Genomic DNA, 56973 nt, shown 5'->3' on the forward strand with positions numbered 1-56973 from the left:
GCGGTGCAAACGTATGGTGCTGGGCATATCGTCGATCCTTATGAAACTGTTCAAGCCTCGATACGTGCCTTGGTCTCGGACTGAGCGGTCAGCTTACCGCATGACCCTTGCTCCCATGATGACCGATCCATGCCCCGAGGACGAACGAGGCTTTGCCGGTCCGACAGGGGACCTCGGATTTTTTTGAGAAAGCGCCGGTGGCGGTCGGATAGGGCAAGCCCGTCGAGTAGGTGGGCCTACATCCATCGGGCAATTGCGGAACTCGCGAAATAGTGGGAATTCACATGCGATTGCTGAAGCGAGGATTCTCGACCGTTGCCAACGATAATAGCTGTCTGCGCTTTTGTGCTCCTCATACTCGCCGGCGCCGCTGTTTTGCTTCTGCGTTTCGCGTTTCGACTTTGGCAAAGGCCAGAACCGGGGCGAATTCGTCGGAGGGCCGCTATTGTTGTGGTATCTCTGCTTGTCGTCGGTGTTCCCTATGTTGCTGCTAAGCGATACGAACAGCAACACGAACGGGAGGTCCTACTCGCGCGGGTTCCTGAGCCGCTCAAGGCCTCCTCGGTGGATTACAGACTCGAAGAATCCTGGGGCCTCGGCTTTATGCCCGGCGACAATGAGACAGGCTTTGTCGTCTACAGCCTCACCGAGGCAAGCGCTGCATGGGCCCGAAGCCAGGGGAGCCACCTCGCTCAGATGCTTCCCGGTGGATCTGCAAAGTGGCGCCCGACACCGGTTGGCGACGCCGGGGACCATCGAGAATGGCATCCTTACGATCACGATCCCGGGATGATGACGGCGAGGCGGGCGCCGCAACATCCTCCAACAATATGGGAATATCTGGAGAAGTATGGCTTCATCATACCAATCGAGCCTGGAAAGGATGTTGAAGCCGACCAGGCCATCCAACAGCCCGGTTCATTTTACTCCTACGGCAAGGGGGGAAGCGTGACGATCGTCGACCCTGTCCGTGGGAAGGTATATTTCGCTTATGCAGGCTGATGCCGGCCGATTGTGGCAAAGCCAATCTGGCTCGGGAAGGACGTGACGTCGACATTCCGCCTTTCGCCCCACAGCCGTCCTTCTGAAAGTGGCCGAATATAGAGTTGATGGGGGGAGGCTGCTATGCCGAGCGTCTGGCTTTGGCTGCCCATGGCAAAGTGGGTCATTAGTGCATGTCTGCTGGTATGGTTCTTCGTTCAGCTCTTCCGAGGTCGCCTGGGGCTCCGCGACATCCGTAAAAAACGATGGCCGTGGTGGATTTGAGCCGGCTTTCATGTGCATCAGTTTCCCACCCGGAGCAGACACACTCTGCGCCCGCATCATCATTTGCCCCTTGGCGCTGCCCGCCTGACACCGCCGCCCGGCGCGCGGCCCCGGTGGCGCCGATCATAGCGCCGCTGCACGTCCCGCTTGACGATACATATCTCGCTGGTTATTGGTTTGATCAATAACCAGCGAGTTATTGGTTGCCATGACACAGCCCCACGATCTTCTGTTCAGAACCCTCGCCGACCCAACCCGGCGGGCCATTTTCGAGCGGCTGTGTCGCGATGGAGACCAGACGGTGGGGGCCCTGACGGCGCGGGCGGGGGTCTCGCAACCGGCCGTCTCAAAGCATCTCAAGGTTTTGAAACAGGCCGGGTTGGTGCGCGACCGCCATGAGGGTCGCCAGACGCATTATTGCGCGCAGCTCGACGCGCTGGCCCCGCTGATCGACTGGACGAGCCAAATGGCCGGGTTCTGGCAGGGCCGGTTCGACGCCCTCGAAGACCTGCTGAAAAGGATGGACCAATGAACGACACATCGACTGAAACGCTCTCCGTCGTCGTTGAACGTGAGATCGCTTGTCCGCCGGAAAAGCTCTGGCGCGCGCTCACGCAGCCGCAGTTGATCGAGGAGTGGCTCATGAAGAACGATTTCGAGCCTGCCGTGGGGCACCGCTTCAATCTTCGCGGAGATTGGGGTGGCGTGCTGGACTGCGAGGTACTTGCCGTAGAGCCGAATACCAAGCTGTCTTATACTTGGAATTTTGCGCATGATGATGCGGCCTATGCTTTGAAGAGCGTGGTGACCTTCACATTGACGCCGACGAGCGCGGGAACCCTCCTGCGCATGGAGCAGTCGGGCTTCCGGCCGGATCAGAAGCAGGCCTACGGCGGCGCCAAGGCCGGGTGGCAGGGGTTCTTTGCCAAGCTGGAGCAGGTCTTGGCGCGGATAGATTGAAGGCGGCCGCCGAGCGGGTCGCCGATCCGCTCGGCTCGTCCTCCGAGGAGGTCACAATGAACTGGAACAAGCGGGTCCGGCAGATCCATCGCTGGCTATCGATCGCCTTCACGGTGACCGTCGTCGCCAACTTTGTCGCCCAAGCGCTGGGGGAACCTCCCGCCTTGGTGGTCTATTCGCCACTGCCCCCGCTCTTCCTGCTCCTCTTCACCGGGCTCTACATGTTCGTGCTGCCCTATACCGCCAAGGAGCGCAGCGGGCGACATCCTGTCGGACAGGAGTGACGGAATGGCCGACAAGAGATCCGACGCCCCGGCTCCGAACACCCCGGCTCCGAACACCTCGGCGAAGGCCGCAAGAAAGGCTTCCAAGCCGGCCGGCTCGAAGGCTGCCGGGCCCCGCCGGACGGCACCGGCGTCGCAGGCCGGCGAGGTCGTCCTCCTCTCGGGCGGCAATCCTCAGATCGCCAAGGGCTATGGCGACGCCCCCGTGCAGGCTTACATCGCGGCCATGCCTGGCTGGAAGAGCGACCTCGGCCGCCGCCTCGACGCGATCATCATGGGCACCGTCCCGAATGTGCGGAAGGCGGTCAAATGGAACTCGCCGTTCTATGGCGCCGGCGATGAAGACCCCAAGACGGGAGGCTGGTTCCTCAGCTTCCATTGCTTCACGAAATACGTGAAAGTGACTTTCTTTCGCGGCGACTTGCTCAATCCGCTCCCGCCCGGCCAATCCAAATACAGCCAAGTCCGCTATCACGACATCCGCGAAGATGACGCGTTCGATGAAGCGCAATTCGCCGATTGGGTGAAGCAAGCCAGCCGACTGCCCGGCGAGCGACTGCAAGCGGCCGGCGTGAGGTGTTGCGCGGCGCGAGCGGAGGCCAATGTGAATATCCGCATCGGGGAAATCGGGAGCGCCGCAAATACCTCCAACAACGATCTTAAGCGCGGATCTGCAGATCGCGATGCGGCGTAGCCCTGAGAGCCTGAATTCATCAGGTGCGAAGGAGCTAACGACCTTGCGGCCACCCGGCCTGCTCGGCAGGGCTAGATGACACATTGCGGTCCAGACTCGCCGTTGCTTTGGCGCAAGTCGACCTGAAGTAGACTCCAAAGGCAGCCGTAGTCGACCGCTTTGCGCCCCAATTCCGGTCATTCGGGCTCGACCAGACTTACCCCGAAAGCCGCCGTTCATTCAGCGATAGCGTAGCGGCTGCCACTGGAGACTTTCGTCTGATCGCTTTGCACCGAGCCGCGGTCGGAAGCGGAGAATCATTGCGAGTCTGCGCTGCGTCTCAAGATACGGACACGCCCGCGAGAAGGGCAAGGTAATCAGCCAGCCTGCGGGACATGAATTCCGTGAATAGCCGCACGCGCTTCGTCTTGCGCGTCTCTCCCTGCGTGAGAAGCCAGATGGTTCCGTATTGATGCAACGCCGTGCCAGGCACTCTCACAAGTTGCGGATCGGCATCCCCGATGAAACACGGCAGGGTCGTGACCCCCAGCCCCTGCCGCACTGCGGCAAGCTGGCCCTCGCCATCGGTGACCCTAAACAAAACCTCGGCAGTACGAATGTCACCTGCGCTGGCCCAGTTCGGGATGCCGTGCATGCTGATCACGATCCACCGAAGGGGATCAGGTGCGCCTTCACGCCATGCGGCTAGACGATCGCGGGAGATGTAGACGCCGCCGAAAATGTCCGGTCCCTTTAAGCCGTGGAGATTGGGCGGAAGCGTCTGGCGATCATAGACGACGCGAATCGCGACATCGGCCTCCCGGTTGGTGAGGTTGGCCAGTTCGCCGGTCGACAGGATCTCCATCTCGATGTCCGGATGCCGACGCGCGAATGCGGCGAAGTCGGGCATGAGCAAGTGTGCGGCGAGGTTTGGAGCCAGAGTGACCCGCAGGCGCCCGCGCACCGTTTGGTCACGCCCGAACACCCGCGTCTCCAACAGATGGGATGATGCTTCCATCTGATTGGCCAGTTCGAGGACTTCTTCGCCAGCAGCCGTGAGCCGGTATCCCGAAGGCAGCTTTTCGAACATCCGCGCGTCAAGCTGCCCCTCGAGCTGGGCAACGCGTCGCAACACGGTCGAATGATTCACGCCAAGCCGTGCCGCGGCGGCGCGCACCGAGCCGCCGCGCGCGACAGCAAGAAAGTAACGGACGTCGTCCCAATCGATCATGGTGCATTCTTGCGCCAAGCACGGCGCCTTTCCAACGCTGATGTTAATGTCCCGCGTTACTCACTGGATCAATTTCGCACCACCGGTGTGCGGGTTTTCACACTCAACGACCGGCGCTTGCGGACCCATCTCCGGGTCCTCGGGGCCTGCCCCACACGATCGAACATCGGATTTGAGGAACAGTCATGGGAAAGCTCGACGGCAAGGTTGCAGTCATCACGGGCGGTGCGACCGGCATCGGCTTTGCCGCGGCGAAGCGGTTCGTCGCGGAAGGGGCCTTCGTCTTCATCTTTGGACGACGGCAGGACGCGCTTGACACCGCCCTTGCCAGCCTCGGCTCCAACGCTCGAGCAGTGAAGGGTTCGGTCTCCGACGAGGCCGATCTCGACCGGCTCTACGTCGCGGTGAAGGCCGAGCGCGGAACCCTCGACATCGTCTTCGCCAATGCTGGGGCAGGAAGTCCGCTTCGGCTCGGCGCGATCACCGCCGAGCATATCGACGAAACCTTCGACACCAATGTGAAGGGCACGATCTTCACGGTACAGAAGGCGCTGCCGCTAATGGGTTCGGGCGGCTCGATCATCCTCACTGGTTCGAGCGCCGGCACCACCGGGGCGCCTGGTTTCACCGCCTACAGCGCGAGCAAGGCGGCGGTACGCAATCTCGCCCGGACCTGGGCCGAGGACCTGAAGGGTACCGGCATCCGGGTGAACGTGCTCTCGCCCGGGGCGACGGCGACCGAGCTCGCGAAGGAAGCACTGGGAGAGGAAGGTCAGGCGGCTTTTGCTTCGATGACCCCGCTCCAGCGTATGGCCGATCCCGCCGAGATCGGTGCCGTGGCCGCCTTTCTCGCGTCCTCGGACAGCAGCTTCATGACGGCGAGCGAAGTCGCGGTCGACGGCGGTCTGGCGCAACTCTGACATCAATCGAAGGAGAACATACATGACCTATGCGATCATCGGTTTTGGCGAAGTCGGCCACGCGTTGGCCAAGGCGTTCGCCCGGAAGGGCATCGAAGTATCCGTCGCCACCACGCGCGATCCGGAAAGCTTCGCGGCCGATGCGGCGGCGATCGGCACCGGGGTGATTCCCGCGACGCTCACCGAGGCAGTTAAGGCGGACGTCATCTTCCTGGCGGTGCGCTTCCGGTCGCACCCGGATGTCGCGAAGGCGCTGCCCAGCTGGGAGGGCAAGATCATCGTCGACGTGACCAACGCCTATGGCGTGCCTGACGAGGAGCTGGGCGGACAGCCTTCCGCCAAGGTCGTCGCCGACGCCTTAGCAGGCGCGAAGCTGGTCAAGGGCTTCAATCATCTGGTCGCCCCTATCCTGGCGCAGGACCCGGCCCTGCATGGTGGCCGGCGAGTCGTATTCCTGGCGAGCGACGATGACGGCGCGGCTGCCGAGATCGGCGAGCTGGCGGGCAAGCTCGGCTTCGCCCCCATCAAACTCGGCGGGCTTTCCGAAGGCGGACTGCTTGTGCAGGGCCATGGGAATGTTTGGGGTCAGCTTATCTTCAAGGACCTGGTCAAGTTCGACAGCTTATTTTGAATGGACGGCGGATGGAGCGCGAGCGCCATTCGCCTAAATGTCAGGAGTTGGGTTGGAAGCGGGCAAGCAACTACGCGCCCCATTTCAGTCGGCGGGAGGGCTCGTGCCCAGCACAAAAAGCCGCCGGTCCGTTTAGAGGACGGGAATGGCAACAAGAGGGTGGTTTCCTGCCCGACCGCTTCCGGGTACCAAAATTGAAAAAGCGGTCATTCAGGAGACCGCAGCACATCGACTGCAATGCGCCCCACCGTCGCCGTTCGAGGCAGTTTCAAGGTCTTCTGAAAGCAGACGTTCCTGACAGTCCTGCTGGAGGACCTGATTGCTGCCAGGAGCAGTCATTGGTGCGTCGCCGAGAACTAGACATTAGCTTGAGCCTTTTGAGAAGAGATGCCAAGCAACGGACGCGCCGGTACTTGGTATCCTCATGTCTCAGGGAGGGATAAACCCAACGCGGTCATCTGGCCCGGCCTCCTGCCCCGCGAACCACTCGTATTTCAATCCGGATGCGACCTCCGGCGGCGGCTCCTTGTTGTGAAGGACTACAACCTGAAGATCGGCGGGAAGCGAGGCAAGGCTAGCCCAGAATGCCGTTTCGATGCCGGGATCGATACCGGGCTCCTTGGGCTGGCCCTTCTTGTAAGTGGTCAGGGGAGAGTCGAGGACGACAAAGCCGGGATGAGGTTTGTCGTTCTTGCGGCAATAGCGCAGCAGTCCGATGACGAAGGCGGCATAGAGGATCGCCCGGACGCCCTTGCCATGGGATTGGCGGGGCTGGCCGTCGACCTCGATGTCATAGGCCTTCTCATCGAAGACAACCCTGCCTTTGTCTTTCCACGACCATTCTTTCAGGACGGCCTCGATCTCATCGCACAAGGCTCTGAGCGGGGCCGCGCCCAGCGCGGCCCACTTCTTCGAAGAGGAGCCCGCAGAAGCAGCTGAATTCTCCAGCTCCAGGCGCAGGGCGCGCAATTCGTTCGCTTTCTCGCGGTCGAGCTTAACGCGCTCCAGCTCGAGGCGACGCTGGATCATGGTGTCCAGTCGCGCCTTGCTTTCCCTCAACGCCGGCAGCAGATGCTCCGTGAGCCGCGTTTCAATCTCTTCAAGGCGAGTTTGCGCCTTCTGCCTGTCATCGTCGCGATCAGAGCGCCGCTGCTGAAGATCCTTGATTGCCTCTCCCAGATCGGCGCGATGGCCAATGATCTTGGCCGCTTCCACCCGTGCGGAACTGTAGACAGGCTGCGCCGCCTCACTGTCGCTCCGCCAATGCTGGTGCCGCCCGTCCATAGGCTGATCGCACAGCGGGCAGCGCACTTCCTGAAGGCTGCCGAAATAATGGGCCCCTTCGGAAATGAAATCGAGCCTGTCGAGGTCCGATCCGTAGCGGTCATCAAGGAGTTGATACCGAACCGACAGCTCGTTGATGGCGACAAGCTGGCTCTCGGCGCGATGCAGATTACCAACAACATCCCGCCGCTCATTCAGGAGCTGGGCGCGCTCTGCGCTGTTTTCATCGATCAGCGCTGAGACCTGCTCTATGGCAGCGTCCACGCGTTCTATCGATCCCTGTTCGTCCTGACCGTCCGGAAACCGGCCGAGCCGCGCATCGACCGGCGCAAGAAGATCATCGATCAGGGAAATCTTGGCAGCGGACTTGGCGGATGCAATTTCCTTTTTCTCATCGGCGATGACAGCTTCATCGTCTTGCCCGGTGAGAAGGTAGGACAGCATCCTCTTTCGTGCCGTCGTGTCGAAACCCACGGTGCCGATAACCGGCGACCGCTCGGCGATGATCGATATCTCGTCGACAAGGAATACCGGGATCAGCGTCCGGATCGTGAGCCGCTGCTTCTTGCCCTGCTTGTTCTTCCGGAGCTGGGCTTCTCCGATCCCGGCGAAAGGCAGTAGCACGGAGGTGACGTCCGGAAGCTTGCTCGTGCCTTTCCGCATCCATTTGATGACCGTCCCCTCGCCGGCGATCTTGTCGATCGGGGCATGATGCACCGCTACATCCCCGCCGGCGAGCGCGCGAACGAGCGTCAGAAACTCCCCCTTGTTATTTTCCAGTTCGACAAGAACACGCTCGTAGGGACCGGCTTCCTTGATGACTTTGGTCATCGCCTCGGCGCCGAAGACGTAGTCGATGCAGCGAAGCATGTAGCTCTTGCCGGTGTCGGAATCTCCAGCGACCGCGTTGCCAGCCGCGGCGAAAGTCATGATCGCGTCAGCCGCACAATGCCGGACGGGCTGTGGCGCTTGTCTAGAAGCTCCCGCGAGAACATGAAGTCGAGCCCGGCACGTACGAGATCGCGCTTGACGAGGAACTCCGCTCCGCGGAATGGCCCCGCGGGGTGCAGGCTCGGAGGCCCGCCATCCACATCTCCGGAGTGAACGAGCAGGTAGTCAAAGCTGATCAGACGCTGGAGGTCCGACTCGATCTTTCCCGCGTCGAGAACGAACAGCAACCTGAATCCGCACTCCAGCGGGGTATTGAACAGACGCGCAGGACTCGTGGCTTCGCCTGAACTCATGTTTCGCACCATTTCACGCGCTGGTCGTTCGCAAGCTGGTGGCAGATGCCTTCGCGGTCATTGGTCGTGGCATGGTCACCGAGGATATGCCCCCCAGCTGGAGCGACTGCGCCGCCTTCACGGTTTCCTGGAGTCGCTTGAGGCCCGCGAGCCCTTCGGAGGAATAGGCGTGATAGAGCCCGTTGCAGAATTCGTCCAACAGCGTTTCGAAGAAGGTTTGATCGGCCATCTGGTCGCGCGCCAGCTCCTTCAGGCCTTCAGCGCTGTAGAAGGTGAGCCGTGACCGCTCGAAAAGAGCGCGCATCTTCGGCTGTTCAGCGAAGTCAGTTACGGCCGCGACCGGAATCTTCAGATGTTCCGCGATCACGGCGAACAGCTGCTCGATGTATCCGCTTTCCTGCCCATGCATCTCCGAGGGCGGCTTGGGTGGCGGTGGGCGATCGATCAACGGCGCGCCGAACACCACCAAATGAAACGGCGTCTGCTTGTGCTCCGCGATAAGCTCCAGCGGCTGCTTGGCCTGAAATACGGAGAAATCAAAGGCGTCGATATGCGCTTTTAGTTCGGGAGAGAGGCCAATGACGCTCTTCGCCGTGATCTTCTTTGCACAGTACTTGTCCCAGACGGCGACAACCTCAGCCTTTAGCTTGGCGGGATCATCAAGCAAATCCTGCAAGGCCCTGGTGGGTGACGAAGGTCGCCCCATTACTCACCACCTATGGCTGTGGTGCTTGCGCGACCCTATCATGCCGCCCGGTACGCTTCCAGCGGAATGCGGCGCCATAACCAGCCGCAGAAGCTCGGATACCCCCTAGGACGCAGTTCTCAGCAAAGGACGCAGCAACGATCCACGATGCAGCTTGCAAGCGGACGCTCCACGGGTCTGCTCAGGGTCAAAGCCCGGCGTCACTCGGAACCGGACCTTCCCAAGGTCGCCTAAGGGTCAGCGGCACCGGCAGTCCCTAGAATTGCCAGTGCCAAACCTCAGATCTCGGTTTGCTCCGATATGCTCAAGGCGTCGTCCACTTCGATCCCGAGATAGCGCACGGTGCTTTCGAGCTTGGTGTGACCGAGCAGGAGCTGGCAGGCACGCAGATTTCCGGTCCGCTTGTAGAGGATGGAGACCTTTGTTCGCCGCAGGCTGTGCGTCCCGTAATCCGCCGGGTTGAGGCCGATCAGGCTGCCCCATTGATCGACGAGACGTCCGTACTGCCTAGTCGTGACATGTCCTCCACTATGGCTGCGGCTCGGCCAAAGCCAATCGCTTCCCTTTGCACGCCGGATTGCGAGCCACGTAGCCAGTGCGTCCTTCGTCGGTTCGGTGATCTCGAAGGGAACCGGCTGGGCGGTCTTGTGCTGGACGACCACCGATCTCGTGCGAATGCCGCTGCCGGAGAATACGCCGCCGACCCTCAGTGTGACCAGATCGCAGCCACGCAGCTTGCTGTCGATGGCAAGGTTGAACATGGCGAGATCGCGCATCCGATTGGCAATCTGCAGCCGCGTGCGCAGCGCCCAGATATGCTTGGGCTTCAGGGGAGGTTTGGCACCGACGATCCGGCCGGCGTTCCAAGGCTCGTGCTGTGGGTGGGTCTGTTGATTGACGTGCATGGCATCCTCCTTCCGAGGAGCAGCCCCGATTAGGCTAATGCCATAAGAGCCGGTCGCGAAGAGGTCGGCGTTGGCATGCCGGCGCCAGAAGCCGACTTTGGCTCTCGGCCCGAAAGCAGACGTTGGCGTGCCGCCCTTGGCCGGTTAACCGGTCTCCATCGGGACGGTCAAATAACTTCTATTTGCAACTGCACGAAGCCTTGCGGATGGCCATCCGCCTCGGCGGCAGCGTCCTTGCCGTGGCAGCCCAAACAATTTCAGCGTGCTGAACCAGTCTGAGGACCCACCGACGATCACATATTGAAGCGGCGGGACGATGCCCCGCATACGAGATAAAGCGCCTCAATCCCAATAGGCGGTCGCGCCCATGCACAAGGGGCCGCCGTTCTTGGCAGTCCACAGCCGCAAGGAGCCTTCCGCCTCGGTCGCGTGCAGGGAGAATGCATCGATGTCGAACAGGGGGGAGAAGCCGCGGAACTCGAAACGGGTCGGCGGTTTTCCGCGTAGCTCGCCAGCGAAATCGCAGAGGAGAGCGGCCTGCAACGGTCCGTGCACGATAAGGCCAGGATAGCCTTCGACCTCGGTGGAGTATCTGCGGTCGTAGTGTATCCGGTGGCCGTTAAACGTCAGGGCGGAATACCGGAACAGCAACGGTGCCTCCGCCCGCATTGGCCTAGTCACTTCGCCGATCTCGGATTGCGGGGGCGCCGCCGGGGTATCGCCCGGCGCTTCGACATCCCGATAGACGATGTCCTGGCGCTCCTCCACGACCGCCGCCCCATCGGCCTCGATGACGTGCTTCACCGTGACGAAGCAGAGCCGACCGGTCCTACCTTCCTTGAGCACGACGTTCTCGATGGTCGAGGTTCTCTTGACTGCCTGACCGACCTTGAGGTCGTCGTGGAAGACGAACGACCCACCGGCCCACATCCGGCGTGGCAGCGGCACTGGTGGCAGGAATCCGCCACGCCGCGGGTGGCCGTCGGGGCCGAGCAAATGGGCGGCCGCCGCAGGCTGGGCGAGGCAGAGATGGATCAGACGGGGAACCGCTTGCCCAGGCAACGGGGCCTCGCCGCCATAGTCCATCGTCGCGTGATATTTCCGCGCGAGATCCTCGGTAACGAAGTCGTGGACGATTTCCTGCCGACCGATCCATGTCCGCAATAGCACGAGATCGATTTCTGGTAGCGGGTTCATGACGATGTCCTCGAGGAGCGCCAACGCCCGTTCGGGTGCACGGCGACGTTGCCTGATCGGGAATGTTGGCACGGGCCATGCGCGCCTCAGCGCGCGGCGTGGCGCCGCATGAGTCGCCAAGCGATTGTTATTTTTGGATGCCGGCGAATTTCTCGGTTCCGACCAGGAGATCGATCGCGAGTAGCAGGACGATCGCTGCGTAGATCGTCGACGCCGAGACCGCGGCAATGGTCGGATCGATCGAGTACTGGACGTAGTTGAAGATCTTCAACGGCGTCAGGGAGAAGTCCGGGGCAGCATTGAAGATGCTGAGCTCGACATTGGTCCAGGAAACCACGAAGGAGAAGATCGCGGCGGCGAACACGTTCGAGCTCACGATCGGCAGCGTCACGAGGCGAAAGGTCTGGAACTCGTTGGCGCCGAGATCGAGGCTGGCATCGCGCAGCCGGGGATCCATCCCGACGAAGGCCCCGAGCATCATCCGCACCACGTAGGGCAGAACCAGAATGACGTGGCCCATCACCAGGATCGGCGTCGAACGAGCCCACCCGAGACTGGACGCGACCTGAAGCAGCGCGACGCCGAAGACGACATGCGGCACGATGAGCGGCAGCACGAAGTAGGACGACAGAAGGGCGGCGCCGGGTAGGCGGCCGAGGGCGATCGCGGCGGCGGCCGGAATGCCCAGGAGCAGCGCGATGAGCGTCGCCGCCACAGCCACCTTGGTGCTGTTGATGATCGAGCTGATGTAGTCCGGATCCTGGAGGAACGTCGTATACCAGCGCAGGGACAGGCCCGACGGCGGGAATCTGAGCAGGCTGGTATCGCTGAATGAGACCGCGATGGTCACAATCAGCGGAAACAGGATGTAGCCGAACAGCAGCAGGGCGATGAGCCGGACCAGGAGCCCGGAGGCGCGGCTGCCCAAGCGGTGCATCGCGAAGGTCATTGCCTGCTCCACGCCATCGTGCGGTTGGTCAACCAGGCCTGAAGGATGATCAGCGCGAGGGCGGTGATCGTCAGGCAGATGGCCAGCGCGGCCCCGAGCGGGAAGTTCAAGGCGCTCATGTACTGCTCGTAGATTTCAATGGACATGACCGAGCCGCGACCGCCGAACATGATGCTCGGGGTGACGTAGGCGCTGACGCACAGCGTGAAGGTGAGCACGCCTCCGCTGACGACGCCCGGAAGGCTCAGCGGGAAGACGATCTTGGCGAAGGTCGATGCCGGTCCGGCCCCCAGGTCGTTGGCGGCGTTGAGAAGCTCCGGCCGGATCGAATGCAGTGCGGCGACGATGGCCAAAACCGCGAACGGCAGGGATATGTAGGTCAGGCCGATAATGACGCTGAGCTCGTTGTAGAGGAGCCGGAGCGGCCTATCGGCCATGCCGGACACGAGCAGCGTCTGGTTGATGGGCCCGTTCCGGCTCAGGATGATCATGAAGCCAAAGGAGCGGACGACGTTGCTGGTGAAGAGCGGCAGGACGACGACGATGTAGCAGAAGCGCTTGAGAAGCCGCGACTTCAGCTGGAAAACCATGAAATAGGCAATGAAATAGCCCGCCACGGCGCAGACCAGCGTGACGATGGCGGAGACCCGAATGGTCGCGGCCAGTGCCGACAGATAGCGCGGGTTGGTGACCGTCTCGACGTAGTTCGCGATCGTGGGTCCGCCTGCCTCACCGCCGAGACTGGACAGGAAGATGGCGGCGAGCGGAATCACGAAGATGGCAAGGACGAAGCAGCCCGGGATGAGGACCAACGCCCAGATGGCGAGCCCGCGCTTATTCATGGTCGCCCCGATCGGGATAGAGGATCGGGTTGTCGTCGAGCAGCTCGAGCGTCAGCGACTGGCCGATGGCGATCTCCGGGACGCCGGGATCGCCGCTCGGCAGCTTGATCGAGATCTCGCTCGCGTCGGCGAGTTCGAGGAAGATGCGGACCGCATCGCCCATGTAGACGGTGCGCTTCACCACCGCTGGGAAGGCGATCGCGTTGGCGGACGCCGATATCACGGGCCGCAGTCGCTCCGGCCGGGCCAGCAGGCGATAGTCGCTGTCCTCGCGGGCGACGCTCGGCCCGCCCAAGGGCTGCCCCCGGAGCGTCAGCTTGCCCGCCTTGACTGTGCAGGCGATCAGATTGGCCTCGCCGATGAAATCCGCGACGAAGCGGCTGGCGGGCCGGTCGTAGATTTCCTTGCCGCTCCCCATCTGCTCGACCCTGCCGCGGTTCATCACCGCGATGCGGTCGGCCATGACGAGGGCCTCCTCCTGATCATGGGTGACGAAGATGAAGGTCGTGCCGAGCTGCTCCTGCAACTTCTTCAGCTCGATCTGCATCTGCCGCCGCAGCTTCAGGTCGAGCGCCCCCAGCGGCTCGTCGAGGAGCAGCAGCCGCGGCCGATTGATGATCGCCCGCGCCAGGGCGATGCGCTGCTGTTGCCCGCCCGACAGCTGGGAAGGATAGCGGTCGCCGACATGGCCGAGACCGACCATCTCGAGCGCCTCCGCGACGCGGGCGGCTATCTCGGTCGACGCGACGCCGGAGCGCCGCGGCCCGAAGGCAACGTTCTCGGCGAGCGTCATGTGCGGAAAGAGGGCGTAGCTCTGGAACACGGTGTTCACCGGCCGACGGTAGGCCGGGGCGTCGATGACCGACTTGCCCTCGATCAGGATGTCGCCGCTCGATGCATCGGCGAAGCCGCCGATGCATCGCAACAGGGTGGTCTTGCCGCAACCACTGGGGCCCAGGAGCGCGATGAATTCCCCGGCGGCGACGTCGATCGAGACGTCGTCCAGGGCCCGCAGGTCGTTGTAGGCCTTGGTGAGCCCGCGGACCGAAAGGATGTGATCGATCATCCTACTTCCGTGCCACCTGGGCCTCGAAGAGGGCCGTCATCTCGCTGCGTCGGGCGTTGATCTCGTTCCAGTCGGGCATGACGAGATCGGCCACCGAACCATCCTTGCCCCAGGGCATGAGCCGGGCGATCTCGGGCTTCAGGACGACATCCTTGATCGACGGCCCACCGTTGAACTTCTCGGCGAGGCAGGCGGACGCCTCCTTGGTCAAGCTCATGTCGATGAGCTGTTCGGCTTCGTTGCGATGCGGCCCATTCTTGACGAGGTGAACCCGGGAATCGTTCGCGATCGGCTTGTCGGTAGGCGCGACGAACTCGAGCGGCGCGCCCGCCTTGATCAGCTCGAGGGCGCTGGTCGAGAAGTGTGGAGCCACCGCGACCTCCTCGGCCTGGAACATGCTTGAGATGTTCCCGGCGCTGGCGAAGAACGCCACCGCATCGACCTTCCGGAGATTTTCCAGCGCAGGCTTGAGGTCGGTCATCGAGCCGCCGCTGATCGTCGCCATATGAGCGAGGAAGGGCAGGCCCATCGAGATCTGCATCGAGGGCAGAGCGACCTGGCCTTTGTACTTGCCGCTCCAGAGATCGGCCCAGGCCTTGGGCGGCTCCTTGACGGTGTCCTTGTTGTAGAGAAGACCGAAAGAATAGAACAACACGCCCGCAGCGTAGGTCCGGTCGCCCTGCGCGTGGATTGCCTGCGGGACGACGTTCGCGAGATTGGGAATGCGCTGCGCGTCCAGCGCCTCGAGCACGCCTGCGGCGGCGGCCTGTTCCGAAGGTCCTCCATCCATGAAGGCGACGTCCATGGCGGGCGCCGACTTCTGGGCGACGAGCTTGTTCAGCGTCACGGCCGAGGCGCCGATATCGAGGACGACCTTCGTGCCGGTCTTCGCCGTGAATGGCCTGAACACGCACTCAGTGAAGGCCGTTTGCGCCTGACCGCCGAAGACGCCGACGGTGACGCTCTGCGCCTGCGCCGCGGACAGTCCGGCGCCGAGGATGGTGGCCGTCGCGATCGTAAGTAGCTTCATCTCACTTCCCCATTCTTGCGATTTTTCGACCATTCCGCCGCAGCCGTTCGGCCGCGCGCGAATTCAGTTCCTCAGTGCCTCCGCCGGCTTGAAACGGACGGCCGGATCGTCCTCGACCAGTCGCCTCCAGAGCGCCTCCGCGGCATTGGCCGACAGCGCTACGGTGGCGCAGGCCATAAATTTCTCGCGGATTTCAGCGGCCCCTACGGGATTGTCAGGGTGCCCCTTCTGGAGTGCTTCGCCTTCCTTGAAGACGCTGCCGTCGCGCTGCTCGACCTCGAGCCAGCTCTTCGCCTCGCCCTTGAGATAGGCGGCCTCGAACCGTTCCTTGTCGGACTGCTCGGGCGGTATCACGAGCTTGATCCTGGTCATCATCTCGCGAACCGCAGGATCGTGGATCACCGCCTCGTCGAAGTACTTGTTCGCCACGGTGCCGTGACACAGGGCGACCGCCACGCAGTACTCGATGCTGAAACGGCATTCGGTCGGATTGCGCGGTTGCGGGTAGTTCATGATCGACGCCGCGTGGTAGCTGACGCTGCACGTGACGTTCTCGATCTGACCCGCCTGGATCCGCTGCGAGGCCAGCCCGTCGATCGCAAGATCGAGGAGCTGGTGCACCATCGAGCAGGTTGGGTAGATCTTCGGGAAGGACTGGAGGATCTCGAACCCGGACAGGGCGCCTTCCAGCAGCTTCTGATCCTTCGGCGGAATTCCCGCATACAAGGACAGGAAGCCTTGATCGCCTTCCACGGCCAGGGGATTGGCCGCCATGCCCGCGGCGGCGAGATCGGCCGCCAAGAGACCGTTCCGCGCGGCCATACCCGCATGGAGAGGCTTGGTCGTGGTGCCGAAATTGTGCTTCAGACCGCTGGCGAACGAGGCCGTGATCGCCAGGGCATCGGCGGTCGGTCCGGCGGCCAGGGCCTTCAGGCGAGCGCAGGCCGCCGCCGCGCCGAAGCTTCCGAGCGTCGAGGTCGTATGCCAGCCGCGGGCGTTATGCTCGAGGGTCGCGATACGGCCCAGGACGCTCTCGACCTGCACGCCCGCCACATAGGCGACGATGATGTCGAGCAGCGAGACATCCGCCGTATCCGCCAGCGCCAGAAGCGCCGGAACGACCGGTGCCGAGGAATGGCCGATCATCGACATGTTGTTGTCGTCGTAGTCTAGCGCATGCGCGAGGGCGCCGTTGATCTGCGCCGCGGCGCTCGGGCTGGCGGTGTCCCGCGTCCCCCAGACCGCGCAAGGGCCGGTTTCGCGGCCGAGCGCCTTCATCACGATCCGAGCGGAGTTCTCCCCGGTGCCCGCCAGGGCTACGCCGATCGTATCGGCGAGCATGAGGCGGGCATGCGCGATGACCGGGGCCGGGATGTCGTCGGCGGTCAGCCCGGCGACATAGGATGACAGTCTGGAAGTCAGGTCGGCGGACACCATGATCGTTGCGAACTCCCCTCGTGTTCTTGGCTTTTGCTAGCGCTCTTTCGCGGAGGAACTGCGCTGTCGGTCATCCCACGCGCAGTTCCTCCAGGACCATTTCCGTGTGTTCGCCAAGCGCCGGAACCGGTCCCATGACCGGCTCGAAGGCGCTCGAGTTTCCGGGCGGCAGCAGGGCCGGGATCCGTCCGACCTCGCTGGAAATCTCGCGCCAGCGGCCGCGCGCCTGCAATTGCGGGTGGCTCCAGACCCCGGCCATCTCGTTGACGTTGCCGTTGGCGATTCCGGCCTGATCGAGCAGCGACGTCGCCTCGTTGCGCGCAAGCGTGCCGAGCCGGTCGCCGATGATGCGTTCGAGCTCGACACGGTTGGCCGCGCGGGCGCCGTTCGACGCGAACCGCGGATCGTCGACCAATTCGGGCCGGTCCAGCACGGTCCGACAGAAGGCGGACCACTCGCGCTCGTTCTGGAGACCGAACAGGACCTGACCGTCTCGGGTCTCGAACAGGCCGTAAGGGTAGATCGTCGCGTGCGCGGCGCCGGTCCGCGCGGGTGGTTCAGCGCCCTCATAAGTGTAGTAGAGGGGATAGCCCATCCACTCGCCCAGCGCTTCGAGCATCGATATCTCGACATGCGAGCCGCGCCCGGTCTTCTCGCGGAGGTGGAGCGCCGCCAGGATGGCGCTGTAGGCATACATCCCGGTCGCGATGTCTGCGATCGAGATGCCGACCTTCGACGGTTCCGTCGCCGTCCCGGTAACGGAGAGGAGGCCGGCTTCCGCCTGTATCAACAGGTCGTAGGCCTTGCGCCCTTCATAGGGACCACCGGCGCCGAAGCCTGACACGTCGCATACGATCAGACGGGGGTGGTCCGGCAGCAACCTGTCGGCGGACAGGCCGAGCCTTTCCGTTGCTCCCGGCGCGAGGTTCTGGATGAAGACGTCGGCGCGACGGATTAGATCGCGCAGCGCCGCCTCGCCCTCCTTGGACTTGATATCAAGCGCGACGCTCTGCTTGGAGCGATTGCACCACGCGAAATGCGAGGCGAGCCCGCCCTTGACCCGATTGTCGTAGCCGCGGGCGAAGTCGCCGCCCTCGGGACGTTCGACCTTGATCACGCGCGCTCCTAGGTCGGCGAGTTGTCGCGTCGCGAACGGTGCGGCGATCGCGTGCTCCAGGGTGACGACGGTCACTCCGTCCAAGGGTCGCATATTCAGGGTGGGCATCTCGAAATCCTGGTGAGATTCCATCTATTACCTGCGGTCGCGCGTTCCGAAATTTGCATGTCATTGAGTCAGCCTTCGCGAAATGCGAAGGAAGGACATGAAATTCGACCTGATCGACCTGTCACTCTTCGTTGCCGCCGTAGACACCGGAAGTCTGACCAAGGGCTCCGAGAGGATAGGGCTGGCGCTGGCGGCGGCGAGCGCACGCATTCGCCTGATGGAGGCGCGTCTTCGGGTGAAGCTGCTTGAGCGCAGCAAACGTGGCGTGGTTCCGACCAGCGCCGGCGTCGCCATGCTCAATCACGCACGCATCGTGCTGAACGACGCGGCCCTGCTGGAGGCAGACGTTTCGGAGTTCGCGCGCGGACTGAAAGGCAAGGTTCGTCTGATGTCGAACACCAATGCGCTCGCCGAATTTCTGCCGCAGGCCCTCGGCGCCTTTCTGGCGGCCAATCCCGACATCAGCGTATCGGTGGAAGAGCGCCTGAGCCTGCACATCGTGCAAGCGGTCTCTTCCGGCGAGGCGGCGATCGGCATCGTCGCGAGCACGATCAATATGGGTTCCCTTGAGCACTTTCCCTTCGCCAGGGATCGGCTCGTTCTGGTGGTGCCCCATGGTTGGCGGCCGGATGTCCTCGAGCTGGCTTTCAAGGAGGCACTGGGCGAGCCTTTCATCGGTCTTCAGGAAACCAGCGCCATCCAGACATTTGTCGCCGAGCAGGCTGCGCGTTCCGGTCATATCCTCCAAGTCCGGATGCAGTTGCTAGGCTTCGAGCAGGTCTGCAAGATGGTGGAGAGCCGGGCAGGGATCGCCGTCGTTCCGGAAAGCTCCGCTCTCCGTGCCGCTCAGACCATGTCGATCCGGATCGTGCCGCTGCTGGACGAATGGTCCCACCGGGACTTGCGCATCTGCGTGAAGGACAAGAACCGCCTCGCGCCGGTCGCGCTTCAGTTGTTCGAGCACCTCGTTTCGATCCGCTTTCGCTCTCCTAGGTCATCCTAGGCGCCAACCTTTTAGGCACTTCGCGAGACCCCAGACCTTCTTGGCGAGACTTCGGTGCCGGTCAAAGCGACAGCATGGTGAAATCAATCTTTCGCACGAGGCGAGCTCGCGCCCTAAGTCGGTCCTTCGTGGGTGGCGTTCGAGCGACGCAAAAAAAGGCCGTTTGTGCCGCATTGGCTTTGCCAGGAGCGGCGTTAGGTTGCGGGCTGTTCGAAGCGTTCCGCGCGGTAGGCCTTGAGCAGCTCTACATCGACGCCGTCCAGGATTTCGGTCGTTATCAGTTGCGCAAGCACCGGACCGAGCGAAATGCCGGCGTTTGTGGCAACAGCCCGTACCGCAGGTATGCTGGCTGAGCGGCCGATAATTGGAAGGCCATCCAAAGGAAGTATGCGACGTCCAGTTGTGACTTTTTCTACTTTCGCTCCTTTGAGCCTTGGAAAGAGCTGGACCGCATCCGATACAAGGGCGTCTACATCAAGCATTTCACCATCGGATACTGTTGCTCCCGTAAAGTGGCGGCCGAGGATGACACGCCCATCGTGACGCTGGATCACATGCACCGAGGGTCCGTGGACCATTGTGTCAAGGAACAGTTCAACCGGTTCTAGATGCACCAGATGCCCGACGGTCTCGACCAGCGGCACATTGATGCCGACAAGCGCCGCGAGGTCCGGCGTCTGGCGCCCAGTGGCGATTATCACATGGTCGGCTTCTACCGGCCCTGTTTCTGTCATCACCACGACTCCGCCGCTCGCGCGGGACTCGAAGCCGGTGGCTTTCCGTGGAGCGTCGAGCACGGCGCCTGCCTGAATCGCCGCATCAAGAAGCTTCGCGGTAGCTGAATAGGGATTCACAGTGCCTTCGTCCGGCGCGTGGAAGCCAAACTCGAATTCGTCGACGACTTCAACCGGAAGCAGCGATATGAGCTGATCGCGGTTGATCCGGTAGGATGGGCTGCCCCAGGCCTGACGGCGGGAAAGCTCGGCTTCGAGCTTCACAGCCTCAGAGCCTGAGCCCCAGTGCAAGCTGCCCCCCCAGCGAACGCCCAGCTCGGCGCCCAGTCGCGACTCAAGTTCGCGCCACGCGCCGAGGCTGAACCGATGAAGATTGAAATAGGCCCGCGCGCAGTCCTCGGGAATCGGATCCTTTGCGCGGAAGAATGCCTGGTTGGTTATCCAGGCGAAGGAATTCCCTGTCGCTCCAGCATGTGGACCAGCCTCGTCCATCACCGTAACCATCGCGCCGCGGTCGGTGAGGGCAAGCGCGATCGCAGCACCAACAATACCGGCGCCGATGATCACGACGTGTCGGTCTTTCTTCTTGGACATTGGTGATCCTTTCACTGAACGCTCGCCGCGACGACAGGCCTACAAAGCGTCCCGCGCGCTTCTGGATGGCAACCGGGGCGACGTCACCGCGGCACTGCAGCGAGGCAACCGTCACAGGCAATGCGCTACCATGATGCCGCAGCCCCGTCGTATTACCTCCGCGCATAGTTGCCGAACGCCCGGGCATTTGGCGTGCCGGCCGCGCCGCTGCTTTGCTGTCAGGCGCAAATCGCATGGGTTACATGCGGCGCAGGGGATAATCAGACCACCAGGCCGGCCCACAGCGGACGGCGCGGCGTCACCGATGCAGGAGGAGGATTGAAGATGAGCTTCGACGGAAAAGGCTCGCGCATCGGCGGCGCGACCAGGCGGACCGTTCTCGCGGGCGCCGCGGCGATCATCGCCGCTCCCTATACCTGGACGCGGGCCAACGCTGCCCGGGTGGTCCGGATCCGCACCTCCGGTCGGAATGTCGAAGACGTCATGAAGCCGGCGGTCTGGGACCGCTTCACCAAGGAGACGGGCATCGAGGTCGTCTCCGTGCCGTCGACCGTGACCAAGATGCTGGCGACGATCAAGGCCGGCCAGCCGGATGTCGACGTCGCCAATGCCGGCATCGAGATCCTGCTTCGCGCCGAGCGCGCGGGCGGGCTGGTCCCGGTCGACTACGACAAGTTCAAGTTCGCCAAGCTCGCCGACATCCCGGCGCTCTACAGGCGCCCGATGATGTGCGGCACCTATCAGTACGGCACGCTGATGGCCTACAACACCGAGGCCTTCAAGGGCGCCGTGCCGGCCTCCTGGGCCGATTTCTGGGACGCCAAGGCGTTCCCCGGCAAGCGCACGCTGCAGGACATGTCGTCCGGCCGGCCCAATCTCGAATTCGCGCTGCTCGCCGACGGCGTGCCGGCCGACAAGCTCTACCCGCTCGATGTCGAGCGCGCCTTCGCCTCGCTGGGCCGGATCAAGGCGCAGATCGCCAAGTTCTGGAACACCTCGGCCTTGGCGAACCAGATGATGATCGACAAGGAGGCCGTCCTGGGCGCGCTCTGGAACGGCCCGCTGATGACGGCCATCGCGAAGGGCGCGCCGCTCGCCCCGCAGTGGAACCAGCACATGGTGTCGCTGCAGTCGCTGGCGGTGACGAAGGGCGCGCGCGATGCCGAGGCTGCCCAGATGCTGATCGACTTCACCTCCACCCCGGAGAGCCAGGCCGGGATGGCCAAGGGCTTCGGCTACGGCCCGATCAACGACCGCGCCTTCGCCCTGCTGCCCGACGATCTGCTCGGCCAGACCATCGGCAGCATCAAGCTGCGCGACAAGGGCTTCCTGCAGGACGACGACTGGTGGACGGACAACACCCCGGCCGTCAGCCAGCGCTGGTCGAAATGGGTGCTGGAATAGTGTCCGGCGGAACGATCGAGCTCGTCAACGTCGATAAGCACTATGGCGACCTGAAGGTCGTCGACGGCATCTCGGCGTCGATCGGCGCCGGGCAATTCGTGTCGTTGCTTGGCCCTTCGGGGTCAGGCAAGACCACGACCCTGATGATGGTCGCGGGCTTCGTGCTGCCCAGCGCCGGGCGGATCGTCGTCGACGGCAGCGACGTCTCGCGGGTGCCGCCGCGCAAGCGCGGCTTCGGCATGGTGTTCCAGAACTACTCGCTATTTCCGCACCTGAACGTCTTCGACAACATCGCATTCCCCCTGAGGCTGCGGAACGTGCCGAACGCCGAGATGGGCGAGCGCGTGCAGCAGGCGCTCGACCTGGTGCAGCTCGGCAGCTTCGGCGGCCGGCAGATCAGCCAGCTCTCGGGCGGCCAGCAGCAGCGCATCGCGCTAGCGCGCGCCGTCGTGTTCCAGCCCCGCGTGGTGCTGATGGACGAGCCGATGGGCGCGCTCGACAAGAACCTGCGCTTCGCGATGCAGACGGAGATCAAGGAGATCCAACGGCGGCTCGGCATGACCGTGCTCTACGTGACGCATGATCAGGAAGAGGCGATGAACTTGTCCGATCGCATCGTGATCATGAACCATGGCCGCATCGAGCAGATCGGGGCGCCCCAGTCGGTCTACGACCTGCCGGAGAGCCCGTTCGTGGCCAACTTCCTCGGCGAGGCGAACCTGTTCCCGGGCGTCGTCACGGAGCTTGCGGGCGCACAGGGCGTGCTGACGCTCGACGACGGCACGAGCGTGCGCGGCCCGGTCGCGACCGGCGTCGGGAAAGGCAGCCGCGCGGCCCTGTTCATCCGGCCGGAGCGGCTGCAGTTCGCCGCCGCCGGCTCGGCCGGCGCGCCCGACCGCAACGCCATCACCGGGACGGTGAACCGCTGCTCTTTCCTTGGCAGCTACAGGCGCTACGGCGTCGAGATTGCCCCCGGCCTGCAGGCCTCGGTCGACCAGCCGAACACAGAGGCGATGGCGCTGTTCGCCCCGGGCAGCCGCGTCGAGCTGCGCTGGCCAGCGGGATCGGGCCGCATCATCGGGACTGCGCCGTGAGCCCGGCATCAAAGAACCGTTCCCTTGCGGTGCTGTTCGTGCCCGCCCTGGTCGTCATCGGGCTGCTCTTCGTCCTGCCGGTGGCACTGTTCTTCGTCCGATCCGCCGCGGAGGCAGGCGGACTGCGCTCCTTCGCCGAGCTGATCTGGGTGACGCTGCAGTCGGGGCCGGTGCGGAACGCGCTCGGCCAGACCGTCGCCATCTCGCTCGTCGTGACGCTCGGGGCGCTGCTGCTGGGTTATCCGATCGCGTATTTCCTGACGGTGGCGCCGCCATGGGGCTTCAGCCTGGTGATCCTCTGCATCGTCGTGCCGTATTTCACCAGCATCATCGTCAGGACCTATTCCTGGATGGTGCTGCTCGGCCGCAACGGCCTGATCAACCAACTCCTGCTGAAGACCGGGCTGATCGACGGGCCTCTGGCCCTGATCTACAACTATACCGGCATCCTGATCGGCATGACGTATATCATGCTGCCCTACATGGTGCTGACGCTCTACGCGGCGATGAAGCGGATCGACCTCGGCCTGCTCAGGGCGGCCGCGGGCATGGGTGCCGGCCCGGCCTACAGCTTCCGCAAGGTCTACCTGCCGCTGAGCGCGCATGGCGTGATCTCGGGCGCGCTCATCGTTTTCATTCTCTGCCTCGGCTTCTTCGTCACGCCCGCGCTGATGGGCGGCCCCGGCAACGTCATGATCGCAATGCTGATCCAGAACGAGGTCGAGATCGTTATGAACTGGGGCAGCGCGGCGGCGATGGCGGTCATCCTGTTCGTCATGACCGCGGTTCTGTACGCGATCTATTACCGGCTGTCCGATGTCGACAAGCTGATGGGGCGCTGAGCATGTTCGATCGGCTGCTGCGCCTCTACATCGCCATCGCCTGCTTCCTGCTGATGATGCCGATCGTCGTGGTGATCGTGGTGTCCTTCTCGGGTGACGACTACCTCACCTTCCCGCCCGGCAGCCTGTCGTGGCGCTGGTTCGCGCTGTTCTTCGGCGACCCGTCCTGGCGGCGCGCCCTGCTGGTCAGCCTTGGCACCGGGATTGCCTCGGCCGTGCTGGCGACGGCGGTCGGCTTCGTCACGGCCTATGCGTTCCTGCGTTCCGAGATGCGCGGGAAGAAGATATTGCTGTCGCTGGTCCTGTCGCCGATCATCATCCCGCACATCATCACGGCCATCGCGATGTATTACATGGCAATCAGCATCGATGCGGTCGGCAGCTTCGTTCTGCTCGCCCTCTGCCATTCGGTGATGTCGCTGCCGGTGGTCGTGCTGATCCTGCTGTCGTCGCTGCAGAGCGTCGACGCCTCGGTCGAGAAGGCCGCGATCGGCATGGGCTGCAGCCGGATCCAGCTGTTCCTGCGCGTGGTCATGCCGATCGCCTGGCCGGGCGTCGTCTCGGCCGGGCTCTTCGCCTTCCTGACTTCGTTCGACGAGCTGCTGATCGCCCTGTTCCTCGGCGGCGCCGAGTTCCGGACCCTGCCGGTGCGGATCTGGCAAAGCCTGGAGATGGAGCTCGAGCCGACGATCGCGGCAGTGAGCGCCTTCCTGATCGCCGTCACGGCCATCATCCTCCTGTTCGACCTGCTGCTGCGTTCGCGGCGCGCCTCGCCGGCGCGCACGGCCGGCCACTGAACCTCCTTCCTCCTTCGATACCCACATGATCCCCACAGGCCTGACGCTCGACCACGCCGTCCTCGATGTCGGCCCGCATTTCGACCGAACGGTCGGGGCCCTTTCGGCCGCCGGGTTCAACGTCTCGCCGGCGAGCAGCCACAAGGGCATGCGCAACCGCCGGATCTATTTCGACAGCACCTACCTGACCCTGCTGCAGAAGCTCGGCGAGGCCGAGGCCGCGCCGACGCCCGAGGCCTCGGGCGGCGTCATCGCCGTCGCGTTCAAGGGCCGGGAGCTGGAGGCGATGGCGCAGCGCTGGCAGGTCGCAGGCAAGGCCGCCCGCGAGGTGGTCGAGATGTCGCGCGAGGTCGTGCTCGACGGCGCGCCGCAGACGGCCCGGTTCAGGACGCTCGACCTGCCGGAGGACTCTCTGGGCGCGATCCATGCCTTCGTCTGCTACCACCTCACGCCGGAACTGCTGTGGCGGCCGGAATGGCAGACCCATGGCAACGGCGCGACCGACCTCGTCGGGATCGTCGTTGCGGCGGCCGACCCCGAGGCGGAAGCGCGCAAGCTCGCCCGCGATCTCGCGGCCGGCGAACCCCTCATGACGGCCGACGGCCTCAAGGTCTCGGGCGTGTTCTTCCAGCCGCATGGCGAGGGCGCCGTCACGGCGAAACCCGCCCCGGCATGCGTGGCGGCGGCCCTGCTCGTCGCGGCGCGGCCGAAGGCAGCGTCTCGCTTGCCGGCATACCGGTCCGGATCGTGCTGACGCGCGGCAATCGCTGAAACGGCCGCCGCCCCGCCTCAGCCGAATTCCTCCATGCCTTCGGCCCGCGGCAGCTGCGCAAGGAACTGCATCCGATGCTTGCGAAGCACTGCGAGGAAAGAGCTGGCGGCGCGCGACAGCGGCCGGTGCTCCGGCTGGAGCAAGCCGATGTGGAATTCGATCATCGGGCTGAAGGGGATCATCGCAAGCCCGCGGCCGCGATAAGCGACGGCTGTGAAGGGATCGACGATCGCGACTCCGAGGCCGCCGATGACCAGCTCGCAGATCAGCGGGTAGTTCTGCGATTCGAGGGCGGCGGACTTGCTGAAGCCTTGCCGAAGGAAGGAGGCGTCAACGTTCCTCCGGCCGACCATGCCCGGCATCAGCGTGATCAGCGGCTCGTCGACGACGTCCCTTGGCGTGACCACGGCCCGCGCCGCGAGCGGGTGGTCGAGGCGGGTGACCAGATACATCGGAGCCCGACAGAAGGTCTCGGACTGCAGGCCCTCGCGCTGGAGCGGGAACTCGGCGACCCCGAAGTCGATGAACTGCGAGAAGATCCAGTCCTCGACCTTGGTCGAGTGCTGGACCTGGACCGTGATCGCGACATCGGGATGGTCCCGTTTGAAGCTGCAGATCACGTCCGGCAAGAAGCCGGCGCATATCGCCGGCATGGCGGCGATATGCAGCCGCCCGGTGCGCGCGCCGCGGATCTCGGCCGCGATCTCGCGCACCTTGTCGAAGCTGGCGAAGCTGCGCTCGACATGGTCGAACAGGATCAGGGCCTCTCGCGTGCTCGCGAGTCTGCCTTTTCGTCGATCGAACAGGGTAACTCCGAGATTAGCCTCGAGCCTCAGGATTGCCCGGCTGACTGCGGGTTGCGATATGCCAAGAAGCTCGGCCGCACCGCTGACTGTGCCGCACGTCACCGTCGCTCTGAAGGCCTCCAGTTGCCCAACGAAATTTGTTTTCATTAACTCACCCTGTGGACTGAGGAGCCATGGATGGCGCAGATTCGTGCGTCCTATCAGATTAAGAGGCCGTACGAACCTTGGGCTCAGCTCAGATGACTTTCCCGCATGAAGGGCAAGCCAAACCGAAAGGGTTCCAATCTGCTTATCAGGTCTGCACCGCCATCCGCCTTTAAGGGGGTAGATATATGGAGTATAAGCAATGGCCGGTTCGGCCTGGTCGACCGCCGGCATCTGATTGCCCCTAGAGCAGACATTCCCGGCGTCGGCTATGCCAGATGCAGTCGATTGGCGATGTCGCAGCCAGGAGTCCGCTTCCCACCCGTTGTTGCCAATCCCGTCGTCTAAACGGACCGGCAGCTTTTGGTGCTGGGCACGAGCCCTCCCGACGGCTGAAATGGGGCGCTCGTTCGCAATCTGAGTGTGACGTCGCCTCCGGGTCATTCCGCGACGTTGACCACGCGGGGCTAAACGTCCGCTCGTGGGCATTCCTACCCGAAAGCGAACTGACAGCTTCCGGCCCACCCTCTAGGGCTTCGCCAAGCTTTTAAGGGTTAGCAGCTTTTCGTTTGCGGCCTTACGGCCCAGCTCCGCCGAATGGGGCGAAGTGGACGAACGGCAGGTTTCGGGTGTCGCGAGGAGCATTCCGAACGGCGACAATGGGGGTCGGAAGTCGCCGATCGGTCCCAACAGTGCAAATGGCAGCTATGGCTGGCCTCCGAACTGAAAGCTGCCAGTCCGCAACCGGCCCCCTCTCGGCCGTTAGCGGCACGAGTTCTGACGACAGCACCGTCCGCATAGCCATTTGTGTGGGGTTTACGGCCAAGATTCGTCCCACCCAAAATGGCCGCCCCTACTGGCTCGCCCACATGACGCGGGCCATCCAGGAGACCTCGGCGAGCGGCAGTGCCCGGTCGGGATGCTCGGGATTGAGGGAGCGCAGCTCGATGGTCTTGGCGGTGCGGCGCTTCAGTTCCTTCACCATCACCTCGCCGTCGCTGGTGCGCACCACCACCCGGTCGCCGCGCCGCGGCTCTGAGGTGGGCGAGACGATGATGACATCGCCGTCGCGATAGAGCGGCAGCATCGAATCCCCGGAGATCTCGAGCGCATAGACGCGCTCGTCGCCGATATCGGGGAAAGCGACCTCATCCCAGCCCGTGCCGACCGGAAAGCCGCCGTCGTCGAAATAGCCGCCGCGTCCCGCCTGCGCGAAGCCGAGCAGCGGCAGGCCGCGCGTTGCCCGGCGATCCCGGTCGAGCCCCGCCATGAACTCATCGAGCGAGGCCCCCGTCGCTTCCAGGATCTTGGCGATCGACTCGGTCGAGGGCCAGCGCGGCCGCCCATCGGGCCCTGCGCGCTTGGAAGGGTTGAAGGCGGTCGGATCGAGGCCCGCCTTACGCGCCAGTCCCGAGGCCGAAAAGCCGTAACGCGCCGCGAGCCGGTCGACGGCTGACCAGATCTGATCATGCGAGAGCGTCATGCGGCCTTCATCCGGTCGGGATGCAATAGGAGGATCATCTCATGATAGGATTTGATGCGGATATACGCAAGGGCCGATTGCGATTGATCTTGAGCGAAGCGTGACCTACGAACCCGTTCGGAGGTCGGTCATGTCCGTTGCCGGTGAAGCTCTCGCCTATAAGATCTGCCCTGCCGCGCTCTGGCGCGAAGCCGGGCGTCAGGGCGTCTTTTCGGGCGCGCCGGTCGACCTCGCCGACGGCTTCATCCATCTCTCGACCGCCAGGCAATTGCGCGAGACGGCGCGCCGGCATTTCGCCGGCCAGGCCGATCTTCTCCTGCTTACGGTCGATCTCGGAAAGCTCGGCGAGACGCTGCGCTTCGAGCCCTCGCGCGGCGGCGACCTTTTTCCACATATCTATGGACCTCTGCCGCTCAGCGCCGTCATCGCCGTCGCGCCGCTGCCGCTCGGACCGGATGGCGTGCATCTCTTTCCGGGCGAGATCCCATGATCACGGGCCTCGCCGCCATCACCCGGCCTGTCCTGGCGCGGCTCGATGCCGAGACCGCCCATGGCCTCACCATCCGGGCGCTGGCCGCCCTGCCGCATGGCGCGCCGCCCGCCGACGATCCCGTCCTGCGCGTGAAGGTTCTGGGGCTCGATTTTCCGAACCCGGTCGGCCTCGCGGCGGGTTTCGACAAGAATGCCGAGGTGCCGGATGCCATGCTCGCGCTCGGTTTCGGCTTCGTCGAGGTGGGCACGCTCACGCCCAAGCCGCAGCCCGGTAATCCGAAGCCCCGCATCTTCCGCTTGGCGCGCGACGGTGGCGTCATCAACCGCCTCGGCTTCAACAACGAAGGCCACGCGGCCGCCACGGCGCGGCTTGCGCGGCGCCGCCCGCTGGGCATTCTCGGCGTCAATGTCGGGGCGAATAAGGACGCGGTCGACCGGGCCGCCGATTACGCCGCCGGCATTGCCGCTTTCGCGCCTCACGCGAGCTATTTCACCGTCAATGTCTCCTCGCCGAATACGCCCGGCCTGCGCGATCTGCAGCAGGCGGAGGCGCTCGACGATCTCCTCGGCCGGGTGATGGAGGCGCGCGCCGCGAGCGGACAGCCGCGGCCCGTGCTCCTGAAGATCGCGCCCGATCTCACCCTCGCCGGGCTGGACGATGTCATCGCCGTGGCGCGCCGGCGTGGCGTCGACGGGCTCATCGTCGGCAATACGACGATCTCACGCCCGGCATCGCTGACCGACCGAGGAGCGGGCGAGGCGGGCGGCCTTTCCGGCCGGCCGCTCTTTCCACTGGCGACGCGCATGCTGGCCGAAGCCTATCTTCGGGCCGAAGGCGCTTTTCCGCTGGTCGCAGCCGGCGGCGTCGATTCGGCCGAGACCGCCTGGACGAAGATCCGGGCGGGCGCCACCCTGGTGCAGCTCTATACCGGGCTCGTCTATGCGGGCCCCGGGCTCATCGCGGACATCAAGCGCGGGCTGGCGGATCGGCTGAAGTCCGGGGCGACGACCCTCGCCGCCGAAATCGGCCGCGACGCCGCGGCCTTCACGGGAGGCTGATTCGCGTCAGCCGCGTCCGGATGTCAGCCGGATGATGAGCCAGATGGGCACCACGATGATCGCCCCATAGACCAGCCACTGCAGGACTTCGCGCACGGCGTCGATACCCCGTCCGAAGACGCGATGGAAGAAATTGACGATGCCGTCGATCAGGGTGAAGGGCGTGATGTCGAGAAAGGCCATGAGCGCGCCGACGAGGATCGACAGAAAGATCAGCCGCACCAGAACGGCTCCCGGCGACCCGCCGACGAAACGTTGCAGCGAACCATTGGCCATGTCGTACTCCCGTGCTCGCGACAGCCTGCGCGGACGTCTCCGCGGGCTCGGCTGGACCAGCCGTGCCTGTTGATGTTTCATCGCAGGACCGCCCAAGGAGTGCAACCAACCTCCCATGCTCGATCCAGCCCTTTTCGATCCCGCCGCCATTGATCCCGAGACCGTGGCGCTCAACGCCGAGATCATCGCCAAGCTTGCCCGTCTGCCCGATCAATGGAGCCTCCCTCCAGCGGTCATCCGCGAGATGCGGGCCGAGGGCGGCGGCGCCTTTCCGCTGCCACTGAGGAGCCCGCGGGCGGAGACGCTTCTTATTCCAGGCCGGGCGGGGGAGGTGCCGCTGCGCATCATTGCCCCGCCCGATCCGCGCGGCGTCTATCTGCATATCCATGGCGGCGGCTGGGTGTTCGGCTCGGCAGACATGCAGGACGACCGGCTGGAGCGCATGGCCGAGAAGCTCGGGCTCGCCTCAGTGTCCGTCGACTATCGTCTCGCGCCGGAGCATCCCTATCCCGCCGCGCCGGACGATTGCGAGGCCGCCGCGCTGTGGCTCGTCGAGAATGCCGCCTCGTCCTTCGGGACCGACCGGCTCTTCATCGGCGGCGAATCGGCCGGCGCGCATTTGAGCGTCGTGACGCTCATGCGCCTGCGCGACGTGCATGGCCTCAGGCCCTTCCGCGCTGCCAATCTGGTCGCCGGCATCTACGATCTCGGCATGACGCCGAGCGCCCGGCGCTGGGGCGAGGAAAAGCTCGTCATGCGTACGCTTGACGTTCACCTCTTCGTGCAGAACTTTCTGCGCGGCGGGGGCGATCTGCGCGATCCCGACATTTCGCCGCTCTACGGTGATCTCGCCGGCCTGCCGCCGGCGATCTTCACGGTGGGCACGCGCGATGCGATCCTCGACGACAGCCTTTTCATGAGCGCCCGTTGGACGGCCGCCGGCAACCGCGCCGACCTCGCCGTCTGGCCCGGCGGGGCCCATGTCTTCATCGGCTTCCCCGGATCGCTGGCGGAGAAGGCGCTCGCGCGCAGCGAGGCGTTTTTGGCGGAGTTTTAGGCGATGTCTCACCTCCCCCTTGAGGGGGGAGGTCGACGCGGCGAAGCCGCGGCGGGAGGGGGTGACTGAGCGAGGGCAGGCACCCCACCCCGTGCCTGCGGCCCGACCCTCCCCATCAAGGGGAGGGTAAAGCGCAGGCTCACACGGATGCCGACAGCCTAAGCCGCCGTCCCGGTGACCCGCCCGGCCAGGATCACAGCCTGCGTGCGGCTCTCGACCCCGAGCTTCTGCAGGATGGCCGAGACATGCGCTTTGACGGTCGCCTCGGAGACGCTGAGCTCATAGGCGATCTGCTTGTTGAGCAGCCCTTCGGAGAGCATCATCAGCACGCGCATCTGCTGCGGCGTGAGCCGCGCGAGGCGCTTGGCCGCATCATCGACCACCTTGTCGACGGCGCCCGAGAGATCGACATCCGGCGGCGCCCAGGTGCCTCCCGCGAGCACGGTCTTGATCGCCTCGCCGATACTTGCCACGCCGAGCGACTTCGGGATGAAGCCGGCCGCGCCGAAGTCCATGCAGCTGCGAATCACCGTGCGGTCGTCGTTGCCGGAGACGATGACCACCGGAATGCCGGGATGCTGGGCGCGCAGGTAGATGAGCCCCGAGAGCCGCTGGGCGCCCGGGATCGTGAGGTCGAGCAGCACGAGATCGACCTCGCCCGCCTCGGCGAGCACCGCGACGGCCTCGTCGAAAGTGCCCACGTCGATCACCTTCGCTCCGGGCATGAGCGTGGTGATGGTCTGCTGCAGCGCTCCGCGGTAAAGCGGATGATCGTCAGCGATGACGATCTGCACCGACGGCTGATCGTTCAATGATCGGCCTCCCCCAAATTAGCCACATTGTTTCGTGTTGCGCGCTTCGACGCAAGACGTAGACAAAAAGTATATGATATCTCGCTAAAGGCCTGCATTCCGGGTCTCTATTAAGGCCTCGAGCAGATCGATCCGGTCGGCCTCGCGCGGCGGCTTGTCCCAGCGGATGCGGCTCACTCTGGGAAAGCGCATGGCAATGCCGGACTTGTGCCGCGGTGAGCGCTGCAGCCCCTCGAAAGCGATTTCCAGCACGAGCCCGGCGTCGCGCTCGTGCACCACCTCGCGCACCGGGCCGAAGCGGTTGGTGGTCGATTGCCGCACGAAACGGTCGAGCTTGGCGAGTTCCTCGTCGGTGAAGCCGAAATAGGCCTTGCCGACCGGCACGAGCTCCTCCTCGCCCTCCGGCCCGCGCCAGACGCCGAAGGTGTAATCCGAATAGAGCGACGAGCGCTTGCCGTGGCCGCGCTGCGCATACATCAGCACGGCATCGACCGTGTAGGGATCGCGCTTCCACTTGAACCACGGCCCCTTCGGCCGCCCGGGCAGATAGGCGCTGTCGCGGCGCTTGAGCATCAGCCCTTCGATGGCTTCTGCATCCGCCCCGCCGCCGGCCGCCGCCGGGTCGGCGCGGGCCGCGGCGAGCGAGGCCCAGTCCGTGAAGGCAACGAGCGGCGAGAGATCGACCCGCCCGCTCTTCAGGCGCGAGACGAAGGTCTCGAGCCGCGCACGGCGCTCCACGAAGGGCAGCGGCCGCAAATCCTCCGCGCCGTCTGCCAGGAGGTCGTAGGCGCGGATATGGGCGGGAAAATCCACCATGAGCTTCGGCGTGACCGTCTTGCGGTTCAGCCGTTGCTGCAGAACGTTGAAGCTCTGCACGCGCCCTTCGCGCATGATGAGGAGCTCGCCGTCGAGCGCGCCATCAAAGGCGGGATCGTCGGCGATCGCCTGCACGAGATCCGGGAAGGCACCGGAGATCTCGTCTCCCGTGCGCGAATAAAGCCGCACCTGCCTGCGGTGGCCGACGGTGGCGGCCGCCGCCTGCACGCGGATGCCGTCCCATTTCCATTCCGCCGAGAAGTCGGCCGGGTCGAGCTTGGCGGCGTCGACCTCCTCCAGCGCATGCGCCAGCATGGCCGGCCGGAAGGGCACGGCCGAAAGCCCTTCGGGCTTCGCCCCGCGGCCTTCGACCCAGGCGAAGAGCGCCTCATAGGGCGGCTCCAGGCCGTGCCAGACTTCCTCCACCTCATTGGGCGCGATCGGCCGCTCCGGCGGGGCCATGTCAGCGACCGCCGTCTTGGCGAGCCGCGCCGAGACGCCGACGCGCAGGCCCCCGGTGATGAGCTTGAGCAACGCCCAGCGCCCGGTCTCGTCGAGACCATCGAGCCAGGAGGCGAGGAGATGCGGCAGGTCGGGTTTCAAAGTGGCGGTCAGCGCCTCCACCACCTCGGTCAACGTCGGCGCCGGCGGGTTGTTGTGGCCGATCGGTGCCGCATTCCATTCTCCCCCCTTGCGGGGGACGGTTGGGGGTGGCGAAAGGTCGGGCTGTCCGTTGCCGGTGAGCAGATCGCCCTCGCTCTGCTCCGCATCCGGCAATCCCCCCCTCCCTTCCCTCCCCCACGAGGGGGGAGGGGGAGCCGCATCCTGTGAGACGAAGCGCGCGTCATCGCGCGTGCCTCGCTCCTGAGGGCGTTCGGTTGCGGGCGCGGGGGGCGCGACGGCGCTCCCTCTCCCCGCTTGCGGGGAGAGGGTGGGGTGAGGGGGCGATGCCGAAAGAGGTTCCACGGTAACCGCCTCCTCACCCGGTTTCCACGCGCTTTGCGCGCGGAAACCGTCCTCTCCCCGCAAACGGGGAGAGGAAGGAGCGACCGGTCCCGGCCACATCAGCGCGACCGTTTCGGACAGGTCCCCGACATAATCGTAGGAGAGCGCAAAGAGCACGGGGTCCGTGCGTGCGGCGATGAGCGCGCGGATGAGGCCGGGTTTGGCATTAGCGAAGCCGAGCGAGCCGGTGAGCGCCGCGAGCGCAAAGCCGCGTTCGGGGTCCGGCGTGGTGCGGAAATAGGCCGTCATCAGCCGGAGCTTGGCGTTACGCCTAGGCTCGTAGGCGAGGCGGTCGAGGAGCTCGGCGAAGCGGTTCACGCGCTGCCCTCCGGCTCGCCCTTTCCCGATGAGTGCGCAACTCGGGTAGACCCCGACTTGCGAAGGGGAGGGTGGATCCGAGCGAAGCTCGGAGACGGGTGGGTGTTCGATCGGGGTTCAACCCCACCTCCTCCGCTGTGCGGAGGAACCTCCCCTGAAGGGGAGGGATCATCGCGGGCGATTTCACCGCCCTCGTCCTCGTCGCCATAGCCCAGCATGTGCAGGGGCTTGGCCTTCAGGCCCTGCGTGCCGCACCAATGCACCAGCGCATCCTCTTGGCCATGCGTCACCCAGACCTCCGAGGCGCCGGTCTCCAGGATCGTCGTGCAGAGATCTTCCCAATCGGCATGGTCGGATACGACGAGCGGCAGCTCGATGCCTTTTTGCCGGGCGCGGGCGCGCACGCGCATCCAGCCCGAGGCGAAGACGGTGACAGGGTCGGCAAAGCGCCGCGACCAGACTTCCTGCGTTGCGCTGGGCGGACAGAGGATGATGGCGCCGGCGAAGCTCGACGGTCCCGCGCCCCGCTCGACCTGCACCTTGCGGATATCGCCGAGCGGCACGCCGGCCGTCTCGTAGAACTGCATCAGCCGTTCCATGGCGCCGTGGATAAAGATCGGCGCATCGTGGCCGGCCTCCCGCAAGAGCGCGACGAGCCGCTGCGCCTTGCCGAGTGCATAGGCGCCGACGAGATGGCTGCGCTCGGGAAAGAGCGCGACCGAGTCGAGGAGCTTGGCGATCTCGTGGCGCGCCGGCGGGTGGCGGAAGACCGGCAGGCCGAAGGTCGCCTCGGTGATGAAGACGTCGCAGGGAACCGGCTCGAAGGGCGCGCAGGTTGGGTCTTCCTCGCGCTTGTAGTCGCCGGAGGCGACGATACGGCAGCCGCCGGCCTCGATCGCGATCTGCGCCGAGCCGAGCACGTGACCCGCCGGATGAAAGGTAACGGTGACCTCGCCGAGGCGGATGGGCTTGCCGAGCTCGGCCGCCTGCTGGCTGCCGCAAAAGCCCTCGCCGCAGCGCACGGCCATGATCGCGAGGGTCTCGGCCGTGGTGAGCACCGCGCCATGGCCCGGTCGCGCGTGGTCGGAATGGCCGTGGGTGACGAGCGCCCGCTTCACCGGCCGCAATGGGTCGATGTGGAAGTCGCCGGGCGGGCAATAGAGCCCGGCGGGCGTCAGGGTGAGGATGTCGGTCGGGCGCATCTCCAGCAAAGATAAGCCTTTAAAGCCATTCGCAAAGAGGAGGACCGCACGGCAAGGTGACGCCGCCGCCCCCGAGCACTAGATTGGACGATGTGTCCGACGTCGAACCCATCGCCGCGCTGCCGGAGCCCTTCGCCGGGTGGTTCGCCCAGCGCGGCTGGACGCCGCGCGACCATCAGCTTGCGCTTCTCGACAGAGCCCGGGCCGGCCGCTCCGTGCTGCTGGTCGCGCCCACCGGCGCCGGCAAGACGCTCGCCGGCTTTCTGCCGAGCCTGGTGGAACTCACCGAGCGCGCGCGCCATCCGGATCTCGGCCGCAGCCTCCACACCCTCTATATCTCGCCCTTGAAGGCGCTCGCCGTCGATATCGCGCGTAATCTGGAGACGCCGGCGCGCGAGATGGACCTGCCGGTCCGCATCGAGACGCGCACCGGTGACACGCCCGGCCATAAGCGGGCGCGGCAGATCGAGCGCCCGCCGGACATCCTGCTCACGACCCCCGAACAGCTCGCGCTGCTCTTGGCGCATCGGGAGTCCGAGGCCTTTTTCTCCGGACTGAGGCGCGTGGTGCTCGACGAATTGCACGCGCTCGTCACCTCGAAGCGCGGCGATCTGCTGTCGCTCGGGCTCGCCCGGCTCGGGCGGCTCGCGCCCGGTCTCACCGCCGTCGGCCTCTCGGCGACGGTCCGCGAGCCCGAGGTCCTCGCCCGCTACCTGCCGCACGGTGCCGCACCGACCGATATCGTCGTGGTCGAAGGCGGTGCGCGTCCGCAAATCGGTATTCTCGAATCAGTGGTGGCGCCGCCGCTCGCCGGCCATACCGCGCTTCATGCCATGCGCGAGATCTATGCGGCGATCCGCGCGCACAAGCTGACGCTCGTCTTCGTCAACACGCGCATGCAGGCGGAATTCGTCTTTCAGGAGCTCTGGCATATCAACGACGACAATCTCGCCATCGCCCTCCACCACGGCTCGCTGGAGGTCGGGCAGCGCCGGCGCGTCGAAGAGGCTATGGCGGCGGGGCGGCTGAAGGCGGTCGTCTGCACGTCGACCCTCGATCTCGGCATCGACTGGGGCGACGTCGACCTCGTCGTCAATGTCGGCGCGCCGAAAGGCGCCAGCCGCTTGATGCAGCGCATCGGCCGCGCCAACCACCGGCTCGACGAGCCGTCGAAGGCGCTGCTCGTGCCGGCCAACCGCTTTGAGGTGCTGGAATGCCGCGCTGCGCTCGATGCGGTGGCGGAGGCGGCGCAAGACACGCCCGATGCGCGCATCGGCGCGCTCGACGTGCTCGCCCAGCATGTGCTCGGCATGGCCTGTGGCGGGCCGTTCACGGCGGATGATCTCTACGCCGAGGTCACCGAAGCGGCACCCTATACCGGGCTCAGCCGCGCCGATTTCGATGCGACGCTCGATTTCGTGGCGACCGGCGGCTATGCGCTCAGGTCCTATGAGCGCTTCGCCAAGATCCGCCAGGGCCGCGACGGCCTGTGGCGCGTCGCCAATCCACGCGGCGCCCAGCAATATCGGCTGAATGTCGGCACCATCGTCGAGGCCGCCATGCTCAGGGTCCGCGTGGCGAAGCTGCGCCGTGGCGTGCAGCCGACGCAAGCCTGGATGCGCGGTGGCCGCGTGCTCGGCGAGGTCGAGGAATATTTCGCCGAGGGCTTGTCGCCCGGCGACACCTTCGTCTTCGCCGGCGAGGTGCTGCGTTTCGAGGCGATCGTCGAGAACGAGGTTATCGCCCAACGCACTGCGCCGGGCACGGACCCGAAAATTCCCTCCTACGAGGGCGGCAAGTTCCCGCTGTCGAGCTTCCTCGCGGTGCGCGTGAGAGCGATGGTGGCCTCGCCCGACGACTGGCACCGCCTGCCCGAGCCGGTCGCGAACTGGCTCACGGCGCAGCGCCACCGCTCGCGCCTGCCCGGCCGCGAGGGCCTCCTGGTCGAGACCTTTCCGCGCGGCGGGCGGTTCTTTCTCGTCTGCTATCCCTTCGAGGGCCGGCTCGCTCACCAGACCCTCGGCATGCTCCTGACCCGCCGGCTGGAGCGGGCGGGGCTTCATCCGCTCGGCTTCGTCGCCAACGACTACGGCCTCGCCGCCTGGTGCCTCTCCGACATCGACGCGGCGATCGCCTCCGACCGGCTGTCGATCGACGGGCTCTTCGGCGAGGACATGCTCGGCGACGATCTCGAGGAATGGCTCGCCGAATCGGCGCTGATGAAGCGCAGCTTCCGCCAATGCGCCATCATCGCCGGGCTCATCGAGCGCCGCCATCCCTCGCAGGAGAAGACGCAGCGGCAGGTCACCATGTCGACCGACCTCGTCTATGACGTGCTGCGCCGACACGAGCCCAACCACCTGCTCCTGCGCGCCGCGCGCGCCGATGCGGCGACGGGACTGCTCGATCTCGCCCGGCTCGCGGCCATGCTCGCTCGCATCAACGGGCGAATCGTGCATCAATCCCTCGACAGGCTCTCGCCGCTCTCCATTGCCGTGATGCTGGAGATCGGCCGCGAACTCGTCTATGGCGAGGCATCGGACGCGGTGCTCGCGGAAGCGGAGGCGAGCCTCGTCGAGGAGGCGATGGCGTGAATTTCAGCGGGCCGGTGACGGCAGATGCGGTGCCAGAAACGGGCGGACGGATGCGTCGCGCCTTTGCGCTCGGCGGCCGCACGGCCGAGGCGGATCCGCGCGGCGCGCTCCACCTCCTCGAGGAGCGCATGCTGGTCATCGCGGACCTCCATCTCGAAAAGGGCTCGTCCTACGCCCGGCGCGGCGTCTTTCTGCCGCCCTACGACACTCACGCGACGCTCGACCGGCTCGACCGCCTTGTGGCTGACTATGCGCCGCGAGTGGTTGTTGCTCTCGGCGACAGCTTCCACGACGGCGGGGGCGGTGGGCGATTGCTCGATGCCGACCGCGAGCGCCTCGCCGCCCTGCAGCGCGGCCGGCAGTGGATCTGGATCGCCGGCAATCACGATCCCGATCCGCCGGAGGGCGTCGGCGGGGATGTCATGGACGAGCTTGCTCTGGACGGCATCGCTTTCCGGCATATCCCGACCGTGAGCCACAGTGGCGGCATCGAGATTGCCGGCCATCTCCATCCCGTCGCCAAGGTCGCCGGGCGCGGCGGTGTCGTGCGGCGGCGTTGCTTTGCCCTCAACGAAAGCCGCTGCGTGCTGCCGGCCTTCGGGGCCTATGCGGGCGGACTCAACGTGCGCGATGCGGCTTTCTCGCCGCTCTTTCCGGAGGGACTCACGGCGCATGTGCTCGGCCGCCGGCTGTTTGCCATCGCCGCGCCACTGCTGCTGCCGGACTGATCCGACTATTCCCTGCGGAAGACGACCGTCGCCAGCCAGCCGAGCATGAGCGCGCATCCGGCTGCCATGAACCCGTAGACGAGCGAATAATCGCGCGCGAGGGTGACCGTCGCCTGTTCGAAGCCGGTCTTGACCACTTCGAAATCGGTGCTCTGCCGCGACAAGAGCACGCTGCCCGCCAGAAGCACCGTCTCGACCTCGTAGATGCCGGTCGGCGCGGTGGCAGGCAGTTCGATGCTGGCGCGGAACAGGCTGTCGTTGAGGAAGCTGACGCCGCCCTCATCCTGGATGAAGAGCCCCTGGCCGGTCCTCAGCCGGATCAGAGCCTGGCGGAAATCCGCGCCGACGATATCGACGCCGGGCAGGGGCGAGGCGAGCTCGGCTGCAAGCCCAACCTTGAGCCGCTGGCGTGCGGGCTCATCGGCAATCGCCGTAAGCGGCCGCGACGTGACGACGGCGAGATAGACCGGCAGGTCGACGAAGCGCCGCTGCTCGGCGGTGATCCACAGCGGGCCGAACGGCTTCTTTTCGCGGATGAGCGCCGTGCGCCGAGGACCGCGTACGGTGACCACGAGATCATAGGGCGAGCCGCGCGCGACCGCCCGGGCGTCGCGCTCGATGGCGCCGAACAGCACGAGCGATGCGCCCGTATAGGTGGAGGTGATGTCGACGCGGTGACTGGACAGCGAGGTAACGAGCGTCTCCGCGGTGGCCGGCACCGCGCCCGCAAGTAGAAGCAGGAAGCTCAGGACCCGGCGCATCTAGTTCTCCAGCGTGACCATGGAGAAGGTATCTGCCGGCTTCAGCACGATGTCGCCCGCGAAGCGGATGCCGACGGCGAGAATGAGCATGGCGAGCAAGAGGCGAAAAGCATCGCCGCGTAGGTTTCGGCCGACGATCGTGCCGAACTGGGCCCCCATGACGCCACCGACGGTGAGCAAAAGCGCCAGCACGATATCGACGGAATGGTTGGTCGTGGCGTGCAGAACCGTGGCGGCGAGCATGGTGAGCAGGATCTGGAACAGCGACGTTCCCACCACCACCGCCGCCGGGATGCGGAACATGTAGATCAGCGCCGGGACCGCGATGAAGCCGCCGCCGATGCCGAGCACGGCGCCGATGAAGGCGATCGAGAGCGCAAGCAGGGCGAGCGGAATGACGCTGCCGTAGAGTTGCGACCGGTGGAAGCGTATCCGGAAGGGCAGGCCGAGATACCAGGGGTGATCACCGGAGCGGCGCAGCGGCCGCTTGATGCCCTTGCGCGTGAGCCAGATGGCCCGCAGGCTCTCGGCCAGCATCAGGCTGCCGATGACCCCGAAGAGCACCACATAGGCGATGGCGATGATGACATCGAGCTGGCCGAGGCGGCGCATGACGTTGAAGAACCACACGCCGAGGCCTGTGCCGACGAGCCCGCCGAGCGCCAGCACGATGCCGAGCTTCACGTCGACGGCGCGTCGCCGCCAATAGCCGATCGTGCCCGTCATGGAAGAGGCGGCGATCTGGGCGGCTTGGGTTGCCACTGCGGTGGCCGTCGGAATGCCCATGAAGATGAGAAGCGGCGTCATCAGGAAGCCGCCGCCGACGCCGAACATGCCGGAGATGAAGCCCACACCGCCTCCCATGACCAGCAGCAGCAGCCAGTTCACGGACACATCGGCGATGGGAAGATAGATCTGCACGACGACGCCTTACGCTGACGGACCCCGATCGGCGGCTGAACGCCATAGGGATCCGTCCTTTTGTCTGGTTCAGGGCTCTCCCCGAAACGTTGCCGTCGTCACCGAGCGGCCTTCGTATCCCAGGAGCGATCCGGAAGAGCACGATTCATCACGCGCCATCGCGGCAACCCGATGACGGTGAAGAATGTTACCGGTATCGCACAAGACCTTTTAGAGAGTCTTTCTGCCGGCGGCCTCTAGCGCCGCTAGGCACGTGATTTTGAAGATCCGGCGGCTTTCGCGTCCCCGCTCGTCGTATTGCCCCAAGGGCCGGAGGTCTCGACCGTATTGGCGGCCGGATCGGGCGTTTTCGGCTGCCACCGCTCGGCGGCGGCGCGGGCGGTTGCAAGATCGGTCGGCGACAGGCGCGCCCCGATGCTGTCGCGCTTACCTGCCGCATCCTGGTCGCCGCTGTTCGCCAGAATGGCGAACCAAGTATAGGCCTGAACGAGGTCCACCGGCATGCCGAGGCCGCGCGCGGCGAGGATCGCCAGATTGAATTGGCTGTCGTGAACGCCGAAATCGGCCGCTTTGCGGAACCACTGGGCAGCGGCGGCATAGTCCGGCTTGCCACCGACACCTTCCGCGTAGAGCACTGCCAGATTGTGCATGGCTTTGGCGTTGCCGTTTTCGGCCGCCTTCAGATACCAACTCTGCGCCTTGCCGAGATCACGGTCGACGCCGAAGCCCTTCTCGTAGTGGCTGGCGATACGGTATTCGGCAGGAACGAAGCCAGCCTGCGCCTGTGCTTCAAAGAGCTGCGCAGCAAGCTGCGGATCGCGGGTCATGCCGCGGCCTTCGGCGAGCCGCGCGGCGAGTTCGTAGACGGCGGCGGCATCGCCGCGCTCTGCCGCAGTGCGAAGGGCCGGCGCATCGGCTGTCGCCGGCACGCTTGCGAGTAGCTGGGCCGGCACGGCTGTGACGATCGCTGGCCGCGCCTCCGCCGGGGCGGCATCGGCTGTCCCGGCACGGAGGCCCGCCTCCGGTTGCGGCTTGATGGAGCCGGTGACCGTGGCATCGTTCGGATCGGCGGCGAAGGGATTGGCGACAGCGTCGTCCGCCGATTTGTCCGAGCCGGCCAAACTCTTGCCGATCGGATCGTCCGAATCCATGGCCGGCTTCGCCGTCGTGGCGAACAGCAAGTCCGGCTTCAGCCCGCGCGGAACGCTCAGTATGAGCGTCGCGCTGACGGCCACGACGAGGGCGGCGAGCCCGAGCAGCAGGTGACGCCGGCGGGAGGGCCCCTGCCGCAGCCGCTCGATCAGCGAGGTGCCGCGACCGCGGGCGACGGCGGCCGTCGCCTCGGCCGGCCTTACCACCGGTCCCGTGGCGGTCTCTTGCGTTGCTGCACGTGCAGCGCGCCGTGCAGCGGCGATGAAGCTCGCCTTGACGTCCGCGCCGTTGCCGGGCACCGGCCGGTCGTTATCGCGGTCGGAGGCGCGCGGTGCGGCCTCGATGGGGGCGTCGAGGTCCCTGCCCTCGATGCGCGGATCAAAGATCCGGTCGCGTGCCGAAACGCTGTCGGCGCGGCTTGCAGCCGCCGGCGGCTTGGCGAAGGGCTGCCGGCTCGGCTCCTGCGTGACGGCGAGGTGGAGCTCTTCCTCGAGGAGGGTGAGGCGTTCCACGACGCGTTCTAGGGCGCCGTGCACTGTGGTCAGGGTGTCGTGCGAGCGTTGCTCGGCCAGGTCATAGACCGATCGGAGCTCGGCGAGATCGGCCTTTAGGCCGCCGATCTCGGGGGGAAGATTGTCCCAGAGCCCGGCGAGCGCGTCCGCCACACCCGCGCGCGCAGCCTCTTCGACGGACCGCGCGGTATTTTTCTGGAAAGTCTGCACCTGGGTGATGAGGTCGAGAATCGTATTTTCCAGCTCGCCGAGTTTCTTGTCGACCGCACCATCGCTCGGTCGCGTCCGCAAAGCTTCGTCGACGCGCCGCGCGAGATGTTCGAGCTGATCCTCGAGCGCATCGAGCGCCTCGGGACTGAGCCGGTTGCGCTCGTCTGCCTCGAGCCGCGCCGCAACGGCCTGCAGAAGATCTTTGACGCGATTGAGATGGACCTTCTGCTGCGGATGTTCGATCCGTGCATCGATCTGTTCAAGCCGCTGGATGATTTCTGCCATGGGAAAATTGCCGGAGGCGAGCGTTGCTTCGATCTGCCGCGCGAGTGCATCGAGCCGGCTGGTCAGGTCATCCCCCGCCGGGGCGCCCGACAGCTCAGCGGGTCGGCGCGGCGCATCCGTTGTGGCGGGCGGGCTTTCTTGCTTTGCGAGGGCCTTCGTCCGGTTCTCGCGTTCCGCCTCTTCGCGCAGTCTCACCTGGCGCGCGCGGATTTCGGCCAAGGCGGCCGCGAAGCGGTCCCGCTCCGTCGGTTCGCCCGCGTCGGCTTCGGCGTTCGTCTGTGGACTCCGCGCAGGGGACGCCTGCACCGGCGGATCGGTCCGGCGTTTGAGGGGCTGGTGAAGGGAGGCTTCGTTGGCCGCACCGGCCGTGGCCTGGCCGCCTTCGTCCCTATGGTCAGGATCGAGCGGCGCTGCGGGCGAGGGGGTATCCTGGTTCAGGCGAAGCATGATCTCAGCCAATCTGCTCTCAAACTTACGCGACATATCTTCCGCGGGTGAAGTACCGGGCGATCTGGCAAGCGCTGCGGAAAGAGCTTCCATTCGTTCGTCGATCTTCTCGATCGCCGATGTCAGCGGTTCGGCGGAGCGGCCATTATCCAGCTTGGTCTCGATCGCTTCGAGCCGAAGCGTGACGGCACCGAGGAGGTCACGAACGGCTCGTGCGTTCGTGTCTTCGTCGTTCGGTACGGGCCGACCGGGACCTTCTTGTTGTGCGGGTGCCGGCCGAGATGGGGGGGCGGCGCGCTTGGCGAGGCGATTGGCCACGCGAGTGAATATGTCGTCCGGCTCACCATGTTCGGCGGGCTTTGCGGCGCCGGGGTCGCTGCCTGGTTCGGAGCCGATGTCCAGGGATCGCGGCGGACGGGCGGTTGCGCTCGGCGACCTCGATATCCGCGACAGCCGGTCGGCAACGCGAGCAAAAGGTTCGTCCGCGCCGTCGTCGCCGGTCGCCGATTCGACGCCGGGCGCTCCATCGGTTCGTGGTGAACCGCTCGTCGTGCTGTTCAGCCAGCGCGCCAGCGTACCGCCGGCGATGCGTCCCGCGCCCTCGGCCGCCTCGCCGGCGACTGGATCGATCGCTTTGACACCCCAGGCAATGTGGTCTGTCATAATGATACAGGTCCTCGCACGGCCGTGTGATCCGCGGCGCTCGCGTCCAAGGCCGCCTTGACGCCGCACTGGGTGGGACCGATAGACTGCCCCTCGCCGACTCACTCTTTTCAATTTACGGTTAACGCTGAGTTAATGATTTCTCTGCGTCCTGCGGCGCTCCCTTCATCGTCGTGACATCGTCGTCGGGGCACTGAGCGCGTAAGAAGTCGCCGGTCAGCGTCGAGCGTGCGTCAGCGGGAGTGCTCGGGCCGATTGGCAAATGCCCCGGCGATCCCTAGCTATGAATGACGGACGGCCGGCGGGCTGGTGTGAGCGGGTGACGAGGCGCCGCCGACCTCGTCGAGCCGGCCGCTCGGCCGGCGGGACATCAACTGGGCTCCGGCCCGACGGGAGGGAATATCGTGGCGACCTACAAAGCCCCGGTACAAGAGGTGCTGTTCCTGCTCAATCACGTCTTTCCCATTGCGGATTACGGCCATCTCCCCGCTTTTGCTGAGGTCACGCCGGATCTCGCGAATGCGGTGCTGGAGGAAGCGGCCAAGGTCGCGGAAGAGGTGCTCGCTCCCTTGAACCGTGCGGGCGATCGCCAGGGCTGCCGGTTCCATCCCGACGGTACGGTGACCACGCCCGAGGGCTTCGCCAAAGCCCATGACGATTTTGCCAAGGGCGGTTGGATCGGGCTCGCCGCCGATCCCGAATATGGCGGACAAGGCCTGCCCTATACCCTCGCGGCGGTCATCGACGAATTCGCTTCTTCCGCCAACATGGCCTTCGCCATGTATCCGGGTCTGACGCAGGGCGCGATCGCTGCGCTGATGCAGCACGGCGCCCCCGAGCAGAAGAAGATTTATCTGCCGCCCATGATCGCCGGGACCTGGACCGGCACCATGAACCTGACCGAGCCGCATTGCGGCACCGATCTCGGGCTGATTCGCACGAAGGCTGCCGCCAATGGCGACGGCACCTATGCCATCACCGGGACGAAGATCTTCATTTCGTCGGGCGAGCACGACCTCGCCGCCAATATCGTCCATCTTGTGCTGGCGCGCATCGAAGGTGCGCCGGCCGGCACCAAGGGCCTGAGCCTTTTCATCGTGCCGAAGTTCCTGCCCGGTGACGACGGTTCGCTCGGCGCGCGCAATGGCCTCGTTTGCGGCTCCATTGAGGAGAAGATGGGCATCCACGGCAACGCGACTTGCGTCATGAACTACGAAGGGGCCACCGGCTTTCTCATCGGCGAGGAAAACCGCGGGCTCCAGGCAATGTTCACGATGATGAACGAGGCGCGGCTCGGCGTTGGCATCCAAGGGCTTGCCCTATCGGAGGCCGCCTATCAGCACGCCGCGGCTTATGCCCGCGAGCGCCTGCAAGGCCGTGCGCTCACGGGCCCCGCCTTTCCCGACAAGCCAGCCGATCCCATCATCGTCCACCCGGACGTGCGCCGCACGCTGCTCACGATCAAGGCTTTCAACCAGGCGGCCCGCGCGCTCGTCATCTGGACATCGCTCAAGGCCGACGTGGCTCGCCAGGCGACCGACGATGCGGAACGGCAGGCGGCGGAGGATCACCTCGGCCTCCTGACACCCGTCATCAAGGGCGTGCTTACTGATATCGGTTTCGATAACACGGTGCGAGCCCAGCAGGTGTTCGGCGGCCATGGCTATATCGCCGAAACCGGCGTGGAACAGTTCGTGCGCGACGCGCGCATCGCCATGCTCTACGAGGGCGCCAACGGCATCCAGGCGCTGGATCTTGTTGGCCGCAAGCTGCCACGCGACGCCGGCCGTGCCATGCTCGGCTTCATCGGCGAGGTCACCGGCTTTCTCGGCGAGAATGCCGGGAACGAAGCGCTCGCGCCCTTCGTCGAGAACATGCGGACGTCGCTTGGCCATCTGCAGGACGCCTCCATGTGGTTCATGCGCAATGCCCTCGGTAGGCCCGACCATGCCGGCACCGGTGCGACCGACTACATGCATCTCTTCGGCCTCGTCGCCCTGGGCTATATGTCGCTGCGCATCGCCAAGGCGGCAGCGGAGCGCAAGGCTGCGGCTCCGGGCGAGGCGGCGGCCATGGATGCCAAGCTGGTCGGCGTCCGTTTCTTCATGGAGCGGCTCTTGCCGGAGACGGCGACGCGCCATGCCCGCATCACAGCCGGCGCCGACGCGGTGATGGCAATGCCCGCCGAGATGTTCTGAGTGACCGCGGCCGGCCCGCGCTGCACGGAGAGATCTGATGCCCGATGCTTTCATCTATGACCATGTCCGGACCCCACGCGGCCGCGGCAAGCCGGACGGCGCCCTGCATGAGGTGACGGCGTTGCAGCTCGCGGCGGGTGTGCTCGGCGCGCTCAAGGAGCGTAACGGGCTCGATACCCGGCTCGTCGACGATGTCGTCCTCGGCTGCGTCGATCCCATCGGCGAGGCGGGCGGCGACATCGCACGCGCTGCGGTCTTCGCCGCCGATTACGGCCACCACGTGCCGGGCATGCAGATTAACCGCTTCTGCGCCTCCGGGCTCGACGCGGTGAATATGGCGGCGGCCCAGGTCATGTCCGGCCAGCACGAGATGGCGATCGGCGGTGGGGTGGAATCCATGAGCCGCATCGGTATCGGCGCTTCCGGCGGGGCCTGGCCGGTCGATCCGTCAGTTGCGATCAAGTCCTATTTCATGCCGCAGGGCGTCTCGGCAGACCTCATCGCCACGCGCTACGGCTTCAGCCGTGCCGAGGTCGACGCCTATGCCGCCGAGAGCCAGCGCCGGGCGGCCGAATCCTGGGGCGATGGGCGTTTCGCCCGGTCTGTCGCTCCGGTCAGGGACGTCAACGGCCTCACCATCCTCGACCGCGACGAGCATATGCGTCCGGGCACGACGGTCGAGAGCCTTTCGGCCCTCAAGCCCTCCTTCACGCAGATCGGCGAACTCGGCGGCTTCGATGCGGTCGCCATAGCTGCCCACCCCGAAGTCGAAGCAATCGACCACGTGCATCATGCCGGCAACTCTTCCGGCATCGTCGATGGCGCTGCCGCCGTGCTCGTCGGCTCCGCCGCGGCAGGCCGGGCGGCGGGCCTCACACCGCGCGCCCGCATCCGGGCCTTCGCCAATATCGGCTCCGATCCCGCCTTCATGCTGACCGGGCCGGTCGATGTCACCCGCAAGGTTCTCGACCGCGCCGGCATGACGCTGGCCGATATCGATCTCTTCGAGGTCAACGAGGCCTTTGCCGCCGTGGTGCTGCGTTACATGCAGGCGTTCCAGCTCGATCCGGCGATCGTCAATGTGAATGGCGGGGCTATCGCCATGGGCCATCCGCTCGGTGCGACGGGGGCGATGATCCTCGGCACCGTGCTCGACGAATTGGAGCGGCGGCAGAAGACGACGGCGCTCGTCACGCTCTGCATCGGCGCGGGCATGGGCACCGCGACCATCATCGAGAGGATGTAAGGTGCAGCCATTGCCCTCATCGGGGCCCTCGGTCCCGCCGCGCGGAGGACCCTCGCCTCGAGGGCAGGCGTCTCCGAGCTCCGCTCGAATCTACCCTCCCCTTCGCAAGTCGGGTCTACCCGACTTGCACACTCTTCGAGCAACTCGGGAACACCCGAGTTGCATGGGGAGGGATCTGGCCGCCGCGATGTTTCAGGGAGGCAGCATATGAACCTCACCCAGTTCCGCTTCGAGGTCGATGCCGACGGCATCGCGCTCGCCACCTGGGACATGCCGGATCGCTCGATGAACGTCATCACCGTTGCGGTGATGGACGAGCTCGGCACCATCATCGACAAAGTCGTCGAAGACGCGGCCATCAAGGGCTGCGTCATCACCTCGGGCAAGGAGACATTTTCCGGCGGTGCCGACCTCTCCATGTTGCAGGATCTCGGCCGCGGCTTTGCCGAGCTCGCCAAGACGAAGGGCGAGGCGGAGGCCATGCAGGTGTTCTTCGACGAGTCGCGGCGGCTATCGGTGCTTTACCGGCGGCTCGAGACCTGCGGCAAGCCCTTCGCTGCTGCCATCCACGGCGTCTGCGTCGGCGGCGCCTTCGAGCTCGCGCTCGCCTGCCATTATCGTGTGCTCTCCGACGCCGATGCGACGCGCGTCGGCCTGCCCGAGATCAAGGTCGGGCTCTTTCCAGGCGCCGGTGGCAGCCAGCGCCTGCCACGCCTCATGCCGACCCCCGATGCGCTTCAAATGATGGCCCGCGGCGAGCAGATCCGCCCGGCGCTCGCCAAGAAGGCCGGCATCGCCGGGGCGGTCGTGCCGCGCGAGGCGATCGTCGACACGGCCAAGGCTTGGATCCGCGACGGCGGCAAGGGCGTGGCGCCCTGGGACGAGCAGGGCTTCCGCCCGCCTTCGGGCCGCGTCTATTCGCCCGCCGGCATGCAGATCTGGCCGCCGGCCAATGCCATCTACCGGCGTGAGACGCAGGACAATTACCCCGCCGCCCGCGCCCTCTTGCAGGCCGTCTATGAAGGCCTCCAACTTCCTATGGATCAGGCGCTCAGGGTCGAGAGCCGCTATTTTGCGGCCGTCCTGCGCTCGCCCGTCGCCGCGGCCATGATCCGCACGCTCTTTCTGTCGAAACAGGAGCTCGACAAGGGCGCGCGGCGTCCGCGTGGCCTGCCGCCCGCAAAGCCAGCGACCGTCGGCATCGTCGGTGCCGGCTTCATGGGCGCCGGCATCGCCTATGTCACGGCGCTCGCCGGCATGAATGTCGTGCTCGTCGACCGCGACCAGGAGACGGCCGAGAAGGGCAAGGGCCTGTCGCACAAGCTCATGTCCGACCAGATCATGAAGGGCCGCGCCAAGACGGCCGACCGCGACCAGCTTCTCGCCCGGATCACCGCGGCCGCCGATTATGCCGCGCTCAAGGATTGCGACCTCGTCGTCGAGGCGGTCTTCGAGGACCCGCGCGTCAAGGCCGAGGTGCTCGCGCAGGTTGACGCGGTGCTGAAGGAGGGGGCGATCCTCGCTACCAACACCTCCACTTTGCCGATCGGCGGGCTCGCGCAGCATGTGAAGGCGCCCGAGCGTTTCGTCGGCATTCATTTCTTCTCGCCCGTCGAGAAGATGCTGCTCGTGGAGGTCATCCGCGGCGCTCAGACCGGCGAGAAGGCTCTGGCGGTTGCGCTCGATTTCGTTCGCGCCCTCAAGAAGACGCCGATCGTCGTCAACGACGCCCGCGGCTTTTACGCCAACCGCTGCGTGCTCGCCTATGTCCGCGAAGGACATCTCATGCTCGGCGAGGGCATTCCCCCCGCGATGATCGAGAATGTCGCCCGTCAGGCCGGCATGCCGGTCGGTCCGCTCGCCTTGAACGACGAGGTGGCGCTCGATCTCGCCCTGCGTATCCTCAAGGCCACCAAGGAGCAGGTCGGGCCGGATGCCGTCGACCCGGCACAGGAGGCCTTGCTCGTCCGCATGGTCGAGGGCGAAGCGCGCTTGGGCCGCAAGAACGGCAAAGGTTTCTACGACTACCCCGAGGGCGGGCCGAAGCGCCTCTGGCCGGGACTGCGCGACTTCCAGACGATGCCGCGCGATCCGGATGGGGTCGATGTCGCGGTCTTGAAGCAGCGCTTCCTCGTCGTGCAGGCGCTCGAGGCGGCGCGCGCCATGGAAGAGAAGGTGCTGACGGACCCGCGCGAAGGTGATGTCGGGGCGATCCTTGGCTTCGGCTTCGCGCCGTTCACGGGCGGCCCCCTGTCCTATATCGACGGCATGGGCGCGGCGACCTTCGTCGGCCTCGCGCAGCGGCTCGCCGATGTGCACGGCCCACGTTTCCGGCCCGGCGCGCTCCTCCTGGAGATGGCGAAGACCGGCGCGCGCTTCTATGGACCGGCAGGCGATCTGGGGCAGGCGGCCTGATCAGCTCGCCGGTTGTTCCGGGGCACCCCTGCACCGCGCGGTCCCGGAACGACGCTCGTCGACCAGCTTATTCCGCCGCGATCGCGGCCGCGGCGCGCCAATGCACGAAGAGCGCGCGCAGGGCCGCCGGCTTGAGCGGCTTCTCCAGGAGATGCACGCCCTCCGCCCGGGCGCGGTTGCGCACCTCCTGCGAGCGGTCGGCGGTGACGAGCACGCCCGGCAGATTGCGGCCGAGCTTCTCGCGCAGGGCGAGGATGGCGGCGATGCCATCGCCCTCGTCCAGGTGATAATCGGCCACCAGCACGTCGGGTGAGAAGCCGCCATCGACCTCCGCCATGGCGGACGTCAACCCGTCGGCGGTCGCGACGCGACAGCCCCAGCTCGTGAAGAGCACGCGCATGCCGTCCGCGACGATTGGCTCATTGTCGATGGCGAGCACAGCGAAGTCGTTGAGCCGCGCCGTGCCCGAGATCGGTGCCCCGGTTGCCGCAACGGCGAGCGGAGGCTCGCTGGCAAGCGCCACCTCGACGCTGAACATCGACCCCTGGCCGGGACGCGAGCGCAAGGTGACGGGGTGATGGAGGACGCGGGCGATGCGCTCGACGATCGACAGGCCGAGCCCGAGCCCGCGTGTCGCCTGCGCCGCATCGAGGCGCTGGAACTCGCGAAAGATCACGCGGTGTTGCGACGCGGGGATGCCGAGCCCGGTGTCCCAGACCTCGACCCGCAGGGTGCCGCGAGCGGTGCGCCGGCAGCCGACGAGCACGCGCCCTGTGGGCGTGTATTTGATGGCGTTGGAAACGAGGTTCTGCAGGAGCCGGCGCAGGAGCCGCCGGTCCGACCGCACCGCGAGCGACGAGCGCACGAAGGTCAGCGCGACGCCCTTCTCCTGCGCCATGGGCTCGAACTCCCGATGGAGCTGGCTCATCAGGTCGTCGATCTGAAAATTCGTGAGCTCGGCGCGGAGCGCGCCGGCATCGAGCCGGGCGATGTCGAGCAGCGCGGTGAGAATTTCTTCCACCGTGTCGAGCGAGGCCTGCACATTCTCGGCGAGCGAGGGATCGCTCTCTCGGCGGTCGCGCTCGGCGAGCGCCGTTGCATAGAGCCGCGCTGCATTGAGCGGCTGCAGGATGTCGTGGCTCGCCGCCGCCAGAAAGCGCGTCTTGGAGGCATTGGCGTCCTCGGCTTCGCCCTTAGCGCGCACGAGCGCGTCGTTCAGCTGCTCGAGCTCCTCGGTGCGCTCCCTGACGCGCCGTTCCAAGGTCTCGTTGGCGCGCGCAAGCTCCTCCTCGGCGGCGACCGTCTCGGTGATGTCGGTATAGGTCGTGACGAGGCCGCCATCCGGTAGCTGGTTGGAGCGGATCTCGATGACATTGCCCTTGGGGTACAGCCTGAGCCGCATCGGCCCGGGGTCGCTCACCAGGGTTTCCAGACGCGCCGCCAGGAGCTGTTCCGGCTGGCCATCGCCATAGGCGCCGCGCTCGATATTGAAGCGCACGATCTCGTCGAGGCCGACGCCGACGCGCACGAGATGGGGCGGCAGGTCGTAGAGGTCGCAGAATGCCCTGTTCCAGCACATCAGCCGCAGGTCCTTGTCGAACACGGTGATGCCCTGGCTCGCGTGATCGAGCCCGTGCTGCAGCAGGTCGCGGTTGTATTGGATAGCGGCCGAGGCGTCGTCGAGCAGCTTCAGGGCGGCGGTGGCCGACACATTGCGCCTGAGAAGCAGCGACAGCACGAGGCGCGAGGAAGCTGCGCCGATGGCCGAGGCCAGAAGATGCTCCGCCTGGCGCAGAAGGTGGAGATCCGCCTCGCTGTCGTCCGTGAGCGGCCCGCCGCGCGCCGTCGTGAAGGCGGCGAAGGAATGGTCCGCCCGCTCGGCGCCGAGATAGCGCGCGACCGTCGCGCGGAGTTCGGCAACGCTCACAGACGAGCGGCGCAGGCGCAGGTTTTGCGTCAGCGTCGCACCCGGCTGCTGGCGCTTGCCGGTGAAGACCTTGGCCTGCAGAAGCTCCAGGGCACTCGCTGGTCGCAGCAGCGAGAAGCCGATATAGGCCACGATATTGAGCGCCAGGCTCCACAGCACGCCATGGGTGAGCACCGGGAAATCGGTTCCGAACAGGGCCGTCGGCCGGAGCGCCGCAATGCCGAAGGGACCGTCGGCGATAAGCGATGCGAGCACCCCTTCCGCGGGCGCGAGGCTGGGCAGAAAGAGCGTATAGCCCCATGCGGCAAATCCAAGGGCGAGGCCTGCACCTGCGCCGCGCGCAGTGGCCCGCCGCCAGAACAGGCCTCCGAAGAAGGATGGCGCGATCTGCGCGACGGCCGCGAAGGAGAGGAAGCCGATCGCCGCGAGCTGCGCATCGCCGGCCATGCGGAAATAGGCATAGCCGAGGAGGATGACGGCGACGATGGCGACCCGCCGCACGGTCAGCACGAAGGTGCCGAGATCGCCCGTGCCTTCGCCCGGGGCCGAGGCCAGATCCATGTCGCCGGACCGACGGCGTGTCCACGTCCGCCGCCGCAGCACGATCGGCATTACGATGTCGTTGGAAATCATGATCGCAAGCGCTACCGAATCGACGATCACCATGGCGGTCGCCGCCGAGAGGCCGCCGATGAAGGCAATGAGCGCGATCACCCCGGAATCGACCGACAAGGGCAGGGCGAGCACCGTCATGTCGCGATCGACCGTGCCCGCGGGGAAGCTGATCTCGCCCGCAAGCGTCAGCGGCAGCACGAAGAGATTGATGAGCACGAGATAGAGCGGAAAGAGCCAGGCCGCGACCTTCACGTCGCCGAGATTGCGGTTCTCGACGATTGCCATGTGGAACTGCCGCGGCAGCAGCAGCGCTGCGGCGCTCGACAGCAGCACCATGGTGAGGAAGGACAGGGGATCCGACGTTCCAGCCACGATGCGACCATCCGGCCGATGCGCGGCGGCGCGCGTGAGGATGTCGGCGACGCCGTCGAACATCCAATAGGTGACGAAGAGTCCGACGGTGAGGAAGGCGACGAGCTTGATGGCGGATTCGGCAGCAATCGCGAGCACCAGACCGTTCTGCGGCTTGGTCGCGTCGATCTGCCGGGTACCAAAGGCGACCGCAAAGGCCGCGAGCACGCAGGCGACGACGAAGGCGAGATCCCCGAAGATCGGCGGTGAAGACCAGCCCGCGGAGCGGGTCGCATCCAGGAAGACGCCGAGCGAGTTCGACACGGCTTTGAGCTGGAGCGCGATATAGGGCACCGTGCCGACGACCGCGATCAGCGCCACGAAGGCCGCGATGCGATCGTTCTTGCCGTAGCGCGCCGCGACGAAATCGGCGATCGTCGTGATGTTCTGCGATTTGGCGAGCCGCACGATCCGCATCACCAGCGGGGCGCCGAGGCCGATGACGAGGATCGGACCGATATAGATCGTCAGGAAGTCGAAGCCGGACTTTTCAGCGAGCCCGACGCCGCCGAAGAAGGTCCAAGACGTGCAGTAGACGGCGAGCGCAAGCGCATAAACGACCGCGCCTGAACGCCCGGCGAGAAGACCGCCGCCGAACAGGGTGCCGGCGCGTGCGATCGCGAAGAGGCCGCACAGATAGACCAGCGCGGATAGGGCGACCGCCCAATCGGCGATCATGGCCAAGCCCTCGGGTCTGTGCACATCGGCTTAAAGGCGCTTCCCACATCGTATTGTGTTTAACCACAGCAAATTGCTCGAAATTCCGGATAATGCAACAGCCCCCATTGCGATGCAGCGACGCCGCTCTCGGAGGCTTCGAAGGTGTGTGCCGGGCGCGAAAGCGATTGCAGGTGGTAGTCATTCGTTCCCTGGCTGTTCATAATGTCGCGAATCGGTCGAGAAGAACCTCCGATGCGTCGTGCGCGTAAGAGAAGAACGGTGCGGTCGTTCGGCTTTCGCAGCCACTGCTTGGGAGAGAGCTGAGATCTGGCCTCGTCACCGGTGGATCGGCAGGTCATTACGTACTGCGCTTGTCACTCGTCTCGGTAAGGAAGGGTCTGCACATGGCGATCGTCAGGGAATTTCGTGAATTCGCTCTCAAGGGCAATGTCGTCGACCTCGCGATTGGCGTGATCATCGGCGCGGCGTTCAGCCGGATCGTCGAATCTCTCGTCAACGACCTTTTCAATCCGATACTCGGCGCCATCACAGGCGGCGGCTTCAATTTCGCGAATTATTTCATTCCCTTGAGCGGCACCGTCACGGCGACGAGCCTGGCCGAAGCGCGGCAGCAGGGCGCGGTGCTCGCCTGGGGCAATTTCGTCACCGTCGCTATCAATTTTCTCATCGTCGCCTGGGTGCTCTTCCTGGTGGTCAAGGCCATCAACAGGCTTCGGCGTCGCGAAATCACCGAACAAAAGCCGGCGGAGGCACCGGCCGATGTGAAACTGCTGACGGAAATCCGTGACTTGCTCGCCGCCGGACGGGGCCCTGCCGGGCCGCGCTAGCCGTGTTCGATCAGGGCTGCCGCAGGCGCTCCAAAAGCTCTGGCGTCGGGTAGGAATCGGCCGGCAGGCCGTAGCGCAACTGCGCGGCTCTGACGGCCGCACGCGTCGCTAGGCCCAGCTTGCCGTCGGGTGGCCCGCTGTCGAGCCCGCGGGCGGCAAGCAGGCGCTGCAGTTCGGTCAACTCGTGCGTCCCGAGCGGCACGACCTCGCCGCGCCCGCGTCCGAGCCGCGGCGCGCCGGCAAGCCGCGTGGCGAGATAAGCCGCCGTCGTCGAATAGACGAGCGACTTGTTCCACGTCAGGAAAACGCCGAAATTTTCATAGGCCAGAAAGGCCGGTCCCATGCGTCCGAGCGGCAGCAGAAGCGAGGCCTGGAGCTCGCTCGGCGGCAGCGGCTGGCCGTTCGGCAGGCGCACACCCCATTCCGCCCAGGTCGACTGCGGATGCCTGACGGCGAGATCCGCCTGCGTCCAATCGAGGTTCGCCGGGACGTTGACCTCCACCAGCCAGGGCTCGCCGCGGCGCCAGCCATGGGCCACGAGCAGATTGGCAGCCGAAGCGAGCGCGTCGGCGCGGCTGTGCAGAAGATCGCGGCGGCCGTCGCCATCCTCGTCGACGCCATAGGCGAGATAATAGGACGGCATGAATTGGAACTGGCCGAGTTCGCCAGCCCAGGCGCCGCGCATCTGGTCGGCCGTCAGATCGCCCCTGGCGATGATCTTGAGGGCATCGCGTAGCTCGCCGCGAAACATCTCCGGCCGCCGGCAGTCATAGGCGAGCGTGGCGAGCGATCTCAGCGTCGCCATCGTCCCCATGTTGGCGCCGAAGTCGGTCTCGAGGCCCCAGAGCGCGACAATGACCGGAGCGGGGACGCCGTAAGTTTCGGTGATATGCTCGAAGAGCTGGCCCTCGGATTTGATGAAGCGGCCGCCGCGCTGCAAGCGGTCGGCCGAGACCATCCGATCGGAAAACTGCAGGAAGCTCTGCTGGAAGACGCCTTGGCCGCGATCACGGGCGATGACGCGCGGATCATAGGTTAGCCCGTCGAGGGCCCCGAGCGCTCTCTCCGGAATATCGACAGTGGCCGCATCGCGCCGGAACTGGCCGAGCCATGTCTCAAATGGCTGCTGATCGGGGCAGGTCTCGGCAGAGGCTTCCGGCGGATAGGCCAGTGCCGCGATGGCAGTCGCCGCGCAGACCACAGCGGCAACCAGGAATTGCCGGATCGTCATCATGCTCATCCCTTGCTGTCGTGCCCCCACGGCTTTCGGTCGGTGGCTGCGGCCCGTGAAGAGTTTGGGGCAACCGCCCAACCGGTCAAGGCGCATGCCGGACGAGGGTGAACGGATGCTGAGGGCGATCGTCGGCTTGCACTGCTGGGCGAAAAGTCCGGTGGCCGGCGTTTCAAGTGCCGCAGCGCCCCACCCGCAGTCGACAACGCTTCGCCCACGCAGCAGGACTGGAAAAATCACAAGGGAGTCAAGGTGGTGTCTAACGCGCGATTTCTGCGCGTGCCGGACGAAACGATAACATATGTAAGTGCGCGCCGCGAAGTGAGTTCTTACGCGATAACTTTGCGCACCCTTCTCTCCCAGGCACTCGACCTCGGCGATCGGTTGTGTCGCTCCGACCGCTGGATCTTTGTATGTCGCATGCACTTCTATTGAATTTAGGACAGCACGACAGCATTCCCGCACAGGAGAAGGATTTGCTGATGCGGGCTTTTACCCGGGAAAGGGTCTTCTCCGTCGACCAGGATATCGTCTCGATCAATAGTCGCCCCACACATACATCCGTGATTCTCGACGGCATGGCCGCCCGTTACAAGGTGCTGGCCGATGGCCGACGGCAGATTACGGCCGTTCATATCCCTGGCGATTTCGTCGATTTGCACGGCTTTATTCTGAAAAAGATGGATCACGGCGTCGTGGCGCTGTCGCCCTGCCGGGTCGCCATGGCGGAGCATGATGCGCTTCGCAGGATCACCGAGAGCTCGCCCCATTTGACGCGGCTTCTCTGGTTGGAGACGCTGATCGACGGCGCCATTCACCGGGAATGGCTCGTCGCCATGGGACGCCGCAAGAAAACGGCCCATCTCGCCCACTTTATTTGCGAATTATTCGTGCGGCTGCAGATCGTTCAACGGACGGACGGCAACAGTTTTCATCTGCCGCTGTCCCAAGTCGAGCTGGCCGACGTCCTCGGTATCTCGGTCGTTCACTTCAACCGTGTGCTGCAACATTTGCGCCGCCAGAAGCTGGTCGCCTGGAGCAGCCATACCGTGACGATCTTAAATCTCACGCGACTGATGGAGGTGGCCGAATTCGATCCGACCTACCTAAGCTTGCAGTTCGAGTCGCGATGACGGCACCCGCCGTGAGTGATCGAATGGACTGGTGCTACATTGATGGCAGTGCCACGAAAGGTTAAGCTAAAGCTTGAAGCGGATGCGGCCGGGACGGTCTCATCTCCGCCCGCCGTGAGCTTTAGGCAGCCGTGCCGGCGACGGTCCTCGCGATTAGAGGGCGCGGTGGCGCCACGTGAGCCGTCTGTTGGGGGTCTTGCAGAGCTTGGAGGAGCCGTGCCGTGACGAATCCATTCCTGCTCAATCTCGAACGTCGAGACCGGCTGTCCGATGCCGAGCGAAGCATTGTCGAGGCCATGTCCCGTCGTCAGCGCCGGGTTGCCGCCAACCGCGACATTGTCCGTGAAGGGGATCGGCCCACCGAGAGCTGCCTGGTACTGTCCGGGTTCTCGGCCCGCTACAACGTGCTCGGCGATGGTAGGCGCCAGATAACGGCCATCCATATCCCTGGAGAGTTCATCGATCTGCACAGTCTGTTGCTCGCCCGACTCGATCACAGCGTCGTGGCCCTGACCGACTGCATGATCGCAACGGTTCCGCACGAATACCTGAAGGAATTGACCCAGACGGAGCCTCATTTCACGCGAATGCTGTGGCTGCTCACCGTCACGGACGCCGCTGTCTTCCGGCAGTGGTTGGTGGCCTCGGGGCGTCTCACCTCGGTCGGCCAGATCGCGCATTTCCTGTGCGAGCTCTTTGTCCGGCTGCAGGTCATCGGCATGACGGAAGGCTTCAACTTCCGGCTGCCGATCAGCCAGGCTGAACTCAGCGATGCGATGGGGCTCTCGGTCGTGCACGTCAACCGCACGATTCAGGAGCTCCGCCGCAGGGGCTTGATCATCTGGGAGGGCGAAGAAATCCGAATTCTGGACTGGGTCAGTCTGCAGCGCGTCGGCGAATTCGACCCGACCTATCTCAATCTGGAAAACGAGCCGCGCTGATCGGGCGCTTGTGGCGGTTGGCGGCACTCGGCCGTCACCGTGCCGAAGCCAGGCGCCGTGGTGCCGAAGCGCTATCAGCTCGCCTTGGACGCGCCTGAATTGTCGAAGGCGACGTTCCGCCCCTTCCGGATCGCCGTCGCCGCGACGAGCTTCATCAAGTCATCGTCCGACAGGCTGCAATCAGGTAGTGCGGCGCGGATCGTGATGAGCGCCTGGCCGGTTGAAACCGGCACGTTCGCGGGCTGCCATGACTCGAGATATTGGTCGATCACTTTTCGGATCGCGCCTTCCATGGACGGGTCTTTACGCATCGCAACCTTCCTTGCAGAAGGCCACCCTGCGGTAACGCCCAAACGGCCGCGATAACAAATGTTATCAGGGCTAGCCGATTGTGCCGAAAAGGATGCAGCCGCCATGGGGGGCAGGCTTCATAATGTGCTCAAGAACTGCGGCGCTGGGCCGAACGGATCGGCGGCCATCGAGGCCACCATCCCTCGGGCTTGAGGCTTGGTATA

48 protein-coding genes and 2 pseudogenes (1 of these 50 only partly in view) are annotated in these 56973 nt (G+C 65.3%); 24 read left to right on the plus strand and 26 right to left on the minus strand.

Going from position 1 to position 56973, the window contains the following annotated elements; all coding sequences use genetic code 11:
* Window positions 1-27, minus strand: partial view of an SRPBCC family protein gene (locus ACFQU1_RS02555; RefSeq protein WP_378128904.1) — the 5' portion only. The gene continues 417 nt to the left of window position 1, outside the view; only the first 27 of its 444 coding nucleotides appear in the window; its start codon is at window positions 25-27; the stop codon falls past the left edge of the window.
* A 423-nt stretch (window positions 28-450) separates the two neighbouring features.
* Here ACFQU1_RS02555 and ACFQU1_RS02560 point away from each other — a divergent pair, with 423 nt between their 5' ends.
* The 5 genes and pseudogenes from ACFQU1_RS02560 to ACFQU1_RS02580 all read left to right on the plus strand — a co-directional run.
* The gene (locus ACFQU1_RS02560) at window positions 451-1002 is read left to right on the plus strand and encodes a hypothetical protein (RefSeq protein WP_378128906.1); all 552 of its coding nucleotides are present in this window, start codon (window positions 451-453) and stop codon (window positions 1000-1002) included.
* 472 nt (window positions 1003-1474) lie between these two features.
* Window positions 1475-1798, plus strand: coding sequence for an ArsR/SmtB family transcription factor (locus ACFQU1_RS02565; protein WP_378128908.1), 324 nt, complete (start codon window positions 1475-1477; stop codon window positions 1796-1798).
* Window positions 1795-2226, plus strand: coding sequence for an SRPBCC domain-containing protein (locus tag ACFQU1_RS02570; RefSeq protein ID WP_378128910.1), 432 nt, complete (start codon window positions 1795-1797; stop codon window positions 2224-2226). Before ACFQU1_RS02565 ends, ACFQU1_RS02570 begins: the two co-directional genes overlap by 4 nt.
* Window positions 2227-2282: 56 nt before the next feature.
* Window positions 2283-2510, plus strand: a complete 228-nt coding sequence (locus ACFQU1_RS02575) for a hypothetical protein (RefSeq protein WP_378129741.1) — start codon at window positions 2283-2285, stop codon at window positions 2508-2510.
* Window positions 2511-2514: 4 nt separating this feature from the next.
* Window positions 2515-3069 (plus strand): annotated as a pseudogene (locus tag ACFQU1_RS02580) (DUF1801 domain-containing protein); the annotation flags it as partial.
* Between the two features lie 454 nt (window positions 3070-3523).
* On the opposite strand, the gene ACFQU1_RS02585 reads toward ACFQU1_RS02580, so the two are convergent.
* Entirely contained in the window at window positions 3524-4414 is an 891-nt protein-coding gene (locus ACFQU1_RS02585) for a LysR family transcriptional regulator (protein ID WP_378128912.1), read from the minus strand.
* A gap of 185 nt (window positions 4415-4599) precedes the next feature.
* On the opposite strand from ACFQU1_RS02585, the gene ACFQU1_RS02590 reads away from it, so the two are divergent.
* A complete protein-coding gene (locus ACFQU1_RS02590; protein WP_378128915.1) occupies window positions 4600-5334 on the plus strand; it encodes an SDR family NAD(P)-dependent oxidoreductase in 735 nt (244 codons plus the stop codon).
* 22 nt (window positions 5335-5356) lie between these two features.
* On the plus strand, window positions 5357-5965 hold the full coding sequence (locus ACFQU1_RS02595) for an NADPH-dependent F420 reductase (RefSeq protein WP_378128917.1): 609 nt from the start codon (window positions 5357-5359) through the stop codon (window positions 5963-5965).
* A 429-nt stretch (window positions 5966-6394) separates the two neighbouring features.
* On the opposite strand, the gene ACFQU1_RS02600 is transcribed toward ACFQU1_RS02595, so the two are convergent.
* From ACFQU1_RS02600 to ACFQU1_RS02650, 11 genes and pseudogenes are all read right to left on the minus strand, one after another.
* A complete protein-coding gene (locus ACFQU1_RS02600) occupies window positions 6395-8179 on the minus strand; it encodes a hypothetical protein (protein WP_378128919.1) in 1785 nt (594 codons plus the stop codon).
* Window positions 8176-8493 carry an ABC-three component system middle component 2 gene (locus ACFQU1_RS02605; protein ID WP_378128922.1) on the minus strand — a complete coding sequence of 106 codons (318 nt, stop codon included), beginning with the start codon at window positions 8491-8493 and terminating at the stop codon, window positions 8176-8178. The genes ACFQU1_RS02600 and ACFQU1_RS02605 overlap by 4 nt, the downstream gene beginning before the upstream one ends.
* Window positions 8490-9199: pseudogene (locus ACFQU1_RS02610) on the minus strand (ABC-three component system protein). The gene ACFQU1_RS02605 and the pseudogene ACFQU1_RS02610 overlap by 4 nt, the downstream one beginning before the upstream one ends.
* Window positions 9200-9477: 278 nt before the next feature.
* Entirely contained in the window at window positions 9478-10104 is a 627-nt protein-coding gene (locus ACFQU1_RS02615; RefSeq protein WP_378128924.1) for a tyrosine-type recombinase/integrase, read from the minus strand.
* Window positions 10105-10446: 342 nt separating this feature from the next.
* Window positions 10447-11301, minus strand: a complete 855-nt coding sequence (locus tag ACFQU1_RS02620) for a MaoC family dehydratase N-terminal domain-containing protein (protein ID WP_378128926.1) — start codon at window positions 11299-11301, stop codon at window positions 10447-10449.
* A 127-nt stretch (window positions 11302-11428) separates the two neighbouring features.
* Window positions 11429-12250, minus strand: coding sequence for an ABC transporter permease (locus ACFQU1_RS02625; protein ID WP_378128928.1), 822 nt, complete (start codon window positions 12248-12250; stop codon window positions 11429-11431).
* The gene (locus tag ACFQU1_RS02630) at window positions 12247-13092 is read right to left on the minus strand and encodes an ABC transporter permease (RefSeq protein WP_378128930.1); all 846 of its coding nucleotides are present in this window, start codon (window positions 13090-13092) and stop codon (window positions 12247-12249) included. Before ACFQU1_RS02630 ends, ACFQU1_RS02625 begins: the two co-directional genes overlap by 4 nt.
* Window positions 13085-14158, minus strand: a complete 1074-nt coding sequence (locus ACFQU1_RS02635) for an ABC transporter ATP-binding protein (protein ID WP_378128932.1) — start codon at window positions 14156-14158, stop codon at window positions 13085-13087. Before ACFQU1_RS02635 ends, ACFQU1_RS02630 begins: the two co-directional genes overlap by 8 nt.
* Before the next feature lies 1 nt (window position 14159).
* Window positions 14160-15188 (minus strand): ABC transporter substrate-binding protein, encoded by a 1029-nt coding sequence (locus ACFQU1_RS02640; protein ID WP_378128934.1) that lies wholly within the window; start codon window positions 15186-15188, stop codon window positions 14160-14162.
* A 63-nt stretch (window positions 15189-15251) separates the two neighbouring features.
* On the minus strand, window positions 15252-16625 hold the full coding sequence (locus ACFQU1_RS02645; RefSeq protein ID WP_378128936.1) for an MmgE/PrpD family protein: 1374 nt from the start codon (window positions 16623-16625) through the stop codon (window positions 15252-15254).
* Window positions 16626-16695: 70 nt separating this feature from the next.
* The gene (locus tag ACFQU1_RS02650) at window positions 16696-17850 is read right to left on the minus strand and encodes a CaiB/BaiF CoA transferase family protein (RefSeq protein WP_378128938.1); all 1155 of its coding nucleotides are present in this window, start codon (window positions 17848-17850) and stop codon (window positions 16696-16698) included.
* A 97-nt stretch (window positions 17851-17947) separates the two neighbouring features.
* Between ACFQU1_RS02650 and ACFQU1_RS02655 the strand changes: the two genes are divergently transcribed.
* Window positions 17948-18853, plus strand: coding sequence for a LysR family transcriptional regulator (locus ACFQU1_RS02655; RefSeq protein ID WP_378128940.1), 906 nt, complete (start codon window positions 17948-17950; stop codon window positions 18851-18853).
* A 194-nt stretch (window positions 18854-19047) separates the two neighbouring features.
* Here ACFQU1_RS02655 and ACFQU1_RS02660 read toward each other — a convergent pair whose 3' ends face one another.
* Window positions 19048-20181, minus strand: coding sequence for an NAD(P)/FAD-dependent oxidoreductase (locus ACFQU1_RS02660; protein ID WP_378128942.1), 1134 nt, complete (start codon window positions 20179-20181; stop codon window positions 19048-19050).
* 324 nt (window positions 20182-20505) lie between these two features.
* On the opposite strand from ACFQU1_RS02660, the gene ACFQU1_RS02665 reads away from it, so the two are divergent.
* From ACFQU1_RS02665 to ACFQU1_RS02685, 5 genes are read left to right on the plus strand one after another with little or no spacing between them, the layout of a single operon-like run.
* Window positions 20506-21585: an ABC transporter substrate-binding protein gene (locus ACFQU1_RS02665; protein ID WP_378128944.1), complete on the plus strand. Its 1080-nt coding sequence runs from the start codon at window positions 20506-20508 to the stop codon at window positions 21583-21585.
* Window positions 21528-22679, plus strand: coding sequence for an ABC transporter ATP-binding protein (locus tag ACFQU1_RS02670; RefSeq protein WP_378128946.1), 1152 nt, complete (start codon window positions 21528-21530; stop codon window positions 22677-22679). The genes ACFQU1_RS02665 and ACFQU1_RS02670 overlap by 58 nt, the downstream gene beginning before the upstream one ends.
* Entirely contained in the window at window positions 22676-23521 is an 846-nt protein-coding gene (locus ACFQU1_RS02675; protein WP_378128948.1) for an ABC transporter permease, read from the plus strand. The genes ACFQU1_RS02670 and ACFQU1_RS02675 overlap by 4 nt, the downstream gene beginning before the upstream one ends.
* A gap of 56 nt (window positions 23522-23577) precedes the next feature.
* Window positions 23578-24318, plus strand: coding sequence for an ABC transporter permease (locus ACFQU1_RS02680; protein WP_378128950.1), 741 nt, complete (start codon window positions 23578-23580; stop codon window positions 24316-24318).
* A gap of 25 nt (window positions 24319-24343) precedes the next feature.
* Window positions 24344-25072, plus strand: a complete 729-nt coding sequence (locus ACFQU1_RS02685; RefSeq protein WP_378128952.1) for a VOC family protein — start codon at window positions 24344-24346, stop codon at window positions 25070-25072.
* Between the two features lie 35 nt (window positions 25073-25107).
* Here ACFQU1_RS02685 and ACFQU1_RS02690 read toward each other — a convergent pair whose 3' ends face one another.
* Together ACFQU1_RS02690 and ACFQU1_RS02695 are read right to left on the minus strand one after the other, a co-directional pair.
* Window positions 25108-26274, minus strand: a complete 1167-nt coding sequence (locus ACFQU1_RS02690) for a LysR substrate-binding domain-containing protein (RefSeq protein ID WP_378128954.1) — start codon at window positions 26272-26274, stop codon at window positions 25108-25110.
* Between the two features lie 619 nt (window positions 26275-26893).
* Entirely contained in the window at window positions 26894-27523 is a 630-nt protein-coding gene (locus ACFQU1_RS02695; protein WP_378128956.1) for a helix-turn-helix transcriptional regulator, read from the minus strand.
* Window positions 27524-27653: 130 nt separating this feature from the next.
* On the opposite strand from ACFQU1_RS02695, the gene ACFQU1_RS02700 reads away from it, so the two are divergent.
* On the plus strand, window positions 27654-28013 hold the full coding sequence (locus ACFQU1_RS02700) for a DUF952 domain-containing protein (protein ID WP_378128958.1): 360 nt from the start codon (window positions 27654-27656) through the stop codon (window positions 28011-28013).
* Window positions 28010-29074 (plus strand): quinone-dependent dihydroorotate dehydrogenase, encoded by a 1065-nt coding sequence (locus tag ACFQU1_RS02705; protein WP_378128960.1) that lies wholly within the window; start codon window positions 28010-28012, stop codon window positions 29072-29074. Before ACFQU1_RS02700 ends, ACFQU1_RS02705 begins: the two co-directional genes overlap by 4 nt.
* A gap of 6 nt (window positions 29075-29080) precedes the next feature.
* Here ACFQU1_RS02705 and ACFQU1_RS02710 read toward each other — a convergent pair whose 3' ends face one another.
* Window positions 29081-29350 carry a DUF6460 domain-containing protein gene (locus tag ACFQU1_RS02710; RefSeq protein WP_378128962.1) on the minus strand — a complete coding sequence of 90 codons (270 nt, stop codon included), beginning with the start codon at window positions 29348-29350 and terminating at the stop codon, window positions 29081-29083.
* A 115-nt stretch (window positions 29351-29465) separates the two neighbouring features.
* Here ACFQU1_RS02710 and ACFQU1_RS02715 point away from each other — a divergent pair, with 115 nt between their 5' ends.
* Complete coding sequence (locus ACFQU1_RS02715; RefSeq protein WP_378128964.1) at window positions 29466-30407, plus strand: alpha/beta hydrolase; 942 nt, start codon at window positions 29466-29468, stop codon at window positions 30405-30407.
* A gap of 158 nt (window positions 30408-30565) precedes the next feature.
* Here the strand turns inward: ACFQU1_RS02715 and ACFQU1_RS02720 are convergent, their stop codons facing one another.
* The 3 genes from ACFQU1_RS02720 to ACFQU1_RS02730 form a co-directional block, all read right to left on the minus strand.
* Window positions 30566-31219 (minus strand): LuxR C-terminal-related transcriptional regulator, encoded by a 654-nt coding sequence (locus ACFQU1_RS02720; protein ID WP_378128966.1) that lies wholly within the window; start codon window positions 31217-31219, stop codon window positions 30566-30568.
* Window positions 31220-31303: 84 nt separating this feature from the next.
* Window positions 31304-33358, minus strand: coding sequence for a cisplatin damage response ATP-dependent DNA ligase (locus tag ACFQU1_RS02725; protein WP_378128968.1), 2055 nt, complete (start codon window positions 33356-33358; stop codon window positions 31304-31306).
* Window positions 33355-34560 (minus strand): ligase-associated DNA damage response exonuclease, encoded by a 1206-nt coding sequence (locus tag ACFQU1_RS02730; RefSeq protein ID WP_378129743.1) that lies wholly within the window; start codon window positions 34558-34560, stop codon window positions 33355-33357. Before ACFQU1_RS02730 ends, ACFQU1_RS02725 begins: the two co-directional genes overlap by 4 nt.
* An 83-nt stretch (window positions 34561-34643) precedes the next feature.
* On the opposite strand from ACFQU1_RS02730, the gene ACFQU1_RS02735 reads away from it, so the two are divergent.
* Window positions 34644-37154 carry a ligase-associated DNA damage response DEXH box helicase gene (locus ACFQU1_RS02735; protein WP_378128970.1) on the plus strand — a complete coding sequence of 837 codons (2511 nt, stop codon included), beginning with the start codon at window positions 34644-34646 and terminating at the stop codon, window positions 37152-37154.
* A 50-nt stretch (window positions 37155-37204) separates the two neighbouring features.
* Entirely contained in the window at window positions 37205-37882 is a 678-nt protein-coding gene (gene pdeM / locus ACFQU1_RS02740; protein WP_378129745.1) for a ligase-associated DNA damage response endonuclease PdeM, read from the plus strand.
* Between the two features lie 5 nt (window positions 37883-37887).
* Here the strand turns inward: pdeM and ACFQU1_RS02745 are convergent, their stop codons facing one another.
* The 3 genes from ACFQU1_RS02745 to ACFQU1_RS02755 all read right to left on the minus strand — a co-directional run bounded on the left by ACFQU1_RS02745 (window position 37888) and on the right by ACFQU1_RS02755 (window position 42833).
* Window positions 37888-38643, minus strand: a complete 756-nt coding sequence (locus ACFQU1_RS02745) for a TIGR02186 family protein (protein WP_378128972.1) — start codon at window positions 38641-38643, stop codon at window positions 37888-37890.
* Window positions 38644-39564: a sulfite exporter TauE/SafE family protein gene (locus ACFQU1_RS02750; protein ID WP_378128974.1), complete on the minus strand. Its 921-nt coding sequence runs from the start codon at window positions 39562-39564 to the stop codon at window positions 38644-38646.
* 245 nt (window positions 39565-39809) lie between these two features.
* On the minus strand, window positions 39810-42833 hold the full coding sequence (locus ACFQU1_RS02755; RefSeq protein WP_378128976.1) for a hypothetical protein: 3024 nt from the start codon (window positions 42831-42833) through the stop codon (window positions 39810-39812).
* A 404-nt stretch (window positions 42834-43237) separates the two neighbouring features.
* On the opposite strand from ACFQU1_RS02755, the gene ACFQU1_RS02760 reads away from it, so the two are divergent.
* The 3 genes from ACFQU1_RS02760 (at window position 43238) to ACFQU1_RS02770 (ending at window position 48692) form a co-directional block, all read left to right on the plus strand.
* Window positions 43238-45031 carry an acyl-CoA dehydrogenase C-terminal domain-containing protein gene (locus tag ACFQU1_RS02760; RefSeq protein WP_378128978.1) on the plus strand — a complete coding sequence of 598 codons (1794 nt, stop codon included), beginning with the start codon at window positions 43238-43240 and terminating at the stop codon, window positions 45029-45031.
* Window positions 45032-45068: 37 nt separating this feature from the next.
* Window positions 45069-46277 carry an acetyl-CoA C-acetyltransferase gene (locus ACFQU1_RS02765; protein WP_378128980.1) on the plus strand — a complete coding sequence of 403 codons (1209 nt, stop codon included), beginning with the start codon at window positions 45069-45071 and terminating at the stop codon, window positions 46275-46277.
* Between the two features lie 207 nt (window positions 46278-46484).
* Window positions 46485-48692, plus strand: coding sequence for a 3-hydroxyacyl-CoA dehydrogenase NAD-binding domain-containing protein (locus ACFQU1_RS02770; protein WP_378128982.1), 2208 nt, complete (start codon window positions 46485-46487; stop codon window positions 48690-48692).
* 67 nt (window positions 48693-48759) lie between these two features.
* Here ACFQU1_RS02770 and ACFQU1_RS02775 read toward each other — a convergent pair whose 3' ends face one another.
* Window positions 48760-52323, minus strand: coding sequence for a NahK/ErcS family hybrid sensor histidine kinase/response regulator (locus ACFQU1_RS02775; protein ID WP_378128984.1), 3564 nt, complete (start codon window positions 52321-52323; stop codon window positions 48760-48762).
* 392 nt (window positions 52324-52715) lie between these two features.
* Here ACFQU1_RS02775 and mscL point away from each other — a divergent pair, with 392 nt between their 5' ends.
* Window positions 52716-53153 carry a large conductance mechanosensitive channel protein MscL gene (mscL, locus tag ACFQU1_RS02780; RefSeq protein WP_378129747.1) on the plus strand — a complete coding sequence of 146 codons (438 nt, stop codon included), beginning with the start codon at window positions 52716-52718 and terminating at the stop codon, window positions 53151-53153.
* 10 nt (window positions 53154-53163) lie between these two features.
* Here the strand turns inward: mscL and ACFQU1_RS02785 are convergent, their stop codons facing one another.
* Entirely contained in the window at window positions 53164-54384 is a 1221-nt protein-coding gene (locus ACFQU1_RS02785) for a lytic murein transglycosylase (protein WP_378128986.1), read from the minus strand.
* 413 nt (window positions 54385-54797) lie between these two features.
* Between ACFQU1_RS02785 and ACFQU1_RS02790 the strand changes: the two genes are divergently transcribed.
* Window positions 54798-55517 carry a Crp/Fnr family transcriptional regulator gene (locus ACFQU1_RS02790; RefSeq protein WP_378128988.1) on the plus strand — a complete coding sequence of 240 codons (720 nt, stop codon included), beginning with the start codon at window positions 54798-54800 and terminating at the stop codon, window positions 55515-55517.
* 221 nt (window positions 55518-55738) lie between these two features.
* Window positions 55739-56458: a Crp/Fnr family transcriptional regulator gene (locus ACFQU1_RS02795; RefSeq protein WP_378128990.1), complete on the plus strand. Its 720-nt coding sequence runs from the start codon at window positions 55739-55741 to the stop codon at window positions 56456-56458.
* A 74-nt stretch (window positions 56459-56532) separates the two neighbouring features.
* Here ACFQU1_RS02795 and ACFQU1_RS02800 read toward each other — a convergent pair whose 3' ends face one another.
* Complete coding sequence (locus ACFQU1_RS02800; RefSeq protein ID WP_378128992.1) at window positions 56533-56769, minus strand: hypothetical protein; 237 nt, start codon at window positions 56767-56769, stop codon at window positions 56533-56535.
* Between the last annotated feature and the right edge of the window lie 204 nt (window positions 56770-56973).

This window comes from Chelatococcus sp. GCM10030263 (genome assembly GCF_042666455.1).
Taxonomy (GTDB): domain Bacteria; phylum Pseudomonadota; class Alphaproteobacteria; order Rhizobiales; family Beijerinckiaceae; genus Chelatococcus.

Coding starts and splice junctions, on each gene's coding strand:
- ACFQU1_RS02565 (WP_378128908.1), top strand. CDS start 1,475: ATGACACAGCCCCACGATCTTCTGTTCAGAACCCTCGCCGACCCAACC.
- ACFQU1_RS02570 (WP_378128910.1), top strand. CDS start 1,795: ATGAACGACACATCGACTGAAACGCTCTCCGTCGTCGTTGAACGTGAG.
- ACFQU1_RS02575 (WP_378129741.1), top strand. CDS start 2,283: ATGAACTGGAACAAGCGGGTCCGGCAGATCCATCGCTGGCTATCGATC.
- ACFQU1_RS02585 (WP_378128912.1), bottom strand. CDS start 4,414: ATGATCGATTGGGACGACGTCCGTTACTTTCTTGCTGTCGCGCGCGGC.
- ACFQU1_RS02590 (WP_378128915.1), top strand. CDS start 4,600: ATGGGAAAGCTCGACGGCAAGGTTGCAGTCATCACGGGCGGTGCGACC.
- ACFQU1_RS02595 (WP_378128917.1), top strand. CDS start 5,357: ATGACCTATGCGATCATCGGTTTTGGCGAAGTCGGCCACGCGTTGGCC.
- ACFQU1_RS02600 (WP_378128919.1), bottom strand. CDS start 8,179: ATGACTTTCGCCGCGGCTGGCAACGCGGTCGCTGGAGATTCCGACACC.
- ACFQU1_RS02605 (WP_378128922.1), bottom strand. CDS start 8,493: ATGAGTTCAGGCGAAGCCACGAGTCCTGCGCGTCTGTTCAATACCCCG.
- ACFQU1_RS02615 (WP_378128924.1), bottom strand. CDS start 10,104: ATGCACGTCAATCAACAGACCCACCCACAGCACGAGCCTTGGAACGCC.
- ACFQU1_RS02620 (WP_378128926.1), bottom strand. CDS start 11,301: ATGAACCCGCTACCAGAAATCGATCTCGTGCTATTGCGGACATGGATC.
- ACFQU1_RS02625 (WP_378128928.1), bottom strand. CDS start 12,250: ATGACCTTCGCGATGCACCGCTTGGGCAGCCGCGCCTCCGGGCTCCTG.
- ACFQU1_RS02630 (WP_378128930.1), bottom strand. CDS start 13,092: ATGAATAAGCGCGGGCTCGCCATCTGGGCGTTGGTCCTCATCCCGGGC.
- ACFQU1_RS02635 (WP_378128932.1), bottom strand. CDS start 14,158: ATGATCGATCACATCCTTTCGGTCCGCGGGCTCACCAAGGCCTACAAC.
- ACFQU1_RS02640 (WP_378128934.1), bottom strand. CDS start 15,188: ATGAAGCTACTTACGATCGCGACGGCCACCATCCTCGGCGCCGGACTG.
- ACFQU1_RS02645 (WP_378128936.1), bottom strand. CDS start 16,625: ATGGTGTCCGCCGACCTGACTTCCAGACTGTCATCCTATGTCGCCGGG.
- ACFQU1_RS02650 (WP_378128938.1), bottom strand. CDS start 17,850: ATGCCCACCCTGAATATGCGACCCTTGGACGGAGTGACCGTCGTCACC.
- ACFQU1_RS02655 (WP_378128940.1), top strand. CDS start 17,948: ATGAAATTCGACCTGATCGACCTGTCACTCTTCGTTGCCGCCGTAGAC.
- ACFQU1_RS02660 (WP_378128942.1), bottom strand. CDS start 20,181: ATGTCCAAGAAGAAAGACCGACACGTCGTGATCATCGGCGCCGGTATT.
- ACFQU1_RS02665 (WP_378128944.1), top strand. CDS start 20,506: ATGAGCTTCGACGGAAAAGGCTCGCGCATCGGCGGCGCGACCAGGCGG.
- ACFQU1_RS02680 (WP_378128950.1), top strand. CDS start 23,578: ATGCCGATCGTCGTGGTGATCGTGGTGTCCTTCTCGGGTGACGACTAC.
- ACFQU1_RS02685 (WP_378128952.1), top strand. CDS start 24,344: ATGATCCCCACAGGCCTGACGCTCGACCACGCCGTCCTCGATGTCGGC.
- ACFQU1_RS02690 (WP_378128954.1), bottom strand. CDS start 26,274: ATGCCGGCGGTCGACCAGGCCGAACCGGCCATTGCTTATACTCCATAT.
- ACFQU1_RS02695 (WP_378128956.1), bottom strand. CDS start 27,523: ATGACGCTCTCGCATGATCAGATCTGGTCAGCCGTCGACCGGCTCGCG.
- ACFQU1_RS02700 (WP_378128958.1), top strand. CDS start 27,654: ATGTCCGTTGCCGGTGAAGCTCTCGCCTATAAGATCTGCCCTGCCGCG.
- ACFQU1_RS02705 (WP_378128960.1), top strand. CDS start 28,010: ATGATCACGGGCCTCGCCGCCATCACCCGGCCTGTCCTGGCGCGGCTC.
- ACFQU1_RS02710 (WP_378128962.1), bottom strand. CDS start 29,350: ATGGCCAATGGTTCGCTGCAACGTTTCGTCGGCGGGTCGCCGGGAGCC.
- ACFQU1_RS02715 (WP_378128964.1), top strand. CDS start 29,466: ATGCTCGATCCAGCCCTTTTCGATCCCGCCGCCATTGATCCCGAGACC.
- ACFQU1_RS02730 (WP_378129743.1), bottom strand. CDS start 34,560: ATGCGCCCGACCGACATCCTCACCCTGACGCCCGCCGGGCTCTATTGC.
- pdeM (WP_378129745.1), top strand. CDS start 37,205: ATGCGTCGCGCCTTTGCGCTCGGCGGCCGCACGGCCGAGGCGGATCCG.
- ACFQU1_RS02745 (WP_378128972.1), bottom strand. CDS start 38,643: ATGCGCCGGGTCCTGAGCTTCCTGCTTCTACTTGCGGGCGCGGTGCCG.
- ACFQU1_RS02755 (WP_378128976.1), bottom strand. CDS start 42,833: ATGACAGACCACATTGCCTGGGGTGTCAAAGCGATCGATCCAGTCGCC.
- ACFQU1_RS02765 (WP_378128980.1), top strand. CDS start 45,069: ATGCCCGATGCTTTCATCTATGACCATGTCCGGACCCCACGCGGCCGC.
- ACFQU1_RS02770 (WP_378128982.1), top strand. CDS start 46,485: ATGAACCTCACCCAGTTCCGCTTCGAGGTCGATGCCGACGGCATCGCG.
- ACFQU1_RS02775 (WP_378128984.1), bottom strand. CDS start 52,323: ATGATCGCCGATTGGGCGGTCGCCCTATCCGCGCTGGTCTATCTGTGC.
- ACFQU1_RS02785 (WP_378128986.1), bottom strand. CDS start 54,384: ATGACGATCCGGCAATTCCTGGTTGCCGCTGTGGTCTGCGCGGCGACT.
- ACFQU1_RS02790 (WP_378128988.1), top strand. CDS start 54,798: ATGTCGCATGCACTTCTATTGAATTTAGGACAGCACGACAGCATTCCC.
- ACFQU1_RS02800 (WP_378128992.1), bottom strand. CDS start 56,769: ATGCGTAAAGACCCGTCCATGGAAGGCGCGATCCGAAAAGTGATCGAC.